Here is a 56,197-nt window from a genome sequence, read left to right as displayed (position 1 = left end):
GCCCAGGGCCGGCACACCGTCGAGGGCGGTCCCGGCCTTCACCAGCGCGGCCCCGCCGCCGGCGATCACACCGTCGCGGGCCGCCGCCCGGCCGGCGGACAGCGCGCGCTCCACCCGCTGCATCCGCGCCCGCCGCTCGGCCTCGGTATGGCCACCCACCCGAAGCAGACACACCCCGCCCGCCAACCGGGCGATCCGCACGCGCAGCCGGTCCCGGTCCCAGTCGGAGGTGGCCGCGGCGAGACGGGTCCGGATCTGCCGGATGCGCTGGTGCACCGCCGCCTCGCCACCCGCACCGCCGACGACGGTGGTGTCGTCGCGGGTGACGACGACGCGGCGGGCACTGCCGAGCACCTCGAGTCCGACCCGTCCCAGCCGCAGGCCTGCCTCCGGGGTGATCAGCTCGGCACCGGTGAGGGCCGCCACGTCGCGCAGGGTCTCGATGCGGGTGCCACCGAGCTCCGGTGACTTGACGGCGACACTGCGGAACGACTCCTCCACATTGTTCAACAGCAGGGTGGCCAGGGCGCCGTCGACGACGTCGTCAGCGATGACGAACAGCGGCCGTCCGCCCGCCACCACCCGCTCCAGCAGCGGCAGGAGCTCGGCGAGGGCGTCGATCCGCCCGTCGTGCAACAGGATGTACGGATGATCGAGGACAGCCACCATCCGCTGTGGATCCGTTGCCATGTACGGGCTCAGGTAGCCCGCCGGCAGTCGGAGTCCGTCGAGAAGATCCATCTCCGTGCCGGCCGCCTCGGACGCCTCGACCGTCACCACGCCGTCCGGGCCGGCCTTGTCCAGTGCGGCGGCCACCAGTTCCCCCAACTCCCGGTCCCGGGCGGCGTTGGTGGCGACCCCGGCGAGGTCGGCCACACCGGCGACGGGTCGGGCCCGGCCCCGCAAATGCGCGTCGACCGCGTCGACGGCCCTCCCGATGCCGTGCTTGAGCGCAACCGGAGAGGCTCCCGCAGCGATCGCCCGCAGTCCGTGCCGCGTCATCGCCTGGCAGAGCACGATCGCGGTGGTCGCGCCGTCACCGACGTGGCTCCTGGTGGTCTCACCGGCTTCCCGCGCCAGTCGCAGGCCCAGGTTTGCGTACGGATCGTCCAGACTCAGGCCCGCGGCGACAGTGTCGCCGTCGGCGGTGACGCTCGGAAGGCCACCACCGAGGCGGCGGCCCAGCACGACGGTCCGGCCGTGGGGACCGAGAGTCACCCGGACGGCGTCGGCCAGCGCGTCGACGCCTCGCTGCAGGCGCCGCCTGGCCGACTCGTCGAACAAGATCTCGGGCATGGACGCGTTCCTTCCGGTGGAACCGGGCAGCGGGAGCCGGCGCGCGGGCCGCCTCCGGCCCCCACGGCTGCTCAGGTGGGCAGTTGGGCCTTGAGGTACGCGGCCATCGACGTCAGCGAGGCCCGGGCCTCCGCGTCCTCGACGTCCTCGGCCACACCGGCGAACCGGTCGATCGCGGCCTCGCTCTGCTCGGCCAGCCGGTCGGCTGCCGTCAGGTTGGCCTGCATCCGGGCACGGTCGGCGAGCTTGACCGCGCCGGCGGCGTAGAAGCGGTTGACCAGCGCCTCGGCGTCGTCGAGCACCGGCTTGCGACCGCGCTCCATGATCAGCGCCGCCTGGAGCATGGCCCGCGCGTACCCGGTGTCGTATAGCTCACCGCCGTGCCCGCCGCCGCCGACCCCGGCGTACTGGCCGACGATCGAGCCGTTCTCGCGGTCGAAGTCCAGTGCCCGGGGGTGCTCGGCGAGGACGCCGCGGTCGTAGCCCTGGCGGACCAGCTCCCGCATGAACGCGAACATGTCGGTCTCGCCGTTGTCGGGGAACACTTCCGCATACCGCTCGCGCGGCTTGTCCACGGTCACGTTGCGGTAGTGGATGTGGTTCACCCGGTCTTTGGCACCGACGTAGCGCAGGAACTCGACGGCGTCGTGGCCGACCTCGGGCGTCACTCCCGCGTGCACGGTCAGGCCGTTGGACGGGCTGTCGTAGGTGTCGATGAGCCGCTTCCAGTCCGCGACGGACGCGAGCACCTGCGGGTTGCCGCGGCTGATCACCGCGGGCGGGTCGTTGGGGTGCACGGCCAGACGCACCCCGGCGGCCTCGGCCACGGGGATCACCCGGTCGAGGAAGTACTTGTAGTTATCCCAGATCTGCTCGTAGGTCAGCAGCGGCGTGCCGGGGCGCGGCGGCAGGTCCCTCACCGCGACCCCGTCGACCTCCCGGTGGTAGTCGAAGGCCGTGTAGCCGGCGCCCAGCCGATCCTCGTTGTCGATCAGCTCGTAGTAGCCCTCGGTGAGGCGGTGGACGTAGAAGTTGTATTCGACCACGCGGATGCCGGCCTGCCCGGCCGCGATCAACGACTGCTTGATGTACTCGATCTGCTGGTCCCGGCCGTCCTGACCACGCACGATGCTGTCCGTGATGTTGATCAGGTACGCAGTTATGTGCAGACCAGCCGCCTCCAACCGCTGCCGGTCGGCGATGAGGGTGGCCGCGGTCCAGGGCAGCGGCGGAGGGTTGGTGATCAGGGCACCGGTGACTCCGGCCTGCCGCCAGCGACGCACGGTGGCCTGGCTCGGATTGCGGGAGAACCACTGGCAGAGGCGCGGCGTGTTCGCGCTCTCCTTTACCTGCTCGGGCCACTTCAGATACGGGTAGGCCACGCCGCTCGGCCCGGTGGTGACCGTCTCGCCCCCGGCAGCGGCCGCGGCTGGCGCGCCGCTACCCGAGATGGTCAAACCGGCGGCCGAGACGGCCGCCAGTGATGCGCCTTGCTTGAGGACGTCCCGACGGGACTGCGCCATGATGCGTACCTCTCGATCGTCGATGCATGTCAGTGAGTGACCGCGTCATCGACACGGTCGCGGTCGGACCGGCCATGTCGGGTCCGACATCGGCTTCGTATTCACGAGTTGTCGACGGGACGGTGGCCAGCTACCACTTGCCGGGACACCGCCCGGACGCACATCGCATTCCGTGCCCACGGCTCCTTCCGACGAGATCGACGGGCAGAGTCGACCAGCGGGACTGTCGGTGGCTGCGACCGATCGAGTCTCGTAACAAGGCAGTAACGATGGACCTAGGTTCGTGTGGGCAGACGCTAGCCTCGACCGTCACCGGCTGTTAAGAACGAGTTACGGATGATGGCATTCACATCCTTGATTGCTCTTCACCGATGCCGGTCCCTGCCGCGACGTACGAGTCAACGGCGTGCCTGGCCTGCAAGGGGGTTCTAGGTGCTCAGGACGGATACCCGACTAGAGTGGTTCGTCTCCTTCCTGGGGGTGGTGGACACGGGAAGTTTCGTGGCCGCGGCGGAAGCGACACACCGTTCTCAGCCCCGAGTGAGCATGCATGTGGCCGCGCTCGAACGCGAGGTGGGACTACCCCTGTTCGACCGCCGGAAGCGGCCGGTCGCGTTGACCGAGGCCGGCGCCGTGCTCGCGGTGCACGCTCGGGCGGTGCTGCGCGAGCTGGTGGCGGCCGAGGCGGCGATGGCCCCATGGCGCGGCGGGGCACGGGGAGTCGTCACGCTCGGGTGCTACCCGAGCGCGAGCGCGGCCTTCATCCCGACGCTGCTACGCGACGTCTCCAGGACCATCCCGGACGTCAAGGTGGTGCTTGTCGAGCGCGCGACGCTGGATCTCGACCAGGCATTGACAACCGGGGAGGTGGACGTCTGCCTCCGCCCGATGTCACCTGCGCCAACCGCGCCCTCGGTCATCGGCCATCCACTGTGGGGGGAGCCGCTGGTGGTGCTGCACCCGATGGAGCATCCACTCTCCGAACTCCCGGAACCATTGACGGTCGCCGCCGTGGCGGCGTTCCCGCTGATCTCCATCGGACGCCTCGACGACGCGCAGTCGTCGGAGTTCGAGGTCTACCGGCTCTTCCGAGAGCACAACTTCGAGCTCGAACCCGTACAGGCGACCAACCAGCCGCAAACGCTCGTCGAGCTGATCCGTGCGGGGCTGGGCGTTGGCGTGACCAACTGGCTTGCCGTGCACATCGCCGACACCAATGGGGTGCGGGTACGCCGAATCGAGGGCAACTGTGGCCGCCGGGTAGCCGCATACCGCGACATGTCCCGGCCGATGAACCCGGCCGCCCGCAGCCTGCTCGAGCGCATCATTCAAGCACCCCGACCGCCCGGCACACGGCCACTCCCGGCTGCCACGGATATCTCGGACACGAGCAGCTGAGCGTCCAGCGGGTTACGGCGGATCGGGTCGTGAGGCGACGGACGAGCTTACGCGGGCCGGTCTGCCATCCGTCCGGGCCCTCGGCGCGGCGGCAGTCAACCGACAGCGAAGTGAGGTTCCCCCGGATTGTGGACACCGGGTTATGCCGCGACCTCGAAGAACGCTTCGGCCAGGGCGTAGTCGTACGACGAGCCGGCACGCCCATCGAGCGGCGGATGCCGTGCCGCTGGCAGGCGTCGGAGAAATCTGCCGCTGCCGTATTCTGCGCCCTGTCGGAGTGGAAAACGGCGGCTAGAACAACTGCTTACCTGGGCGCGGACACACGGCACGGTGCAGCGTGCCGCCATCGAGTGCACCAGCTCTAATGGCACCGCGTTGACCCGACACCTACACGACCACGGCATCAACGTCATCGAGGTCAACCAACCGACCGAGCCACGCGCCGCTAAAGCGGCAAGACGGACGCCATCGACGCCGAAGCCGCTCCCGCGCGGTCCTGGCCGGTCGCGCAACCACCACAGCAAAGACGACCAACGGTGCAGTTGAAGCACTGCGCCTGTTCAAACTCGCCAAAGACTCAGCGAACAAAGCCCGTACTCGGGCAATCAACCAACTCAAGGCGGCTCAACAATCAGCGCCTACGCACCCGCTGCGCCACCACCCGGAAGCCCGCGGACACCTCAACGCCCGGTAAGCCAGAGCCCTAATTCGGCGGGCATGAACCTCACTGAGGTCATCAGCGTCGAGGCGCCGATTGACGTACCTGTGGAGCTATTCGGATGGCACCGTCCGGGTGGCTTGGATGGCCCGGCGCAGCCGACCGTCGGCAGCCAACTCCCCGAACATGTAGATCTCCGTGGTGATGGTGCCACCCTTACGCAGCTCCGCGATGAGCCGGTACCGGGCGGCGACATGGTCGCCGTCCACCAGCGCCTGCTCCACCTCGACACGGAGACCAGCAGCCCGTTTGCGGGCCGGACGGATGTGATCCAGCAGCCGCTTCCGGTCCAGCAGCACGCCGTCGTTGACCAGCTCATAGTCCGGCGTGTGGTAGCGGTCAAGCACAGTCGCAGGATCCTCGTCGCCCAGCCCCGCTTCCTGCGGATAGTGGATTAGATAGCTGGTCAGATCGGTACGGGGCGTCATTTGATCTCCCTGAAACGACTTATCTTTGACAGGGTGTCCAGGATAATGTCGGGCGGTAGATTAGACAACATGTCAGAGATAACGCGTGGTCGGCGCCGGCGGCGGCGTTCGGACGCCGAGCGCAGCGCCGCCGCTGTACTCGACGCCGCCGTCCAGGTGCTCGGTCAGCATCCGGACGCGAAGGTGGAACAGGTCGCCGCCGCAGCTGGCGTCACCCGCCAAACGGTTTACGCCCACTATCCGTCCCGGCCGCTGCTGGTGGCCGCGGTCATCGACCAAATCACCGCCGAAGCCGTCGCCGCCCTCGACGCCGCCAACGTTGACAGCGGCACCGTCACCGAGGCGCTGCTGCGCTGGCTGGACGTCACCTGGCGGCTGTTCGACCGGTACCCGCTGCTCCTGCACCCGTCGGCGACCGCCGTTGACCAGGCGGACTCCGAACGTCAGCATGCCGCAGTCAACGGGCGCCTGGAGCGGCTGATCAGGCGCGGCCAGGCCACCGGCGAGTTCGACGGCACCCTCAGCCCGGCCTGGTTGTTCTCCGCGACCATCGCGCTCGGACATGCGGCCGGCAGCGAAGTCGCCGCCGGCCGCATGACCACCGCGCAGACCGCGGCAGCGCTACGCCACAGCATCCTGCGCCTCTACGGTGCCCGCGAGCCCTGATCAGCGACGGTCTCCTGCCGCTCCCGGGTCCACTCGATCTTCACCGGTGCACCCAGCCCGGGTCCGGGTTCGGGGATGCCGACGTCTTGGCCTCCGATGACGTTTGACAACAGCGCGACTCGCGGCATGAGGGTGGTTGCCGCGAGTCGCAAGCCCGAGCCGCTCGGGGATCCTCACGCACTCGACTGCGACGATCTGGAACGCCGGTGGTTACGTACCACCCACAGGACGCCTTGATGAACCAATACGCCGAGGCCGGTGTTGGACACAGCAAGCCCCGATGCGGTCAGCAGCGCTAGCTCGATATTCACCACGTCGCTCGCAACAAGCAAGATCGGCCACCCTGCAGCGGCGGCGATGAGAGACAACCGCCACCAGCGTCCGAGCACAAGGCCGAAGAGCATAAGCGTCGGGATCACGGCAGGCCCCTTCGATGCTCTTCCAGAATACGCGCATCGGCTGCTGGAGTAGACGAGAGCGGGTGCGATGCCCCGGTGACCCGCGACGTACGTCTACGCGAATCGCTCCAATTCGGTCGCGGCTAGTCGACGCACGCTCGGGTCGGTGTCGTCGACATATCGGCGGAGGATGCCTGGAGCGGCGTCGGGTGCGAGACGTCGTGCTACGACCGCGATCCGCTGACGGACGAGCGGGTCGGGGTCGTCCGCCAACTCGACCAGGAGTGGCGTCCAGTGCGATCGACTGGCGCCGGTGCTGGTGAGTCCGCTAATCGTGGCTGCTCGAACCGCGGCCTCGTCGTCTCGCGCCAGCATCGTCAGCTGCGGCGTCACGCGGGGATCGGAGTCGACGGCTTTCGGGAGTGCTTTGGCGGCCTGAGCTCGCAGGTACGGGTCTTCCTCGGCAGCCAGTGTCAGCAGGGGCATCTACCGCCGCCGATCCACCGATCGAGCCTAGGGCGTTGACCGCTTCTTCGCGGACGCGCCTGTCGTCGTTGAGAAGGCGCCGCAGAGTCGGGGTCGCTTCGTCGCTGCCGATCCTGCCAAGCGCGTACGTGGCCGTCGAGCGGACGCGGGCGCTCTGGTCGTCAGCGAGGGCGACAAGTGGCGCTACGGCATCCGCACGGCCGGCAGCGGCGCTGAGACTGCTCGCCGCTACCACTCGTACCTGCTCGTCCAGGTCACGCAAGGCCGTTACGAGCACGTCGAATGCCCGGTCGTTGGTGGCCGGATCAGGGATGGAACCGACCGCCATGGACCGGACTTTTGGATCCGAGTCGATCGATGTGGCGGCCAGCAGTTCAATATCCTGTGCTTCGGCCATAAACCCGAGGGCCCATAGCCCTACATGGCGAAGTTCGGGGGTGTCGCCCGTGATGCAGTCGAGCACGATGGGTCGGCTGGCTGCGCGATGAGCGTGCAGCAGTTCGACGATCTCAGCCTGTAGGCCGTCCTGGTCGTCACCAAGATCGTGCGCGGAGGCGCGCAACAGCGTCGGCAGTGCCGCCACGCCCTCAATACCGGCCAAGACACCAGCGATCAGGTCACGGCCGTAGAAGTTTCCCTCGTCAAGGAACCGGTCCAGTGCCTGGCGCAGCTGCGGCACGACGCTGATGTCGCCGGATGCCGCCAGGGCGGTGACGGTCGGGGCGATGTCGTCGTAGTCGTCCTCCAGGTCCACGGCGTGGCGGATCACTGCCTCTGACGCTGCCCGGCTGTCGATCATCCAGGCACCATGCCACACCCCAGTCTGGAACGAGCCCACGCGTCAGAAGAAGTCTGACGGTCTCTGCCGCTGCCTGGGCCGCGGCCCCCTCACCTCAGCCAGCGGAGGCCCCTGATGAACCGCACCGACCCTCTTGTCGAGCTGATCTCCGACCGGCTCGCCGGCGACCAGCCGCCAGCACAGATCGGCGTCCTCGATCCCTCGCCGGGTTCCGCAGCGTCGGCCGGAAACACACCCTGCCGGGCGGCCCAGAGCGTGTAGTCCAGCCAGGCCGGCTAGCACTGCCCCATCGGCCCCGTCCACGCACCTGCTCCCTGATCACAAGTCGACCGGGAGCACCGCGCGGTGGCTGTGGTGTCAGCCCTGGCGACAGTTCCAGGGGCCGGTGCCGGCGTACGTGATGCCCGGGTCTGTAGACATCGCAGAACGTGGCCCGGCCGTCGGCGGAGATCGACGCAGCGGCCCGCTTTTATCGACGAGACCGCGGGCCAGACGCAGTTTCCCGCGTTCGGTCAAGGGTGCATCAGCGTGGGGCACGAGGATCTCCCGGGGGTCGCGGAACCTTCGACAAGCTCCACCTCACCCGGAGGTCCTCACCCATTTCACGATCCAAGTGCTGTCACCAACGTCCATGGCCTTACGTGGTCCTCGAACGCGCTTCGCTCGGCGTCGGGCAGCAGCCCCGCGAGCTGGTCGCTCGCGGCGGTCACCACGCCTGGCAGGTGAACCGGTTCACGACCTCGCCTGCTCGGCGAAACCGGGGACGGCACCCTCGGCCATCTTGAGCCGGGTCCAGACGTTCATGTTGATGACGATCCCGATGATCTCGAGGATCTCCTCTTGCGAGAAGTGCTCGGCGAGCGCGTCGTGCCGGGTACCGAAGTTGTCGGCGACGGTCGCATCCGCGACGCGAGTGAGCGCCTCGGTGTAGGCGAGGGCGGCGCGGGCCGCGTCGTCGTGGAAGTCGGTCTCCCACCAGGCGGTCAGGGTGTCGATCACCGGTCGGGGGATGCCGGCGTCGCGAGCTGCCTCGTAGTGGAGGTTGAGGCAGTAGGTGCAGTTGTTGATCTGAGAAACCCGCAGGCGCAGGAGTTGGGCGAGCTGCCGGTCGATACGCAGGTGAGCCTTGTAGCCGAAGGTGTCGGCGCCATGGCGGGCGAGCTTGGTCAGGTCCTCGTTGGCTGAGCTGTCGGCCCGCCGGTTGGTGATGGTCACATCGCTCATCTCGTTACTCCTGTCGGCGTCGGTGATCTTGCAGCGAAAATACCTGACGCGAGGCGGGTGCTGCTGGCGCGCATACGAATCGGCGCGATGCGGAGGACATGCAGGGGTCGCTGGCAGTGACTGGGGCGTCGGCGGTGAATCGGCATGCGGTGATCTGCGAGGCCCGCCGCACCGAACCGGTGCGACGCACGGCTCCGATGGAGGCCGGGTTTACGCGCTCGGAAACGGGGAAGGGGCGGCCATGCGTACAGCTCTGATGAACAAGCTGGAGCAGGCCTCCGCGCTGGATCCCGTCGGGGACCGGCTACAGCCCAAGGTATGGGCAATACTGAGGCCGCAACGGGTCAAGGACGCCCTGCACGGCGTGTGGCTGGGTCATCCACTGCACCCGGCGCTGGTGCAGATCCCGATAGGCGCGTGGATCAGCAGCGCCGTACTCGACCTGCTGCCAGGGCGGCGGCGGATGCCCGGACAGGAGCAGGCCGCCACGACCCTGGTCGCGGTCGGCACCGCGAGCGCCCTGCCCGCCGCGCTGACCGGCCTCAACGACTGGTCCTGGCTCTGGCAGGAGGAACGGCGAGTCGGCCTGGTGCACGCCGCCGCCAACGCCATGGCGACCGCCCTCTACGCGGGCTCGCTCGCCGCACGGCTACGCGGGCAACACCAACTCGGCCGTACGCTCGGCCTGTTCGGCCTCGCCGCGGTGAGCGCCGGCGGCTACCTCGGCGCCCACCTCGTCTACAAACAGACCGCCCAGGTCAACCAGGGCGCCCCGGACATGCACCGGGTCGAGTACGGGTGGCGCCGGGTAGCCGAGGTCGACTCCCTGCCCGAATCCCAACTGCTGACCCGGCAGGTCGACGACGTGCCGGTGGTGGTGTACCGCGACGGCACCGACATCACCGTCATGCTGGACCGCTGCGCACACCAGAGCGGGCCGCTCGGGCAGGGCACGATGATCCAGGTCGACGGGCAGGCCTGCGTCGTCTGCCCCTGGCACGGCAGCACCTTCCAGTTGAAGGACGGCCAGGTCGTACACGGCCCCGCCAGCACCGACCAGCAGGTGCTGCCCGTACGGGTCGTCGACGGCGTCCTGGAGGCCAGACTTCCGTAAGCCCTTCCCAACCTGATTTTGCAGGTCAGGCTGGTAGGTGGGGGCTGCAGACCATGCCACCAGCCTGCGCCTGAACCGGCGGCGCGCGGACGATGCCAGTCAACCCCGGCGCGGCTGGTCGTCCGCGCCTGTCGACGGCAGCATGCGCTGCTCCTGGATCTCGATCTCCTGCCGCCAGCGATGTGCACCGGGATTCCATGCCTCGTCGATCGGTCCCATAATCTGCGCACCGACCCCGCTGCGCCGAACGCGCCGTGCCAGCCAAGCGAATCCTGTCAGCAGCACGCCAAGCCCGCCGACGACGATCGACAATCCCCATAGCGCGGCCATGACCAGCAGCCTATCCGAGGGCCAGTGCCCTGATGCGAAGTCACAATGTGCGCAGGGCGAGCAGGCGCAATAGCGGCGTGATGGCCAACTCCCGCGCGTCGCGCGCAGACACCTTGTCGCCTTCCAGCGAGGTGGAAAAGGCTCCCTGATTTGGAATCGCGGGCGCACAGAGTGCTTCAGTCGGCGGATCTGGGTATCCGGCTCCCGCTCGTGGCCGCGGAGGCGGCACTGCGCCACCAGCATCCCGCCTGGGACTCGGCATGAAGGTCGTGGTGGCGCCGGAATGCGAGGGCGCCACAACGGAGCACTCAGAACCTCGCCCAAAGCTCTTTGAGGTACGCGAGTAGCTTGCGGAATGGTCCCGACGAGACGACCTCGAGCGCCTCGGCTATCGATCGGGCTCGTTCTGCCTCGCCGGCGGGTGGTGGAGAGAACAATCGCCTGAATCGGCAGGCCGCCGTGCGGGCGTCAATGGTGGCACGGGTCGTTGATATCCAGGCCGCTCAGGTAACGGTCGTACGGCGCGGACGGCTTTGGCGTGTCGACGAGCCCGCATAGTGTGTCCAGCCATGCGTCGAGGTCCACTGCCGAGGTAGTGAGTGATCCGTCGGAGGCGAGAGTGACCAGGTTCCGCCCGGACACCATCGTCATCCGCACTTCGTTGCTCCGCCGCAGCGTCCAACTTCCGGCGGGCTCGGCGGTGCCCGTGTCCCAGAATCGGAGCATGACCTCCGGCCCCGTCAGGACTGGTTGCATGAGCAGGCGGCCGTCCTGGCTGAAGGTCGCGCGGTCGCCGGCCGTCCCCGCCAACCCGGTGGACAGGTCGCCGCTCTCGACGTCGACGATGAACAGCCGGCCGTCGCCGTCGAGCAGGGCGACCTTGTCGCCTCGCGCGCTGACCGTGAGGTCCACGTCGAAGGTGGCCTCCGACGAGAACGGGACAGTCTGAATCTCTTCCAGCTCGCCGTCGGTCCACCGCCAGACCGTGATGGCAGTGGTGAGGTCCATGAGCGCGAGGGTGCTGCCGTCGTCGCTGGCCGCCACGGCGTGGAACGCGCGGTCGTCCGCGCCGATCGTCCGCATCGCCCAGGTGCGCGTATCGAAGAGCAGTGGGCCGTCCCGCCCGAGCACGACGATGTGCACGCCGTCGGCCATGAAGTGGATGCCGTCGTCGGCGCTCAGCGACACGTCGTAGCCGAAGAAGGTCTGGTCTCTCCCAACCTGCTCGCCGGTGCGGAGATCCCAGAGCGTAAGTCGTGCGGTGTAGCTCGCCTCTCCCTCGTCGAGGAACACCGCCCGGGTTCCGTCTTGGGTGCTCGCGATCGCGTCGTCGATCGGATCGAACTCGATGGGGAGAGTACCCAGGCGTCGGATGCCGGCATCCTCGTCTGCTGCTGTCCACACCTCGGTGGTCGAGCCGACCCTACGCAGGGCGAGCCGCCCGTCGGGCGTGAGTTCGCCCGCCTTCGGCACCATGGCCGGCACGGCGCGGCCGACATGCGATTCACCGGCATCGAAGAGGGTCACCGCACCGTCGACCGTTCCGACAGCGACCCACCGACCGTCGCCGGAAGCGGCGACACTGGTGGCGGGCCAGGCAAACGAGCCGAGGGTCGCCTGGGACCGGAGGGCCGGATCGTAGATTTCGACCGCTCCGCCGCGAGCACCCACCACCTGTGCGGGGTTGTCGGCGGGCAGTGTCGCCAGCAGTCCGCCGTCGCGGTCGGTTCCCTGCCGCCGTCCCGCGATCAGGTCCCACAGTTCCGTCCTGCCATTGGAGTCCGTGCTGATCAACGCCCGGCCGTCGGGGAAGAGTGCGGAGAGTCTCTCCTCGGCCTTGATCTGATGTGGCTCGCCGACGACGGTCCACGCTCGGCTGCTGGGTGAAAAACGACGGAGCCGACCCGGTTCCCAGGCGAGCAGGCGGTCCCGGTCGTCGAATGCCAACTGCTCGGCACGGCTCGCGCTCTGAACCAGAATCGCACCGGTCCACGCATCCCAGATGGCGAGCTGGCGATCCTCGGTGCCAGAGGTGTGGTAGGTGGTTGCCAGCCATCGTCCGCTCGGTGAGAACGCAGTCGCCCACAGCCCGTCAGCGGCGTTGGACAGCTCCGTGGGATCGCCGGCCTGCAGCGTCCGCAGACGCGTCGCCTGCCGTACGTCCCAGACCTCGATCTGATTGGGCCAAACCTCGAGCGCCAGGAGCTGGGCGTCTGCGCTGAATTCGAGCCACCCCCCACCCATCGGTACGGAGCCAGTGTCCAGCCTGCGCTCGACGCCCGTGCGGATGTCGTAGAGGTGGACCACCCGGTCGGATTCGTAGTGCGAGTAGTAGGCCATGGTCGAACCGTCGCGGCTGAGAGCCACCTCCGTGGAAGGCCCGCCTGCGGATCCCCGATATCCCGCCACGGCGTTGGCGCCGCCGCGCAAGTGGCGTACGACGTGCTGGTTTGCCTCCACCGCCGAGGCGACGGCCCGCACGGATTCGCTCGTCGGGTGGGCGGCCTGGGAGTACAGCGCGAGTTGGGCGGCGACACGCGAGTCCTGGTCGGACAGTTGCAGTGACTGTGCCGCCATCGCCTGGGAGGCGGAGGTGTGCGCCCGGTCCAGGGCCTCGTTTCGCTGCTGCACGGCGACGATGGACACGCCCATGACTGCGGCAAGGAGGAACACGAGCACGGTGAAGGCGAAACGACGCACCCAGGTGAAGTTGCGGTGCTGACGGATGTCCTCGCTGTCGATCTCGTCCTTGGTACGTCCATGCAGAGGCGCGGCGAGAGTGGCGACGGCGTCCCGGAACTCACTCTGCCGCAGCGAGTATTTTTTACCGATCCGTACCTCGGCGAGGTCTACCCAGAGCGGCACATTCGGGAACTTCCCGCGCAGCGTCTCCGGGAGCGCGTTCGTACGCGACCAGTCGAAGTCGTTGGCGTTCGGGTCCCAAACGAGTGTTCCAGCGCTGACCGCGATGAGCAGACGTTCCATGGGCCGGTTGGCGACCCAGAAGTCGATCTCCTTACCGACCCACGGCGACGCCGCCGCCTCCGGGGAGGCGAGGTAGATGAGGTACTCGCTCTCCTGTAGCTCGGCCAGGATGGATGACCACAGGTCGTGGTTGGCCGACAGGCTGGTGGTGTCCCGGAAGACGCGGATCGCCGAGCGTCGAGCCCACGGTCGCGCGAGATTTCTCAGCCCGTGTTCGAGGGCCTTGGCGAGCTGCTTGTCGCGCTGATGGCTGTACGAGATGAAGGCGTCGCGCTTGATGAGCCGACCTCCCTGTCAACGTCCTGAAGGGTTGGGACGGATCGGATTTCCCGTGAACCGTGAACCCGACGGGCGGTCAGCCGACGTTGCGCTGCGACGGCAGATGTCCCTGGTCCGTCGACGCCGTGTCGCGGCCGGCCAGCTGCCCGTGCAGCAATGCATCGACCGTCTCGTCGCTCATGCCGGCGAGTTTCCCGAGGCCTAACACGTACGAGCCCAACCGCATCTGCATGGCGGAGAGCTCGGCGCGGCATTCGGCGTTGCCTGGCCACTCCTGCTCGGGTCTGCCGGGCGACTCCTGCTCCCAGAGGTGTAGCTCCGGATGCCAGCGCGAGAGGAACGGGGCGAGTTCGTTGTTCATCATCGCGAGCGCTAGGTGCTCGACCGAAGGGGCGGCACCGACGTGCCGGCTCGGTTCCACCTCATCGAGGATCTGCCGCGTGAACAGCACCAGCGCGTGCAACGACGACAGGGCCTCCCGAAGCCGCCCGGTGCCCGGCGCCAGAGGGCGGATCGCCACCCGGCTCGTCATCTCCTTGAACAGCCGCCAGGCGACCTGTTGCGTGTCGCGGGTGAGCACGAAGTTCAGCTCACTCAGCTGAGGCACGGTCACCTTCACGTCCGTCAGACGGATCCCACCTGCGCTGTACGCGTGCACCACCACAGCGGTCACAGCACCCGCGGTCGCTCCGGCGAGGATGAACAGGTTCTGCCCGTCGAGCAGGCTCGCGTAGTAGATCGCCACGCCGACCGCCGCACCGACAATGAGGCCCACCAGGATCTTGAGCCACCACCATCGGCGCATGCCGCCCCACCCACTCCCTGTGACATGGACAGATCTGGCATCGGTCGCCAGGGTTGCCATCCAATCACGACAAGGCATGTCCCGGGGTACACCAGTTCGTGAGTGTCCGGGAACTCGGCAGGGCACAGTCCCCACAGAGCGATGAAGCACGGCATGTAGTGGACCGGTATGAGGTGAACTCCTGGCAGATCGCCGATCGTCTCGGCCAGTCGCACACCAGGAGCGCGTTGTGTCGTAGTGGCCTGGGTGTGCCTGCTCGTCATGCCCGACCCTCCGACCGGCGTGGCGTCGACCTGCACGGTTGATCCGTCGTTCTCGCTGACCGACGCCCAGTGGGCGATCATCGAGCCGCCGCTACCCACGCTGGCCAACATGGATGCCATTCCCGACCGTCACCGGTAGCGTTCGCCTCTACCGGTGACGCCCGGAGGTTCTGTTCCTATCGGATACAGCCTTACCTGGAGATGGCGGATGGCGGCTCAGCCCTGGGCCTTCGGCCCGGTGGGAGACCTCGCGTGGCAACACTTCCCAGAGGCCCGGGAGCAGATCGCGGACCTGGTCTGCACCGAGCTGCAAGGCGCGATCAACGCCGACCGGATGCCGCAGCCGGTGGACCAGTTCGAATACGCGCTGCACGCCGTCGGCCCGCTGATCCGAGACCTCGGCCTGGTCGAGCTCGATCCTGACCTGGTCCGGCGCTTCTGCCTGTTCTGTCGTGACCTCCTGGGCTACACCGGGCCGGACGAGTACGAGGTGTCCCACGTGCTCGGCATGTACGTGCTCGACGGGTTGGACGGCCCACCCGTCGTCCGGGTCATCCGGCAAGCCGACCCGCAGCTGATCGAGCTGGTACGAGCCCGCTTCCCCAGGATGTGGGCGGAGGAGTGAGCCCCCGACAAGCGAGGTCAGCCGACGCCTCGACCCGCGCGGTGTGTCGGCTCCGGCTAACTTGATCTTCAATTGTTGACATCCTCTGGGGACCTTCAGGGGCGGGTTGGAGGCTTAAGGTCCGTCCCGGAACAAAGGCGAACGGTCATGACCTGGCAGGTGACCACGCGTTTCAGCTTCGCGCGGGTGTCTCCCGTTTGCGCCACGGCGCCAAGAGAGCCAAACGGTCGAAGCACCCCTCCGCGGCGAGGAGCACTGCACCGCCGGACAGGAATCTCCGGCGGCGCAGTGATCGGTGCGCGGTGTGCCCCCGGAGTTCACCTCCGTCGCCGATATCCTCTCGGCCCTGACCGTGGATCGCGCCCGCACATGAGCAACCGCGCCCGGACCGCCGCACGATGCAACCCGGGGCGAGGCCACCTCGCTCTTCCCGCCGGCTCAGGCCCACAGCGGCCGCTCATGGCAGGACGAACGAGAAGCCCCTGCAGGTTCAGCGATTCAACGGAACGCCGACCTTGGCGCAGCGAGCGATCTCCCCACGGCTGATGCCCAGCCCCGTGGGCGACGAATCGTGCGCGGCGAGAAGGTACGGAGTCGTGAGAGACGACCGGAACTTGGGCCGGCCAAGTGCTTTCGGGATGGGGCGGGACGACCAGTTCCCCGCACGAGTCCCACTCCAGGCTGCCCCAGCCGCGCTGGGCGAGCAGCGGGTCCAGAACGGCGCGGACGGCCAGGGCGAACGACCTGCCCGAGCAGCCCGCCAACAGGATCGGATCCAGGCACCGGACCGGGACGCCACCGCGAACGGTGATCTTGCTGGCGCGGTCGCGGGAAACACCGGCGACCAGGAGCCCGATGTCGAGGAGTTTACGTCTGGCATTAACGCGGAACTTGCCGTCGCCGCTGCTGGCGAGGCCGGAAAGGCAGCCGGCGCAGCGGACATCGAGCAGAGTAAGACCCGGGCGCCGAAGGGTCCAGGACAGAACGATATGAGGACGCGTAGACATGATCCCTCTGAAGACCTGACGAAAGGCATGGAAAAGGAGCCGACGGCAACGTCGGCGACCGATGCACGGCGAAGGTGTCAGGTCTAAAGAGCAGGCGGCGTCACGCGGGGTGAGGTCCTCTCCTGAGTAGTTCGGAGAAACAGATCAAGTTCCAAGGTAGGGCGGGCCGCTCCGTCGGAGCCATCCATTTTCCGGCCCGGTATCTACCTCAACAGCCCATGCCCACCTGCGGGCTCCCCGATCGAACGGGGACCGGGAAGCACCGCACGATGGCTGCCGTCAGCCCTGGCGACGGTTCCATGGACCGGTGACGGCGTACGTGATGCCCGGGTTGTAGACGTTGAAAAACATGGTCCGGCCGTCGGCGGAGAATGTCGCGCCGGCCAGCTCGCCGTACGCCGGGTCCTCGGCCGTGCCGACGTTGACCCGGTTACGGGCGAAGACGAACACCTCGCCGTCGGCGGTCGTACCGAGGATGTGTTGGTCCCCGACTCCGTCCTCGCACATCATCAGGCCCCCGTACGGGGACATGCAGATGTTGTCCGGGGCGTCGAACTCGGGGTTCTCCGGTGCCGGGGTGGGGCGGGTGAAGATGGTTTCCAGGCGCAACGTGTTGGCTCGGGGGTCGTAGCGCCAGACCTGGCCGTCGTGGTCGCGGACCGAACCCAGCTCACGCCGGGCGAACGACGAGACGAAGTAGGCGCAGCCGTCCTTCTCGCCCCACCAGGCGCCCTCGATCTTGTACCCGCCGGTGATCGGCTTGCGGTAGTCCTGAGCCCGGACCGACTCCGTGGTCGCCAGCGGATCCGGCACGTCAAGCCACTCGATCCCGGAAAAGGACGTGCCCGCCTCGGTCACCACGGACAGGTCCGGCAGGTCCGGAACGTGCAGAGCCTGCAGCACCCCGCCCGCCCGCAGGCTCCCGTGACCGCGCAACGGCCGGTTGGGCAGGAAGCGGTAGAAGCTGCCCAGCGGCGCCACGAACGCGTCCTCGGTCTCGTAGACGATGCCGGTGCGCGGGTCGACCGCGACCGCCTCATGCTGGAACCGGCCCATCGCGGTCAGCGGTGTCGGATCGGTGTTGCGCGCATCGTCGTACGGGTCGACCTCGAAGATGAACCCGTGGTCCTTTGTGTATCCGTTCTTCCCCGCCTTGTCTTCGGTCTCCTCACAGGTCAGCCAGGTGCGCCACGGGGTTGGGCCGCCGGAACAGTTGATGGCCGTGCCACCCAGGCTGACATGCTCGGAGGCGGCGCGTCCTGATGCTTTGACGATGATGGTGCTGGTCCCTCCCCCGCCGGCCGGGTCGTACGTGCGTTCCGGCGGAGCCACGACCCGGATCGTCGCGGTCGGGGAGCACTCATGGTTGCGGACCAGACGGGTGCCGCGCGCCTTGTCGGCGAAGGCGCCCATACCGTCGAACCGGCTCGGCACGATGCCGCCGTCCGGGCGGACGGTGCCTTCGCGGGACAGCACCGTGTAGCGGAAGCCCACCGGCAGGTCGAGCATGCCGGCCGGGTCAGGCACGAGCGGACCGTACCCGACATCCGGACCGGACACCCCCAGCGCGGGTGCCGCGGTGAACAGGGCGTCGACCGAACCGGCCACGGCCACGGCGAGACCGGCTCCGGCTGAGCGGGACAGGAACTGGCGGCGAGACAAGGACACGGATGAACCTCCTAGACGTCGCGGCCCGCTACGACCCGGCCGACATCGACGCAAGCTGATCGATCCACTACGTCACATCCCGCCTCCCCCGTCAAGGTATCGACCGGTTTTGATCACCACGTCGATGGCGGTGCACTCACGGAGTCAGTCGCGGTACTGATCGGGTACCGGTAGCTCGAACCGACGGCACAGCGCCAGGACATCAGCGCGGTCATCCGCATCACCCGGGTAGGCGTCACGGAACTTGACCGCCCACGCGGCGGCGACGCAGTCCACGACCCGGTCTGCGATCGTGCCGCGGCCGGTCAGGGAACCGGCCGGATAAGCATGACCGGCTTCCGGCGGCCCGAGCACGCCGTTGCCGTCCGCGTCGAACACGATCACGTGCAGATCGACGACCGCTCCTGCCCGATGGCGCATCAGGAAGTTCCACGCCGTGGCGCCGTCCTCCCCAACCACGACGAACCCGTGACCCGACAGCGCCTCGACGAACGCGCCGAGATGACGGGCCTCGACCGCGACGTCGAGATCCCCGTGCTCTCGGGTCTGTCCGCCCAGCAGCGCGTCAACACCCCAACCCCCGTCGATCCACAGCCGCGCCCCCGCGCGCTCCGCCAGGCGCAGCACGCAGAGCACGTCATCCAGCGTGGTACACGCGCCGGGCGGGGTACTGGTAGGCACCGAGGAAGTATGCCGATCCGACGCCCGCCGGCTCGATCGGGTTTTGGTGACACCGTGTAGCGCGTTGTCTGCAGCACCTGAGCGCAGCGCCCAGCGGATGCTTCCCGATGTTGAGGGTGGCCAGGCCCGCATGGATGATCAAAGAGTGGATCAGCCTGCCGGGACTCCGAAGACGGACGCACTCGAAGATGCCCTCAAGGCGTTCCTTGATCCGGACACGGCCGGCCGGGGGTCGATTGGCTGGATCTTCGGGGATTCGAGTGAGGCGCCGGCGGGGATCGGTACCGTCGCCATGCTGATCGCGTCGCCGGCAACACCGCACGCACACAGATCGGTCCTCATTCAGTCGCTTGTCCACGCGGTCAGGACGGCGGAGGCTCACCCCGAACCTATCCACACGTATCTCGCGGCGCACCGCGGCTTCGTGTATCGACTGGTCGACCTTGTGGGCGTCATGATCTCCCCTCCTGATCAACGGCCTGCATCCAACCACGTGGCGCTGACAGCAGAGGAGCCGTCACAGAGCCCGCCGGTCATCCCGTCAGATCTTCTGTGACTGCTGTTCGGCGCGACTAGACGTCCCACCTCTCCGTAGGGCGCGGGTTGCCGCTACCGGCTGCCACACCCGATGGCAATCAGGCGCCCATCGCGCATCAGACGCGGACAAAACGTCCGCTGATCGGCAGTGCGGACGTTCACCGAAGGCGGCCCGGCAACGTGTGGGGGCGGCGGCAGGGCCGCGCTCGAATCGGAGCTGTCCAGCCCTGACCACGGTCTCAGTTGTCGTCCGCCGAGGTGAATGCTGCGGTGCACCACTCAGTCGGCAGCAGAACAGGTCGCCGCCGGGTCTCCCGCGGTCGCGGGGACTGTCGTAGTCGGTATCTAGGCTGACGCCGTGAGCATGAACGGCAACTGGCTGCGCGTTTCCCCGGACGAACTGGGACGCGCCAAGACCGACCTCGGCTGGGCCCACGAGATCGCCATGACGGCGCGCGACGACGAGTCCGAACGCTGGACCGCCACCGACAAGGCATGGAACGGTCTCGATTTCCTACTCGACCGCCTCGGCTTCGAGATTCCGCTGGTGCTGGGAGCAGAGAGCTTCGTGGAGCTGCCGGACGTCGACCCCGACAGCGACGAGATGTTCGACTTCCTGGAAAACCTCGAAGACGACTGGGGCTACGGGCCACCCTCCTACCTGACACCGGTCCAGGTAGCGGCCGCGGCGTCGCAACTGGCCACGCTCACCGAAGACGACCTCATCCGCGGCGTCGACCCGCAGGAGTTGAACCGGGCCGAGGTCTACCCCGGGACCTGGGAGAAACCGGGCGAGCTGGCTTGGGTAGCCCACTACCTGCCCGACGTCCGAAGCTTCTTCGCCGCAGCCGCCAAGGAGGGCGACGCAGTCATCTGCTGGCTCGACTGATCCGCACGGCTCAGCCACCGAAGCACTGCGGGAAAGGTGGGGGCGGCGTTCGCGGCTGCCCCCGGAGTACGCACTCATACCGCCGGTTCAGGAGCGCTACCTGCCCTAAAAAGTCAACCGCCGAGCGTGACGCCTTACTCACCGCGCACGGGAGGACAGCGGCATGACCGTGCGTTCGCCAGTGAAAGGATTGCGGTCATGGCAGCTGAAGCAACTCCGGGCCGTGAGGTTGTACTTGACACGGAGCGCCTGCTGCTCAGACCTTGGCGGGTAGCCGAGGCTGTCGTCCAGCGTGAGCTCTGGGCCGAACGTGATCCGCGAGTGCCGCCGCACCGCCGAATCGACGCGGATGGACACCCCACGCTCGAGGAGCTCGAGGATTCGATCCGCACCAACCAGCTGTGGTCGACCGGGTTGCTGGCGGTCGAGCGGAAGGCCGCTCACGACGTCATCGGCTACTGCGGGCTCGTCGACAGCGGGCGAGGATCGGACGGGGAACCGGAACTGGCGTTCGAGCTGCTACGCCGAGTCTGGCGCCAGGGCTACGCAACCGAGGCCGCGTTGGCGGTTCTGGACTGGGCGAGATCGTCCGGGTACGAACGTCTGTGGGCCACCGTCTGGGACTGGAACACCGCTTCTCGCCGTGTGTTGGCCAAGGTCGGGTTCACCGAGACCGAGAGGAAGGAAGTGGACCCGATCCACGGGACCACCCTGTTCACCACAAGACGGCTTTGACACACCCGATGCTTGACCTTGAGGGCGGCTCCGAGCACCGACGGCAGGCCTCAACAGTCCCCCGCCGAGTTCGTGCGGTGTCTGTCCGACAGGCCGGCGGCCTCCGTTGGCGGGATAATCGCCAGGAATGACCGCCCGCCTGGGCCTGCTCACGGTCGCGCTGAGCGGTTGGGCAGGGCGAGGTTGCGCGACTACTTCGCGAGGGTCCGGGTGCGCGTGCGCCCGTATTCGGCCAGGGCGTGGAACGCGGCCTTCGGCGTCCACGAGCCGTCCGGCAGTACCCGCACGATCCCGCGCGCGGCCAGGTCGTAGTCGTGCTCCGGGTCGCCGGTGGTCGGTAGGTGCCGGTTCGCGAACGTGTATACGAACGCCGCCTCCACCCCGCCGTTCTCGTAATCGTGCAGCAGGTCCACGAGGTAGCGGGCCTGGCCCTCCTCGTCACGCTCCAGCTGTGCGGTCAGCTTCGCGGCGCGGCCGCGCTCGTCGTAGGTCACCGGTTCAGCCGCGCCCGCGACGTCGGCCGCGCCGCGGAATGTGCAGCAACCGAACTCGGTCGCCGCGTACGGCTTGCCCTGTCCGACCGCGGCCGCCAGGGTTTGCGGGAACGCTGCGGCGTTGGTCGCGTCGCGGTAACCGGCATCGCTGGCGATGATGTCGAACAGCGCCCAGTCGACGTCCTCCAGCGGGATCGACGCGTAGCCGACGGGGCCGCCGAACCGCTTCCGCACCGCGGGCACCACCTCGGCGAGGAAGTCGCGTACCGCCGCGCGGGCGGCCGGGACAGCCTCCCGCATCCGCATCGGATCGGTGAACAGCGCCATGCGCTCTGCCAGGTCACGGCCGGGCAGGAAGCCGTCGGTAAACATCGAGATCTCGGAGCCCGTGAGGTACACGACCGAGGCGCCGCGGCGCCGCAGCCGCTCGGCCCGCTCGGCGCCGTCGAGCACGAACCTCATGAGCCCGTCGCGGTCCAGGCCGTTGGTGAATGGGCAGTACCACACCTCGAGCCCAGCCTCTGCGCCGAATCGCGCGGCCAGTTCCAGCCGGTCCTGGACACCGCCGGTGATGCGCACCGCGTCGCAGTGCAGCTCGTCACGGATAACGCGCAGGTCGCGCCGTACGGTCTCGGGGTCGAACGGTTCGTGGGTGGTGGACCCGGCGCTGACGAAGCCGGTGTCGTAGTTCATGCCGAACACGCGCATAGATGCCCCTCGCCATTAAGGTACGTCACGTACCCTATAGGGTACGTCGAGTACCCTGCAAGACATGAGCACGAGGCGCCGGGGCGAGGAGCTGGAACGGGCGATCCTGCACGCGGCGGCGGAGGAACTACGCGAGTCCGGCTACGCGGGGTTGACCATGGACCGGGTCGCCGCCCGCGCCGGGACCAACAAGAACGCCATCTACCGCCGGTGGCCGCATCGGGCGGCGTTGGGCATCGCGGCGTACCGCCACCTGTCCGACGCCGTGATGCCGAACCCCGATACGGGCACCCTGCGCGGCGACGCCCTGGAAATGCTCCGGCGGGCGAACGAGACGTGGTCCTCGCCGCACGGAGCGGTCCTACGCGCCCTGCTGGCGGCTGCGGCGGATGACCCGGCGCTGCTCGCCCTCATGCGCGAACGGTCGGGCGCGGACACCATGGACCGCGCCTGGCTGACCATGCTCGAACGCGCCGTAGCACGCGGCGAGGCGCCGCCGGCGGCCGCCCATCCGCGCGTCGCGACAACGCCGATGATGCTGCTGCGAGCCGAGTACGCGATGCGCGGCATCCCCTCGGTCCCCGACGAGGTACTGATCGAAATCGTCGATGAGGTCTTGCTGCCACTCGTACGCGGCCGTGCCTGAACCCCACACACCGAACGTGACCGCGCGCCACTCGACGTTCACGCAAACATGTTCCGCGCAATCCGGCCCTTGCCTCCGCTCGCCAGAACCACGATCAACTGCCCTGACATCGGCAGAGCCAAATGCTCGCGCCGGCGAGGCTCGCCACCGGCAGCGACAGGTACACCGGCTGCCCACGGGCTCGGTGCGGCATGAGCGCGCGGGCGGTGTGCCGGTTCAGGAGATGGGCCGTCGTGCCATCTCCGCCGACGTACGCGGCACGTTGAAGGGTGAGAATCTCTCCTACGTCCACGGACCGTACGGACGAGATCGAGACGTCGACCATCGGGCGAGGGTAGGAGCCGACGATTGCGCCCACAAACTGGATTCGATGTTTTACTCGTCGGGCAGCGGCACCCACCGATCACCGAGGGCTGCGTTCAGCGCCAGCAGCAGAAAGCTCATCAGGATCGTCGCGAGGATGCCGAGACCGAGACCGAGGAGCCCGCGGCCGCGCCGCTCCCGATCGCCGGGTATGGCGGGCGGCGCCGGTGGACGCGACCATGGGCGTTCCCGGAACAACCAGAAAAGCATGCCGAGCCCGTACGGCGCGATGGAGACCAGCCAGAACCAGAACCATCGAGTGCCGAGGGCCGGGACCGGGCCGGCGACGACCACGCCGAGGAAGACGGCGGCGAGAACCAGGCCGATCGCGGTGACGGCGACCCCGGAGGCATCGACCACGCCAGCTCTGCGCTCCAGGTCGCCGGTCCGCAGGTCCTGCCCGATACCGACGGCACCGGGCCCCGAGTAGCGCGCCGGGTCGACGGCGCCGGTGGTGGTGACCTGGCCGAATCGGTCGGTGTCGGTCCAGTACACCCGACCATCGGGCGTCCGCCAGGCGAACAGTGGACCGAGCGTGTTGGATGTCTGTAGCTCGGAGGCATCGAACCACGGCGAAGGACCGCCGCTGTCGCCCCAGCTGCCGCCCCACTGATATGCCGTCACGTGGCCAGCGGCCACGTCCGCTCTCGCCCGCTCGTAGCTCTGCTTCCGGGGTGCCGCCCACCAGCTGAGGACTGCGGTAAGCAGCCACAACAGGACCAGGGCGAGCCGCAACACGCCCCACCACCGCCATGTCGGCCCGGCCGGCGCAACGGACACAGCATGCATCCCGCCCTGCATGACCACATGGTTCCAGCACTGTCCAGCCCCGACAGCCGATGGCAGCCACAACGCGCGGCCGCTTCCACCAGGACCTGCGCTAGGAGCAGTTCGGCGGCTCGGGATCAGGGATCGGGTGCAGCGGATGGGGCGTCGTGCGCGTGACAGTGACGAGACCCGCCCGACACCGAGGACCGACATGACCGTAGGGCACCGACCGGGAGCACCCGGTGCACCACCGCCGCTGGAGTTCACCGGCTTCTACGAAGCGCACTTCCACCGCCTGGCGGTGCAGCTCTACGCGTACCTGGGAGACCACGCCGAGGCGCAGGACCTCACCCAGGAGGCGTTCTGCCGGGTGCTGGAGCGGTGGGACCGCATCAGCACGTACGACGACCCGGCCGCCTGGGTACGGCGGGTCGCCTGGAACCTGGCCACCAGCCGGCTGCGCCGGGTGCGCACCGCCGTCAGGCACCTCGCCCGGCAGAGGGAGGAGCACGTGCCCGGCCCGGGACCCGAACGGGTGGCACTCACCGCCGCGTTGGCCGCCCTGCCCGCGAACCAGCGCCAGGCCGTCGTCCTGTACCACCTGGCCCAGCTCAGCGTCGCCGAGATCGCCGACCAGCTGGACGCGCCCGCGGGCACGGTCCGGTCCTGGCTCAGCCGCGGCCGAGCGGGGCTGGCCAGCCACCTCACCGATCAACAGGAGGTTCACCGTGCGTGAGACCGACCTGGACGACGTGTTCGCCGAGTTCGAGCGACGGACCGCGCCAACCTTCCGTCCGCCCGGCCTCGCGGCAGCGGGACGCCGGGTCCGGGACCGCCGGGTCCGCCGCCGTGGCCTGCTGGCCGGCGTGGTCGCTCTGTTGCTGGCCGGCCCCGGTGGCGCGTACGCGCTGGCCGGGCGGGGCGTTGACGGCAACCGGCCGACCCCGACACCGAGCCCCACCGCGTCGCCGCCCGACGATCGGCCCGTGAAGCGGACGGTGACTGTGCCCGGGGTCCGCGGCGAACTTCGCCAGCTCACGTTCGTCGATGCTCGGCACGGCTGGGCCTTCTTCGACACCTGCGATCCCGAAGACGTCGGGTCGACCGACTGCCGACGTGACCTCGCGCGCACGACCGACGGCGGTGTCACGTGGCGGCGGATGGTGCTTCCGGCGGTGGCGAACGAGCCGACGACGACGTTGGGAAGCCTGTTCCTGCTGCCCGTGGACGACCAGCAGCTCACCGTCGCCATCGGCGACCGGTACCTGGTCACCACGGACGGCGGCGCCTCCTTCACCGAACACCCGATCGACGCCCCGCCGCGGGTGACCCGACTGGCCGTCGCGACCCGCAGTGGCTACCTGTTGCGCTGCCCGGACGACGACCGATTGTCGTCGCACATCCCGTGCGCCCGTCAGCGGCTCGTCCGGGTCGACGGGGCGGCAGTCCCGGCGCAACCGCCCGTCGACCTGGTGGCGAACGCCGACAAGTCGCTCGTCGAGGGTGGCGACAACCGGCTGTGGGTGGCGGTCCGCAACGGCGACCGGATGACCGTCGCGGTCAGCGACGACGGTGCGGTCACCTGGCGGAAACTGCCGACGGTGGCGGGCGCCGCGGGCCTGCTGGTTTCCCCCGACGGCACCGATGTCTGGCTGGTCAGTATGAATCCGGTAAGTGGGACCAGCTCGGCGAGCCCGAGACGGGTGTGGGCGTTGAGGGACGACCGCTGGCAGGAGCAGCCCGGCCTGCCCGACGACACCTTCGCGGCCGTTGCCGCGAACGACGGGGTGCTCGCGGTGACCGCCGTCTACGGCGGCGGCGGTTACTGGGTCGGCGGGCGGTACGTCGACGAGCCTGCCCTTGGTGGGACGCAGCGAGACGGTGGTGAGGCCTTCATTGTGAAGGTGCTCTCGGACGACACGATCGTCTTGAGCTACCCGACGGGTATCTTCCTCGGCACCGGTTCCGGCGTCGACCGCTCCTGGACCAGGCTCTCCTGAGCCGCCCTTAACACGCGGCCGGTCCACCACATTCGGGGGTGGTGGACCGGCACGCGGTCGCCTGGGCTCAGGCGCGGCGGCGGACGAGCCGGCCGGACAGCACGAAGTTCTGTCGGGGATCGGTAAACCGTCGGGCCCGGTGCGGTGTCTTGCTATCCGACGGGGGCTGGGAGGGCAGATGCGAGACTCGCGTGGCACGGAGTTCGACGATTTCGTCCGTGCACGTTCGGTGTCCCTCCTGCGGGTTGCCTATCTGCTGACGGGTGATCAGCACGCAGCGGAAGACCTGCTTCAGGAGGTGTTGGAGCAGTTGTACGTGCGCTGGCGTCACGTGCAGACCACGCCGGAGGGCTACGCCCGGCGCGCGTTGGTGAACCGGGCCGCCAACCGGTGGCGCCGGCGCTCCCGGCGGCCTGAGCAGGCGCTGCGTGACGTGGACCGCGTTGAACAGGACCACGCCGATGACGTTGCGCTCCGCGAGGCGGTCATTGCGGCGCTGCTGACGCTGCCGCCTCGGCAGCGTGCCGCCGTCGTCCTTCGTTACCTGGAGGATCTGTCCGTCGCCGACGTCGCCACCGCGCTCGCGTGTTCGGAAGGTGCGGTCAAGAGCCAGGCATCGCGAGGGCTGGCTCGCCTGCGGGAGGCGTTCTCCGGATCCGATCTCGTCATGTCCTTCGCCAACACTCCCGGGAGTTCGCGATGACGATGCAAGACAATGACGTGCGCGCCATCCTGCGACGCGCGACGGATCATCTGGCCGGCCCTCCAGGTTTCCTCGACGAGGTGCGCCGAGGCGGGCGGCGCCGGGTCGTGCGCCGCCGGGCCGTCCTGGCCACCGCTGTCGCGGTTCTCGTGGTCGCGCCTGTGGTGGGTGCGCTCGAATTCTCGGGCGCCAGGGATCGGGGGGAGGTCGCCTCGCCGCTGCTCGCCCAACCGACGCATGGAGACCTGGCTGGCGACACGGGGTATCTGCGACAGGTAGTCGAGACCTGGCGGCGCCACCTCGAAGAGAACGCGCTGGACGAAGGCCTGCGCGGCGAACCGCACGTGGTCTGGGCGGGCAGGACACCGGTCGGGCCCGCCGCCTACGTTGCCCAAGGCACCGCCGCCGATCGCGTCGTGAGTGAGCCTCAGGGCGACCGCATGGTCGCGGTGGCAGCGTTCGTCGAGCCCACCGCCGACGGGCCACGTGTCATGACCGGGGAGACGGTTACCGACGCCGGCACGCACGGCAACTCGCAGGCAGCGCTGCTGGGACCCGAGCGGAACGTGCTGCTCGTGCTGGACGCAGGAGCGCCGGTGGAATTCTCACCGGAATTGCGGTACACGGCCGACGGCAGGATCGACCGCACATTCGAGCCGGTCGCGTTCCGGGACGGCGCCGCCGTACTCCAGGTGCCACCGCAGCGCACCAAGATCACGGTCGCGCTCGCCAGGACACCCGTCAGCATGGCGAACCAGGTCCACATCACCAACGCCACGGACATTCTGCAACCGAACGGCGGGGACCTGCCGCCGCAACCGATCCTCAGCCACACGCTGCCCGGTGCGGAGGCGGTGTGGGGCGACAAGGACGTCCCTGAGGTGCCAGCGCTCGACGCCTACTACGACGCGGGCGGCGTCCACACCCACGACGGGTCCCCGCTCCTGTACATCCGAGGTGCCACCCCGGACGGCCGACGCCTGCTGCTCCAGACCATTCAGTACGACGACGACCCGCCCCGTGTGATCGTGATGCTCGCCCGGGGCGACGCCCCCTTCACGGTCGCGGCCGGCGGGTTCGCGGACAGGAAAGCGCCGCTGCCGGTGCGGCTGCGGCTGCCGGACCAGCAGGGGGTCCTGGTCGCCGCCGAGGGCGCGGCGCTCGACTATCGAATCGGCGCCGGGAAATGGCACGACGCCGGGCGAGACGCCGCTCTGCTCCCGGCCAACGCCACCGAGGTCCGCGTCACTCCCGCCACCGGCAACGCCACGACCATAACCACCGCCCCCTAACTGTGCCGGGCTTCCAACATGCAGATCGCAGCGGTCCGCCGGGCTGCCGGCGCGCCGGCAGCCCGGCGAGTCGGGTTAGCCTGCCGTCATGGCTAGGCCGTGTTTGACGCCAGATTCCGTCCTGCGACGGCGAGCGCCAGGGAAGCAGTCGTAATCGGCAAGGCGGAGGCGCTCGCTGCGGCCGCTGTCCGGGGACTTGGTGCCGACTACTGCGACCTGAAGTCGGTGTCGACCGACGTCGACAACATCAAGATCCGCCGGCGGAACGCTGAACACTTGAAACAGATGAGCGCGGTTACCGACGTTTGATGGCCTCACACCGGCCCGTCTCCACTTCCGCAGTTCAGCACTGACGTCGGCACGAGCGAGCGCCGACGGGCGAGGCCGCCGTCGCACTCCGCGACCGCTGCGCCTTGGCCAGCGGGCGCTCTGCGGCATGAGCGCCCATGGGGAACCCGTACGCGTGCCGGGTAAGCGGTTACGGCGTTCGCGATTGCTCGACCGGGCGGCTGCTGGCGTTGTATGAGTTCTTGGCTGCGACCACGGCTGCCTGGATGTGCTCGGGGTCAACGCCGTGCACGTTGAGCGGCGGGTGCACACGCCGGACAAGTTCAGCCTCGATAGTCGCCGGCTCCGCGTCCTCTGCCCAGGTCAAGCGCAGGTGCGCGTACATCCACGCGGTCAGCCGCGCCTCATCCGCAGAGACCAGGACAACACGATCGGTCCAGGTTGTCCGGTAACCCTCGGAAACAAGGAGCCCGGCCAATGTACGGCGCAGAGTCGAGCTGCCCGAACGCCTCAGATGGTTACGCAGGATCCGGCCACGCAGGCTGGTCGCCCGTCCGAGATACAGCAGCCGTAGCGACGGGTCGCTTTCATTCGGCGGCCCGGGGAGGTCGGGAAAGATCGAAGGACCAGCCCACCAGGCGTAGACACCGCTGCCACGGCTGAGCCGCTTGACGGCGACCTCAAGTCCGAGAGGCACGCGGGAGAGCAGCCGAAGGGCGTCTTCGACCCGGGCTCGGTCGGTCGGGACGTCGTCGGGTTGCGTTTCGGGAATGGTCATCGAGGCCATCCTAGATCTCGGGCGGTTCATGGGCGGGGCTGCAAAGGGCGGATTCTCGATGCGGATTCGACAGCGACGCGATCGGGCGTGGTGATAGATGAGCCCGGCGGGAGCGTCAGGTGCTCGTCTTGTTCCGGCCGTCGACCTCGGGCCGGTCGCTCATGTGCGGGTCGAGCACAATGATTGCCATGGTGCGGGGGCATGGTCACTCGCGGTGGGTGGCGTCTGGACCGATCGTAGGGACGGCTTTGGGTGCCCTCGACTCGGTGGTGAACCATGTTCCGGTCTGGCTTGGCGAAGTCGGCACCGCGCGCGCCGATCGTGGCGGCTGGTCGCAGGCCGCGGAGTTCACCAGCCTGGTTCTCGACGCTGGATGGGCGTGGGCCGCGACGGCTGTGCTATTGGGCTGGCTGGTGAGCCGGCACCCACGCCCCGCTACGGGGTTGCTGCGCGGGGCGGCAGGCGGCGGCCTCACGTTGGTGTTCGCCACCACCGCCTACTACGGCATGGACGTGCTCTTCGACGGCGGCGCATGGTGGGGCATGGCGACGCGGTACTGGCTTCTCGGCAGCGTGTTGCTCGGCCCTGCCCTCGGGGTTGCCGGCGCGTTAATCCGGCGGCCCGGTCCGGCCGGGACACTGGCCGCCCTACTGGCGCCTGCCGGCGCCGCACTGCAGATGATGGTACTGCCTCCGCCGTCAGACAGCCTGATGGCTCAGCCGGTGCGGCTGACCGTGTGGATCTCGGCGGCAGCAGCCACTGTGCTGATCACCCGCGCGAAGGTCCGTCGCGGGTCCCTGACGCCATCGATCAGGCTGCGCTGAGGCGAGCTTGGCCGGTTCGTTGGGACTGCGCGATGACACGGCCAAGCCGGTCGATCCGCCCAGACATAGGCCATTCAGTGTCCTCTCGTCGGAAGAGTCGGGCGGCAGCGGCTGCCGGGCGTGCGGGCGGCGGTAGAAGAGCGCGACCAACATCGTTTGTGGGTGAGGCGTTCCTGTCGTCCGGCGCGCCGATGGGTCCACCGTCAGCGTCACCACCGACATCCGGCAGCGTTCGCAGCGCAACGCGTAGTGGGTGGTGGACTCTACCTGGCCGACAAGCGTGCGCGGACGCTCGAGGCAACCACGGTCGTCAGCGAGCTGGTTGAGGCGCGCCCATGGTCAGGCCTCTGCGGCCAGGGCATCGGCCGCCTCCTGGATGAGTGCCGCGCTGAGTGGAGGTGACGGATCAGGCCGGGAAGACCTCCACGTGGGTCAGCCGCGCGTCGCCGTGCCGCCAGTCGGCGACCGCGATCGCCACGTAGCGCCCGGAGGTCCGGACGGCGATGTCGGATTCCGGGCGCGGACGCGCGACGGAGGCGACCTCGACGTAGTCGAGGCCGTCGGCGGAGACCGCCACGGTGACCGGCCGGCGCCGACCGGGGGTCCAGGTCAGGTGGAGCGAGGCGAGATCCTGGCGCGTTCCGAGGTCGATCACCATCCGGCCGGTCGGACCGGGCTCCCAGGAGGTACCCGGGTCGCCGTCGACGGCCGCCGACGGGTCGGTCATGCCGGCCGGCAGCGGCGACGTCGGGTAGGTCGTCCGGGACCGGGCGAGGTCGCTGGTCGGCGTCACCGGCGCACCGGCGAACTCGACGTCGCGGCTACGACCAGCGGGTACGGTCACCCGACGGGTGGCACCGCTGGCGGCGCACTCCACCTGTACCGACACGATGTCGCCGGCGGGTGCGGTGATCGTGAGGTGGTGGGAGTCGGTGACGTCGAACCGGGTGCCGGCGGGGACCGCCCTCGCGGGCGCTACCGGGGTCGCGGTGAACCGGGGTGGCTCGACGCGTGCGGTGGCGGCGGCGAGGTTGACCTGGTAGTCGGTGGTGTCGGATCCGGTGACCTGGCTCCCGCGGTACAGGCGCGGCGTCGTGGGCTGCGGGAGCGTGACGGTGGCCGTCGTGATGTCCTCGTCGGACAGGTTGAACACGCTGAGGTATCCGTCCGCGTCGCTGACCCGCAACGCCTCCGGCCCGCCGCTCGGCAGTGCACGGGACGCCGTCGCGGCCAGGGCCGAGTGGTTCGCGTCCGCGTACCCCTCGACGATCAGCCGGGTGCTGCCGGCGGCCGGTCCGCTGGAGAGGGTGACGGTGGTGCCGGTCACAGTGATCGGGTTTTGGCCGTTGTGGACCACCAGGCCGGCACGCCCGTCGACGTCCAGCCAGGAGCCGGCGATGGTCGGGCGGTCCGGCACCACTGCCGCGTCGCTCCAGGTGACGCCGTCGAGCGAGGTCTGGATGACGTACCGGGTGCCGTAGGCGGCCTCCCAGTCCAGGCGTACGCCGCTGATGTCCGTCGGCGCGCCGAGGTCGACGGCGAGCCAACTGTCCGGGCGGGCGCGCTCCTCGCGAGCCACCGCCCAGCGGGTTCCGGTGTTGCCGTCGGTGGCGTTTCGTGCGGGGTAGGCCGGGTCGGCCGACGAGGCGGTGGTGGGTCGGCCGGTGGCGAGGTCTACGCCGCGGGCGTCGAGCACGGCGAGCGCGAACAGCGAGTAGCCGTACTGGGTGGCGGAGGCCTGGCCGAGCATCCGCACCCACCGGGCTGACCGGGGCGGGAGGCTGACCTGGTCGCTCCCGCCGTCGCCGAGGCCCGATTGTCCGGCCAGGGTGACGGACCCCTGCTCGCCGGTGAAGGTGCGGGTGCCGGTGAGCCCGGGTACGCCGGGCATGTCCAGGTTGAACAGCGTGAGGACGCCCTCGTCTTCCGCGATGCCGGTGGTGGCGTACACGACCGTGCCGGTGGGGAGCGTGGCGTATCCGGCGGTGCCGCCGGCGACCCGCAGGACGGTGGCGGTGGCGTCGACACCGTCGCGCGCCACGGTGTACGCGGCGGAGGTGCGGCCGAGGACGGGCGCGGACTGCCTCGGCAGCAGCGACGCGGCCCGCGTGTCGAACAGCCAGTTGTCGTGGGCGGGGGCCCACAGGAACGACACGAAGCCGGTCTTGCTGACCGCCGCGGCGAAGGCGGTCGCGGTCTGCTGGGCGGTCAGGCCGGCCTGCTCCCCAAAGTCCCTCGTGCCGGCGGCCGCGGTGAAGAACGTGGTGCTGTCGACCGGCTGGACGACACCGCCGTTGGCGGCCCGCCAGGCGTGGAAGAGATAACTGATCGCTACCTCGGCCCGCGCCTCCGGCTCGTACTTCGGTTCGCCGCTGAACTTGGTAAGTCGGTCCTCGGGCGGGTAGTTCAGGTAGGGCATGAGCCGGTCGGCCAGGTCCGCCTCGGCCCGGGCCGCGTGCCGGTCACCCTGGACCTGCGCGAGGAAGGCCAGCGGCAGGACGTCGCGGCCGTACAGGTGGTAGCGGTCCGCGACCATCGGCATGAACGGTTCGCCGGCGTCGCTGGCCATCAGTCGCATGGTCCGCCACAGCTCAGCGCCGTTGGGTTGCCGGGTGAGCGCCTCGGGGAGTGGTTGGCCGGCGGTCAGGAAGTGCGCTGCGGTGCGGCCCGCCGTACGCCAGAGCTCTTCCTGGTAGTGCGGCCCGAAGGAGCCGTGGTTCTCGACCAGGAAGGAGTCGTGGATGTTGTGGGCGGTGTTCCACTGCGCGACCGTCCGCCCGTCGACGACGGCGTGGCTGGCGCGGTCGGCGGGGGGAAGTCCGGTCGCGTTGATCGTCCACGTGAGGAACCGCTCGCGCCACCCGGCGGCGCGGTCGTCGTCCGCCGCCCAGGCCAGGCCGGGCGCGATCGCCTGGGCGTAGACGCCCATCTCTTCGAGCTTGGTGTCACCGATCCAGCCACCGGTCAGGCCGTTCGGCGTCCAGTCGCCACTGAGCGGGTCGTCACCCGTGCCCAGGTCGGAGGCGTACGCGGCCTGTCCGCGGGCGATGCGGTCGATGTTGGTGCGGGTCGCCTCGTCCAGGTCGGCCCAGAGCAGCCGGGCGGCCAGGATGAAGTAGAGCTCGAAGGTGCTGTCCCAGAAGAGTCGCTGGCCCCACTCGGTGCCGCCGGCGAGGCGGTTGGTGGCCGCGTACCGTCGGATGGTGGCGACGGTGCGGCTGTGCAGGGTGTCCCGGTCGACGCCAGCGGCTGCCGCGTCGTATCCGGGCGCGGTGAGCAGGACCGCGTTGCCGAGGACGACTGCGAAGCGGAAGTCCGCGAGACGGTAGGCGTTGAGCGCCGGATCCCACTGCTGCTCCGACCATCGCGTGTGGGCGAGCAGCAGTGCGTGGTAGGTGGCGGCGACCGGGTCGGTGGCCGCGACCGGCGACGTGGGCGCGAGCGGCGCGGCCTGGGCGCTGCCGGCGGGCGAGGCGATGGCGAGGCCGCTGCCGATGGCACCTGCAAGGATGAGGAGCCGCCTGCGGCTCAACGCGAAATCGGACATGGGATGGCCTCGCTCCCCCGTTGACAACGTTGTCTCAGTCCGCACAGGCTCCGATGATCTTCTCCGGATGTCAAGGGGCGCGAACCCGTTACCGCTGCTCGACGCCACGGACACCCGGGCTTGGCGCGCGACGGCCGCCGAACGTAACAGTGATGGTTGCTTTTGCCACACGGGTCGGCGAGACTGCCGGGGTTGGCGGCCAACAGCAGGGTGACGATCGCGGCTCATGCCCTGGCCTGGATGGAACTGGCCAGGCGGCGCGGTCGTGAGGTGCTCACCTCCGAGGAGGTGGCCGCCAGCGTCAACACGAACGCGGTCATCGTCCGACGCAGCCTCGGTGACCTGCAGCGGGCCGGCCTGGTGCGGGCACGCCGCGGCAACGGCGCCGGCTACTCCCTCGCGCGGTCGGCGACGGAGATCACGTTGCTGGACGTCTGGCTGGCCGTCTCACCGGAGCCGCTGCTGGCCCTGCACCACGGCGAACCGAACCCGGAGTGCCCGGTCGGACGCGGAATGCTGGATGCTGATGTGCCGTGTCAGCGGCACGGTGGCGGGCGGCATCATGCCCTGCACGGCGAAGCGCATCGGGCCCCCTTGTCAGTCCGCGCTGGATTGCCCGTACGGTGCGGCCCCACTGGCGAGCCGCTGCAGCTCGCCGATGTCGGCGCCTCACGGACTGCTGGGAAGGGGCGTCAGTCCATGCAGCGGACTCGAACCGCAACGTGCATCCACTGGGCGCCGCCAGTGTCCCAGTCGATGACGGTCAACTCGGCGCGGTGATGATCCATAGAAACTGGATCGTCGCCCTCCCGGGCTAGACAGGTCGGATAGGTGCCATCCGAGCGAAACGTCCCCGCGGCGTCCTGCCAATTGTCGGTAAGCACGGAGTAGATCGTGTCCCCCTCGTTGGGTTTGCGGACGGCGCCGTCCGTCTCGAACGCGATCAGTCGCGTCTCCTCGTTCGACCACGTGACAGTCCCCGTCAACACCACTGCGGTCGCCGAATGCCGCTCACGCGACAACCCGATCCGATAGCCACCGAGCCCGGCGATCACCGTGGCGACGACTGCGAGCGCTACCGACACCCGCGCGCGCCGAATCTTGGCTACGGCGGCAATGCGTTCTTCTCCCATGATCGACATCAAAGCAGGGTATGGCGATCCCGGCCGAACGGGTCGACGCGCTGGCCGCTGGGCTCGCCAGTGGCCTGCGATCAGTCCGGGGCTTACACGTGCACACGCCAAGTCGCCGCAGGCGTGAGGCAGTCCGAACCGAGCCGCCAACGGGCCGTCACGGCGCGAAGTGCCGAGCGCGGCAAACCACCGATACGGTTCACCACTCAGTCGGCAGCAGAACAAGCAGCCGGGTCTCACGAGGTGGGTTGAGGGCTCGAGAATCCCTCGGCCCCCATCCTGCGGTGATGGGCGACGGAAGAGGAGACGCAGGTGAGTGAGTCCTCAGCGGGACAGTGGGCATGGGCCGAGGACCCAGGCCGGGTCATGTGGTGTGTGACCTTCACCCAGGGCCTGACCCCAGAGGATGCGCTCGCGCGATACGGTGCCGACCCACGAGCGGCGCGCCTTCTCGACTACCACCATGCCAGCTCGATGTACGGCGAAAGCCCGCAAGAGGAAGCGGTGCTGCGCGTCGGCAGCTTGCGGAGTTGGTCGTTCTGTCTCGAGGAGGAGAGCGTCACGGGCGCCTTGCCGGCCACATGTTCCGCCCTGTCGGAGGGCACTGAGACCCTCAGCATCCTGCGTGGCGGGGACGGCATGAACATCTTCGCCCATTGGCGTGACAAGCAATGCGTCGAGCGGTTTGACCCCGGCATGCCCTACACGAAACCCCAGCCGCCTCGCCCTTGGTGGGACTTGCTGCACGACCGACTCGCCGCGTTCCCTCCGCAGCGCTCACGGCTGGCTCCGGCCCTGGAGATCGTCGCCGCGTATATCGGTGCCCCGCTCGACTCCGGCACCGTCGACGGGCCGTTACTCACCGCGCGCATTTCTGCCCAGCGAACCCACTCGCCGTCCCACCCCCACACCACGAACCTTCGTCCGCCAGGACGCCGGCTCCCCAGTCCCAAACCGAACCCATCTGCGCCTGTGAGGGAAGGGCGAGCGCTCAACAGTCCTTACGCCCCGCCACAGGGAGCAAACCTGGGTGCGTTGGTGCTACGCCCCGACCACGTCGGCAGGCTGGATGGCGACGAGCGCGCTGCGGGCACCGTTCCAACTCGCCTTCGTCGAGGCGGCACGATCTTGACATCCTCTCCGCCCTAAAGGACGGAAATTCCCTCCACGCTGCGCGTGGAACACGCGGCGTCCGGGTGGGTTACCGCTTCTCTGCGCGCTGCCGGCACGGATGCCGGTCTTACGTGCGCTCCACGGTCGTTTGAGTTGTCCGCCTGTCCGGCGGCCAACACGTTAATGGCGGCGTTGACGTCCCGGTCGTGGGCTGCTCCACAGGGACAGTCCCACGACCGGACGTTGAGCGTCATCTTCCCGCTGATGCGGCCGCATGCCGAGCACATCCGGGTGGACGGGAAGAACCGCTCGAGAGGTGGAATGCATACCTCAGCAACCCCTTTCGAGATCCTGGGTGTCTGTCTGAGCCTTGCGGCTTTCGACCGGGCGACCCAACCCCGCGGGACTGTCGAAGGCTGGGTTCCGGCGGCCCCATCGCGCTGGCGTGGGCGAAACCGCGCCGTATAGGGCATGGCCGGCGGCCGCACGGGTAGCCCGCTGGGCATGGAGGCTTCACTGGCGCATCTGCACGGCGGGCCGCTCGACGGTGTGCAGCGCGAGCTGCCCGACGGGCCCGGCGACCTCGTGGATTTCACCCACGAGACGCGCGACGGCACCTGGTACGTGCAGTACCGCAAGGATCGCCCGGCCGGCGACGGCTGGCACTACCAGGCCACCGGCGGGATGGAAAAACAGGACGAGGAGTGACATCGGCGGCGCGGGCCTGATCCGGGGTTTCCGTCCCCGGCACGAGGGAAGCCAGCCGCATGGCCGAAACCTTCGCGGATCAGGACCTCAAGACCCTGCGGTCGATTGCGCGCGCTGCGGGGATGCCGGACACGGACGGGATGCCGCACGACGAGCTGGTCGAGATGTTGCGGCGGGCCGGACTGGCCGAGCCGGACGGTGGGCCGGCCGACACCAACGTGGCCGAGCAGGGCGGTGCGTCGGGCAGGTACGGCGGCGAGGGCGTCGGACGCCGGGAGTCGGCCGGCGGGTCGGGCGCGCAGACGGCCGCCGCCGTCGACCAGCCGACGCAGGACCCGGCCCGGTTGTCCGGCCTGCCCCGCAGCAGTCTGGACCTGGGTGACGAGAGCACCGGCGGTCGGGCCGCCGAGGAGGCGATCGGTGCCCGGCGGGGCGAGTCGGTGATCGACGACCGCGCCCAGGATGCGCGGGGCGTGCAGGGTGAAGACCAGGACCCGGCCGGGCTGTCGGGCCTGCCGCACAGCAGTCTGGACCTGGGTGACGAGAGCACCGGCGGTCGGGCCGCCGAGGAGGCGATCGGCGCCCGGCCCGGCGAGTCCGACACCGAGATCGACGACCGCACGCAGCGCTGACACCGCCGGGGGTGGCGGGGCGTTGTATGACGCCGTCGCCCTGCGGGTGCCTGGACATCGATCGGTTGCGTACCTGCGTCGCGGCGGTGCCGTTGCCGCGCACGGCTGATGGACGTGGCCTTTTGGCCGCCGCGATCACCTGCTGGTTGCGGCCGTTCGCGAACACTTCGCCGCAGCAGATCCTGTGTCACACCTGCGGTCGCGGCAAGGATCAGACGATCATGATCTCGGGCTGGCGCCTGTTTGGTGGTCGTGGCCCTGGATTCGGGCCGAAGTTCATGGACCGTGCCGTTGAACGCGGTGCGGCTGGCGCCGGGTGACCACGCAGCCACGGTCACCTGGGCAGCTGCGAGACATCGTGGGACGGCTGATCAGGGCCGGGCAGTGGTGGGCCGGTGACTGGGGGTCCTGGTCGTGGCCGACGCCTGCTAGGACGCGCCCAGACTGGCGTGCCTCCTGCCTGGCCACCGCCTATCGCACGTAGATCGCACGCCGCTGGTGCGGATTCGATCTGGAGATGGTCCCCGGGCACGTACGGGCGCTAACGTGCCGCATGCCGGCATGGTTCCAGTCCCGCAGCCGACGCCAGCAGGTCATGCCTGAACCGAAGCCCACTCGTGTGGGCGTAGGCCGGGAACCGTGGCTCATCGCGTCGCGGCGAGCGGGCTCTCCGACTGCCGAACCGGGGGACGAAAGCCGGAGCTGGCCCGACCCACGGCCGACAGGGTCCGTGCCCCTCGGTGCCAACCCAGGTTCACAAAGACCACCGCTCGCCGCCTACCCGAACATGCACATAGTTCACTGGGTTAGCCGGAGGTTGAGTGGAGCTAGTGCCCGTGATCTCATCGGGGCGCCAACTCAGGAGTGACATGCCCCGACGAATGACCTACCGCCAAATCGCGGACGACATCGCCGCCCGCATCGCCACCGGCGAGTACCCACCCGCGTCCAAGATTCCTTCCTATAGCCAGTTGTCACAGCTCTACAGCGTCTCCATCGCAACCGTGCAGCGTGCGCTTCTGGTGCTGCACGCCAAAAGCGTCGTATATGGAGAGCCTGGTCGAGGCGTCTACGTCAAGGGGCATGACGACTCGTGAAGTTAGGCGAAACAGGAGGCGTGGACGTTACGCCGACTGCGTGGAGCTGAACCCGTCGGATCCTCGTGGGAGCGCACCAAGTCCAGTAGTACCAGCGTTCGACGATGAAGTCGTGCAGGTAGGGAGGTTATGCGAATCGCATTCATGTTGCGCCATTTGCACGAACGGGCACCCGGCTTGTCCGGGCGCTTAAGACGCCGCTAAGCCCGGCGTCATCGGGGCACGTTCCTCACCCGCGCGCTGAGAGCCCCTCTTCGGCCGCTGCCTTGCGAACTGGCGGGCCGCCAGGACTTCGCCCCCAGCGGCATCAGCCCAGGATCGACACTCGACGCGTCCGCGACTGAACCCTTTGCGGTCGCCGAGATGCACGCCGCCCCCTTCGAGGCGGTTAGCGCCGCCTTTCACCGGGTCGCGGACGAGATCTTCGCCGACCGCCTCGACCTGGTTCGCCTGCGTCAGTCCATCATCGACGGCAGCCGGAACTGCAGGAGCGCGCGCTGCGCGAGACGGGCTCGCTGGCGGCGGCGGTCGCCGCCGCCCTGCATGCCAAGGGCGCCGGCGAGACCACGCCACCCCGGCAGATGAACGTCTAGCTGATCTTGGCGGAGGACATCTCCCGATGATGCCTGCAGCTCGATCTCGATCCGCCGTGCAGGTGAACGCCTCAATGGGGGTGATCGCGAACTCGACGTTGAAGTCGTGGCTTGTTTAAGGGCCGAGCAGGTAGAAGGGCTTCGGTGCGGCGAGGCGTGGGACCGCCATGGACCCGGAAGGCGCATCACTCCCAGATCTGGTCTCGACTCTCTCGCGCTTCTTCGGCGTTCGTTGACAGCACCGCGCCGGGGTCGACAAGACGCAGGCCGACGCCGCGCACCGCCTGGATCCGCAGCGGGCAGTCCAATTCGTCGAGCTTGCGGCGGAGTCGCTTCACCACCGACCACACGTCGCCCCGGCCGCCGAGGTGGTCGTTGCCCCAGACCGCGCGGTGCAGCGACTCGAAGGTGCAGATGCGGCCGAGTTGGGCCAGCAGAAGGTACCGAAGCAGGTCGTGCTCGAGGGGCGACAGGGGTACGGTGCGCCCGGAACAGGTTGCCACCCGCCTGTCCGAGTCGACCTCCGGGACGACATCAGCCGTTCCCATGAGGGCGTGCGGGCGCGGCTCGACGACGCGTGGATGGACTGACGGGGCTTCGGCGGGCGGGGCGCTGTCGACAAGTAGCGACCGGAGCTCCTCCGGCGACGAGACCAGCAGCACCGGAGCATGGTCGGTCACCAGCGACGCCAGGCGTACTCTCTCCGCCGTCGAGGAGGCGATCGCGATGATCAAGGCTGCGCCGTCGGCTCGCGGTGGAGGTTCCATCCGGACATCGCCGATGGACTCTTCTCTCGGAGCGAGAGTCATCTTTCTCCTTACCTGCGGCCTCCTGCGTTCCGCCTGCGTCGCCGATCCGATATGGAACAGGAGCAGACGCTGGTAGGACCGGAACGACCCCCAAAGCCCTCTGGGCGCCGCGCGGACCACGTTGGTTACCCGAAAGGACACTATGAACTATGTGAACGGACTATCAAGTACAGCGCGTGGGCAAATTGTCACTAACAGTCGACAGGGTTGACAATTATCGTCAGGAACGTGGCGAAGTTAGGCAGAAATTTCCCGTCGGTTCCGGGTGAGGTGTAGGGGCTCATGATGCTGGTGTGGCGTCGACCAGCAGCGACACGGCAGCCCGCCGGAACAGTAACCTCGCCGATCTGATCAGGCGACTCGCCGACGAGGAACCCCTCCTGGCGCGACACCGTCGGGTTCTAAGAGGCCGATACCCGTGACCCAGCCGGATTCGGTGATGCCCATGGCGTGACAGAATCCATCCTGAGTCGGTCGGAAGCAGCGACGTGAAAGCCACGAGATGGTCGTCTGCCGTCGACAACACCGCCCGGCCGCCGGGGTCGAGAACACTCTCCTTGATCGGCGGTCAGCCGAGCGGCGAACCGTCAAAGGAGTAACTGAAGTCGTAGAGCTTCCTGCCGCCGCCGACTCGGCTGAGGGCGGCGGCGTGCCGGGCCTCCTGGTGGTCGGCGTACGACACGACCCGGCCGACCGCGGGTCGACCTTGTGCCCGGGGGCGGGCTCGGCGCGGCAAGGCCGGCAACTCCGCCCTCGTAGGCCACGACCGGGCCGAGTGCCATCTGCACCACCCAGGTCTCCGTCGACTGCAGGCCGGCACTCGCGGTGCTGGACCCCGGTACGATGGCGAGTCCCATGGGCACTACGCCCAGCGCACCGGCGCGGCTGTCCGCTGCTGCCAGGTACTAGCGGTTCGATCGTTCGGGCCACGTGGTCCTTCCCTGCCGGCGGTCCGCTTCCGAGCATCCAACGGCCGGAGCCGACACGTGCGGTGCGTGCAGCCTCATGACTTACTCATCGGTCGCCCCTGTCGGAGTCATGCGATGTCGGAGAACCCGCCATCTCGCGGGGTTGGGGCGAGGACCCGGAAACACCGCACGGTTATGACGCGCTGATCATCAGTTAGCCACGAGTTGACCGGAGCGCTCCCGAGTTGCCCATGCCGCCGGGTAGACCCACCTGCGCCGCATCATCCATGTTGGTCTATAGCCCACGACCGTGGGGATCGTGCGCGTCCTGTCTCTGCGGCGCGCTAGTACATGGAGGTTCCGTGCACACACGAACCAGGCATGCGAGACGCGCGTCAGCCGCAACAGCGGCTTTCGCGATTCTCGCGACGGTGATGGCGGGCGCAGGACACGCCGCGTTCGCAGCGCCAGCGACCACAGCACCGTCAGCCAACTCGGCCGACAAGCTCACCTCGGCCGTCGAGAAGACGCTGACCGCGCACGACTCCGCGGACTTCTGGGTAAAGCTGTCGGCGAAGGCCAACCTCGACGCGGCGCCGAACAACGCCGACTGGGGCAAGCGCGGCCAGTACGTCTACGACGCGCTCACCAGCACGGCCAAGACGTCGCAGGCCGACGTGATCCAGCAGCTCGAGGCGAACAACGCCGACTACGAGAGCTTCTGGATCAGCAACCGCATCCTCGTCGAGGACGGCACGCTGGAGCTCGCCAAGGAGCTCGCCGCGCAGCCCGAGGTCAGCCAGATCACCGAGATCACGAAGTTCGACCTCGTCGAACCGGTCAAGCGCGAGAAGGCGCCGGCAAACGCCCCGGCCACGGTCGAGTGGGGCCTCGACTTCATCAACGCCCCTGAGGTCTGGGCCCAGGGCTTCACGGGCGAGGGCATCGTCGTGTCGAGTGTCGACACCGGCGTCCAGTTCGACCACCCGGCACTCGCTGACGGTTACCGCGGTCGGCAGCCTGACGGGACAATCGTCAACGACTACAACGCCTTCGACTCCTCCGGGCGGTGCGGCTCCGGCAACCCGTGCGACGTGAACGGGCACGGCACGCACACCATGGGCACCATGATGGGCGACGACGGCCAGGGCAACCAGATCGGTGTCGCGCCCGACGCGCAGTGGATCGAGGCCAACGGCTGCGACACCTGCTCGGACGCCGACCTGCTCGAGTCCGGTCAGTGGATCACCGCGCCGACCCGCACGGACGGCACCGACCCCGACCCGGCGAAGCGGCCGCACGTCGTCAACAACTCGTGGGGCGCGGTCGCCGCCGGGGCCATCGACGACTGGTACCAGGACATCACCGACGCGTGGGCTGCCGCCGGCATCTTCAGCGCCTGGTCGGCGGGCAACAGCGGTCCCGGTTGCCAGACGACCTCCTCGCCGGGCGCGAACACTACGAACTACTCGACGGGCGCGGTCGACTCCTCGGGCCACATCGCGTCCTTCTCCTCGCGCGGTCCCGGTGAGGGCGGTGGGATCAAGCCGAACATCTCGGCCCCGGGCGTGGCCGTTCGCTCCTCGGTCCCCGGTGATGGGTACGCGGTCTACAACGGCACCTCGATGGCCGCCCCGCACCTCGCGGGCGCCGTCGCCGTACTGTGGAGCGCCGCACCGGCACTGATCGGCGACATTCCGGGCACCTGGGAACTGCTGAACCAGACCGCCCACAACGTCGACGACACCTCGTGCGGCGGCACCGCCGAAAACAACAACGTCTACGGCGAGGGCACGCTCGACCTGGCCGCGCTGATCGACGCCGCGCCGATCGGTGACATGGGCACCGTTGCCGGCACCGTCACCGAGACCGACGGCGACCCGATCAGCGGGGCGCGCGTGACGGTCGACGGCGAGCACGACCGTACCGTCACCACCGGCACGGACGGCACGTACTCCGCCCGCGTCGCCGTGGGCGACTACCAGGTCTCGGCCTCGGCGTTCGGCTACCTGCCGTCTGCCCCGACCGGCGCCACGGTCACCGTCGACGCGACCACCACGGTGGACATCGACCTCGAGGCCGCGCCAAGCCACACCGTGTCCGGCACCGTCACGGATGTCGCCACGGGCAACCCGTTCGTCGGCACCACGGTGAGCATCTCCGCACCGATCGACCCGGTCACCACCGACGCCAACGGCGCGTTCGCGTTCGCCGACGTGCCCGAGGGCACCTACACCGTCTCGATCGAGGGCGGCACCTGCACGAGCACGTTCTCGGAGGAGGTCGTCGTCGACGGTGACGAGACGGTCACCGCCGAGATCGCCCGTCGGTACGACGACTTCGGGTACTTCTGCACGGTCGGCAGCGACGGGGCCGCCACGGGTGACACCCGGGCGGACCTGACCGGTGACGACGCGGCGACCACGGTCCCGCTGCCGTTCTCGTTCCCGTACTACGAGGGCGACTACACGACGGCGTACGTGACCACCAACGGCCACGTGAACTTCGCCGGGCTCACGACCACATACAGCAACACTGTGATCCCGAACAGTGCCGCACCTAACGCCGCAATCTACCCGCTGTGGGACGACCTGTACTTCGACGACTCGTCGGGTCTCTACACCGCGACCACTCAGGTCGACGGCGTGGACGCGTTCGTCCTCGAGTTCCGGAACGTCACGTTCTACGCCAACCGTGCCGACCGGACGAACTTCTCCGTGACCCTCCTGGAGAACGGTGAGATCGAGCTCGGCTACGGGGCTAACTCGGGCGGAGCGGCGGCCGGCAGCTCGGCCACGGTGGGTATCGAGAACGAGAACGGCACCATCGCCCATCAGTTCTCCTACAACACCGCGACGATCAACGCCGGAATGTCGATCCACTACGACTCCGCGCCACGAGGCACGGTGGCCGGCACGGTGACCGACCGGAACACGGGTACGCCGATCTCCGGCGCGACCGTGGCGGTCTCCTCCGAGGCCCAGAGCAAGACCGTGACCACTGGAGCGGACGGCACGTACTCGACGTCGGTCCTCACCGGTGGCTACTCGGTCAAGATCACGGCGCCGAAGTATGAGGCTGCCACCGGCTCGGTCATGGTTACCGAGGACAGCACCGTGAGGTTCGACGCCGCGCTGGCCGCGGGCATGGTGACCATCGCCTCGGACGGCGACACGCACGCCGAGCTGCCGATGGGCGGTTCGCACACCGAGGAGCTCACGATCACCAACGAGGGCACCGCCCCGGCGTCGGTCGAGCTGGAAGCCCGCAGCGGCGAGTTCGCGCCACTCGCCACGGGTGCTCTCACGGCGGTGAAGGGTAAGGCGACCGTCCCGGCGTCGGTGGCCCCGAAGGGGAAGCTGTCGGCGGCCGGCTCGTCGATGTCACGTTCGAACGTCAAGGGCGAGACGGTGACGCCTCAGGCGGCGCCGATCCCGGCCGACGAGATCACCATCACGCACTCCGCGTCGCAGGCGATCATCACCGGCAACTCGGCGTCGTGCAACAACGGCCTCACCACCCGGAACAACTCGTACCTGCGGACATTCACGCTGGCCGACTTCGGGCTCAACGGCCTGGACGTGTCGAGCGTGTCGTTCGGGGTGGAGGTGAACCAGGGGAGCCAGCCGCTCACGGTCAACCTCTACGCGCTCGAGGGCGAGCTGCGGTACGCCAACATGACGCTCATCGGCTCGGCCGACGCCACGGTCCCGGCCGGTAACGGCACGCTAGTGACGGTCCCGGTCGAGGGCGCGGTTCCGTCCGGTGGCACTCTGGTGGTCGAGGTGGCCGTCCCTGCGGATGGCTACTTCTTCATCGGCTCGAACAACGCCGGCCAGACGGCTCCGTCGTACATCGCCTCGGTGGACTGCGGCATTTCCGAACCGGCCGAAACGTCGTCGATCGGCTTCCCGGACATGCACATCGTGATGAACGTGACGGGTAGCACCGGCGGCGCTCCGGCGGACTGGGTGTCCTTCGACAACCCGTCCGTCACGCTCGAGCCGGGCGAGTCGGTCACGGTGGAGGCAACCATGTCGGCCGACGTCGACCAGCCGGGCGCGTACTCCGCCGCAATCGGTGCCAGCACCAACACGCCGTACAACGTGGGTGAGGTGCCGGTGTCGATGAACGTCACCGCCCCGAAGTCGTGGGGCAAGATCACCGGCACCGTCACCGAGGCCGGCGGCCAGCCGCTCGGTGGGGTCATCGTCCAGGTGAACGGCGGCAAGGGGTACCGCACGACGCTGGTCACCGAGGAGGACGGCACGTACGAGTACTGGATCGACTCGAAGGTGAGCCCGCTCACGCTGATCGTCGCGGCCGAGGGCTACGTGCCTGAAACGGCGAAGGTCACGCTCAAGGCTGGGCAGACGGTCACGGCGGATTTCTCGCTCGACCCGCTCCAGTAGCGCGTACGCGGGGCGCGCCGTAGCACGCGTCCCTACGGCGGCGGCGGCCCGGTCACCATCCAGGTGGCCGGGTCGCCGTCGGGCGTCGAACGGACCTGAGCGGCCTGCTCCCCGGCATCAGGACCCCCGACTCGGTGGCCCCGGTCGACGTGACGATGACCGTGACGCCGCCCGGGCTTGCCTTCGTCGTCGAGGACGGTTGCCGAACAGCGGTTGGCATCGTCGACCTAGGTGTACGAGGCCATGACGTTGGTGACACGTTGGTTGAACGCGGCTGCAGGTGGCTGACCGCCAGCGGCGCTGTGGGGGCGGTGGTAGTTGTAGTGCACGTTCCACACGGCAGTCGCGTGCGCGCGCTTGGCCTCCGAGGCCCAGGTGCGGGCATAGAGGAACTCTTCAGCGAGGATCCGGTTGTGCCTCTCGACCTTCCCGTTGCGCTTGGGCGTGTACGGCTTGGTGCGCTTGTGCTTCGCGCCGAGCAGGGCTCGGGCGAAGGCGTCCGCGCGGTAGCAGCCACCGTTGTCAGTGACGATCTTCTCGATGTGCGTGATGTTGTGCGCGGCGAACCAGACCCCGGGATCGAATCCTCGCGGCGGCGCGGGTACATGACGATGGCACACCGGTGCAGTGGACGATCAGCATCGACTCGTCGATCGTGCGGGGCACATCAGCATGCCGCCGGCGCCCGCAAAAAGGGGGCTCCCCGACAAGTCCGGCGACGCCTGGTGCGCAAGATGGCGAGGCCATCGGCCGGTCCCGAGGGGAGCTGAGCACAAAGATCCACCTCGCCGTTGACGGACGCGGCCGGCCGCTGTCGATCCTGCTCACCCCCGGCCAGGCCGGCGACAATCCGCAACTCCTGGCGTTGCTGGACGCGATCCGGGTCAACCAGCCGGGACCAGGCCGGCCCCGCAAGCGTCCCGACGTGCTGATCGTCGACATGGGATACGCCCACGACTCCACCCGCCGAGCCCTGCGCCAACGCGCATCCCGCACGTCATCCCCGAACGGTCCGACCAAGTCGTCCGCCGGGCCGCCAAGGGCAGCCACGGCGGGCGACCACCAGCCTTCGACAAGGCGACCTACCGCAAGCGCAACGTCGTGCAACGGTGCTTCAACCGGCTCAAACACTGGTGCGACCTGGCCACCCGCTACGCCAAACGCGAATCCCTATACCGATCCAGCCCCGTCCTCATCGCGGCCCTCATCCGGCTTCCATGATCGGCAGGGCAGGCCCTAGCCGAGAACCGCTTTCTCAGACCGATCGGGCGGCGGGAACCAACCAGGCCACGTACGGCGACTGGCCCCTCTACTACTACGTCGGTGACCTCGGCCCTGGCGATGTCGACGGACAGGGCGTCGATGGCGTGTGGTTCGTCGTCGGCGCCGATGGGAAGATCATCAGAACGATGCCGTAGCTTGTGCGTCCTCGGGTTCGGCGCGGCGGGACCGGTTGTCGCTGTCCGTGGGCGACTGCTCCTTGGGTGGTTGGCGACGACGCGGCATGGTGATGCGTCGCGGACGCCCCGATCAGCGGGTCCTCGTGGGTCCCGGGGCTGTCCAGGGCAGCCTGTCGGCGGGCGCCCATTAAGGTCCACGGCAACCGGCCCCTGCACACCCGGAGTGCCGATGAGCCGCCACGCTCAATTTTCCGGGATGGTGTCGTATCGAGGCCCAGCCATTCGTGGAACCAGTGTGCGGCGGCCGGCTGGGCCGCCGGGCACGAGGAGTCCGGAAGGCCCTCGTCCGGGGACTGAGAGGAGACGACCATGACGGAGTACCTGATCGCCTTCAACGACGAGTGGGTGCCCGCCCACACGGCGGAGGAGCTACGCGAGAAGCGCAGGGCCAGCCGGGCCGTGATGGCGGAGATGCAGACCGAGGGCGTCCTGATCTTCAGCAACGGTGCGCTCGACCGGTCCACCGCGGTGTGCAGTGTCGAGGCGGTAGACGGCAAGCCCGTCTTCACCGACGGCCCGTACGTCGAGACCAAGGAGCACCTCGGCGGCTTCGCTGTCGTGGACGTGCCCGACGACGAGGCCGCGCGGTACTGGGCCGGTCGGCTCGCGACCGCGCTCGACTGGCCGCAGGAGGTGCACCGGTTCCGAGGCCCCGGAGAGGCCCGGCGTAACGGTCCTGGGGAGAGGTGAGCAGGTGCCCAGATACCTGCTGTCCGTCTACGGGCCGGCCGACCGCACCGAGGTCGACGCCTCCTCCTCGGAGGAGGCCACGCTGAGGTCGTTCACCGACACCCACGCCTTCACCGAGAGGCTCCAGAGGGACAGCCACTTCGTCTTCGCCGGCGGCTTGGAACCCCCGGCGACGGCCACCACCGCCGACGGGCAGGGCGAGAAGCCGGCCTTCACCGACGGGCCCTACCTGGAGACGAACGAGCACCTAGACAGCTTCTGGGTCATCGAGGCGGCCGATCTCGACGTGGCGATGGCGCTCGCCGCCGCGGGGTCGAAAGCGTGCCGCGGCACGGTCGAGGTGCGTCCCTTCCGATCCGGAGAACCCGTCCGGACGCCGCCGACGCCGTGACCGGTCCCAGCGTCGAGCAGGAGATCACCCGTGTCCACCACGAGGAGTGGGCACGGGTGGTCGCTAACCTCACGCGTCGTTTCGGCGACCTCGACGTCGCCGAGGAGGCGACGGCCGAAGCGTTCCTGGCGGCTGCGGAGCGGTGGCCGGCTGATGGCGTGCCGCCCAATCCCGGCGGTTGGCTCGCCACCACCGCGACCCGCAAGGCGATCGACCGGCTCCGTCGCGAGTCACAGCGCGACGCCAAACACCAGGAGGCCCGGCTCGTGTACGACGACAGCCCTCCTGAGCCGACCGGCCCGGTCGAGGACGACCGGCTCAGGCTGATCTTCACCTGCTGCCACCCGGCGCTCGCGGTGGAGGCACGGGTGGCGCTCACCCTCCGCCTGCTCGGCGGCCTCACCGTCACCGAGATCGCCCGCGCCTTTCTCGTGCAGGAGACCACTATGGCGCGGCGGATCACCCGCGCCAAGGCAAAGATCAAAGCGGCACACATTCCGTACCGGGTGCCGTCAGCTGACGACATCCGTGAGCGGCTCGCCGGCGTGCTCGCGGTCGTCTACCTCGTCTTCAACGAGGGCTATCTCGCCGGCGAGGGGGACGACCCGGTGCGCGTCGACCTCACCGACGAGGCGATCCGCCTCGGCCGTCTGCTCCGAACCCTCCTCCCGGGCCACGGCGAGGTAGTCGGCCTGCTTGCCCTGATGCTTCTCACCGACGCCCGGCGGCCGGCGCGGGTGTCCCGCACCGGGGAGCTGGTGACTCTCGACGAGCAGGATCGCGGCGCATGGGACCGCACCCTCATCGCCGAGGGCAAGGCCCTGGTCCGCGAGCGGATCGAGGCGGTAGCGGCCGGCGGTGACCCGCCCGGGCGCTATCAGCTGCAGGCCGCGATCAACCTGGTCCACACGGACGCCCCGTCCGCCCGGGACACCGACTGGTCCACCATCGCCGCTCTCTACGGACGCCTGGTGCTGCTCGATCCCTCGCCGATCGTGCGGCTCAACCGGGCGGTCGCGGTCGCCGAGGTCGACGGGCCCGGGGTCGGGCTCGCCGAGATCGACCGGCTGGCCGAGGTCCTTGACGGCTACCACGCGTTCCACGCCGCGCGCGCCGACCTGTTGCGGCGGCTCGGGCGCGGCGGCGAGTCGCGGGCGGCGTACGACCGGGCCATCGGCCTCGCCGGCAATCCCGCGGAGCGGGCCTACCTCACCCGCCGCCGCGACCAGCTCGCGGGCTGACCGGCACGCGCCGAGCTACACCGCGGCCAGGATTCGCGCCAGCTCTACCGGCCGCGTCACCATCGGCCAATGTCCGGAATCGATGTCGACCAGGTCGACGTGCTTGGCCCGGGCCAGCTCGGGCACGTCGCCCGCAGCGATCCACTCCCGTGCCTGGTCCGGAGTGAACTCGGGGCAGACGATCACGACAGGTATGTCGAACCGCCGCTCATCCGTCAGTCGTACGACGCCCCTGGCCACGCCGGCCGGGACCGGGATCGTGGCCGCCTCGAACGCCTGCCGCGCCTGCTCGTCCAGGTCGGCGGCGTCGGCGCCTTCGAACGGGTCCCAGCCCGGGAACGGCATGACGCCGTCGGTGATCTCGAAGAAGTCCGCGTACGGCTGCCCGTCGTTCGACGGGAACCCGCCGATCAGCACCACCTTCGCGATTCGGCCGGGCCGCGCGTCGGCTGCCATCCAGGCCAGGGTGCAGGCGGCGGAGTGTCCCACCACCACCGAACTGCCACGTCCCGCGTCCACGGCGGCGAGCACCGCCGTCATCTGGTCGGACAGCGTCGCCCACCGATTCCCGTCGCCCTGACCGGGCAGGGTCACCGGCACCGGGTGGCGGCCGCTGTTCTCCAGCTCCGACGCGACACCGGCCCACGCTGATCCGTCGAGCCACAGGCCGCCGAGCAGCACGATCTGTTCTGCGTTCATCGCACCAACCTAGAGGCGGTTCCGGACGATTTCCTTCCGGTACTCTCGCCGTCGTGCCAACCGGTCCGAGTCCCACCGCCCGAGCCTTGCACACGCTCGAGATCCTGCACGACCGTCCCGGCACGACTGCCGACCAACTCGCCTCGCTCCTGGGCGTGACGGAACGGGCCGCGCGGCGCTACGTCGGCATCCTTCGCGAGGCCGGCATCCCGGTCGAGTCGACCCGCGGGCCGTACGGGGGCTACCGGCTGGGCCGCGGCACCCGACTGCCGCCGGTCGTCTTCACTCAGGAACAGGCCCTCGGTCTGGTCATGGCCGTGCTCGACGGGCAGCCGAACGCCGTCGACGCCGAAGACCCGGTCGGCTCGGCGCTCAGCAGGGTCATCCGGGCACTGCCGGAAGGCATTGGACGGCAGGCGGCGGCGCTACGGGCGTACGCCGCGGCCACCCCCGACCGGCATTCGGCCCGCGCGGATCCCACCATCACAAGTGCCCTTGTCGCCGCCGTCGCCGACCGGCGACGCGTCGTGGTCGGCTACCGGGGCGGGAGCGGCGAGCAGCGGGACGCCGAGGTCGATCCGTGGGCCGTCGTGGTGCGGTACGGACGCTGGTACCTGCTGTGCCATTCGCGCCGCGCGGACGCGATCCGCACGTACCGGGTCGACCGGATCCGGGCCGTACGGCAAACCCCGCACGCCTTCACACCACCCGACGACCTGGATCCGGTGGCCGCGCTCGAGGAAAATCTGGGCGCGGGATGGACGTACCCCACCCGGGTGGTGTTCCACGCGCCGTGCGAGGAGGTGGCACCCTGGATCCGGCCGCCGATGGGCCGCCTCCAGCCGGACGGCGTGGAATGCGTACTGGTCGGCAGCACCGGAAACCCCGCGATGTACGCGCAGGAGTGGCTGGCCCCGGTCCCGTTCGACTTCTCCGTGGAGGAAGGTCCTGAACTACGTGCCGCCGTGGCGGCGGTCGCGGCCCGTTTCGGCGCGGCAGTCTCGCGTCCGGCCCGGGACGGCGGCGGGGAGGAACGGCTCATCGGGCACGGAGATTGACCGGAACCGGACTCGAGGTCTTCATCTTCCGTACTGCCGATCGGCTCTCGGCTCTCGGCCGTCCCCTGGCCGGCTCGCGGCGGCGCTCAAGCCTGGAACGAGCGGAACATCAGCGTGAGGTAGCGGTGGGAAGCAACAGCCGCGTTCGGGCCCGCCGCCGCGATGACACCGTGATGGGCGGCAATCAGCAGCCGGAAGTCGACGACGGTGAGGTCGGCGCGGATGGGGCCCGCCGGCTGCGCCCTCGCCAGCAGCACGCCGATGACGCGTTCGGCTTCCCGTCGCTCGTGGGTGAGGCCCCGGCGGGAGACCGTCGCGGCGACGTACGCCCTGGTGAAACCCCTGTCCCGCAGGTGGTATGAGCAGAGCGTGCGGGTCAGGATCCGCAGGGCCCGCGCCGGATCCGGGTCGTGCAGGGCCACTTCCTGCTCGGCCGCGCACTCGGCCCACTGGTCGGCGTACGCGGCGGCGATCAGCTGGTCTCGCGTGGGGAGGCGCCGGGCGGAGAGTGACGTCCGATCGCGAACTCCGCCGCTCTCCTCCGCCCGACGCGAGGCAACGCAACTAGCCGCGGCGGCGGCGAGCGGTCGGCCGACCGGGACTGACCGTGCGCGTGCCCCGGAGGTGATGGCAATGCGAGTTAAGCTCTTCGATTAAGCGTGTTGACGGATGGCGGCGGCGCCGGTTCGCGCGGCTTCCGGTTGTGCGGGAAGGGAGCGGACCTGGCAACGGAGGAGCGGTTCACGACGAGTACCGGCGGCGGCCGGTTGTCTGTCGAGATCACTGGCAAGCCCGACGGAGTTCCGATCTTCCTTCTGCACGGCACGCCAGGCAGCCGCAGCGGGCCGAAGCCCCGAAGCAGCGTCCTGTACCGGTACGGTGTCCGCCTCATCAGCTATGACCGGCCCGGGTACGGCGGGTCGACGCCTCACCCGGGTCGGACGGTGGCCGACGCCGCTCAGGACATCGCCGCGATCGCGCGGCATTTCGGCATCTCACGCTTCGCGGTGGTGGGTCGCTCCGGCGGCGGCCCGCACGCGTTGGCGTGCGCGGCGTTGCTCTCCGAGTCGGTCGCCCGCACGGCCGTGCTCGTGGGTTTCGCCAACCCCGAGGTGGCCGGTCCGGACTGGTTCACCGGCATGACTGAGAGCAACCGGCGTGACTTCACGGCCGCGTCGTTCGACCGGCTGCGGCTGGTGGAGCGGCTGCGACAGCAGGCGGAGCGGACACGGCGCGACCCGGAGAGCCTGCTGACCCAGCTGGAAGCCGACATGACCTGGCCGGACCGGCACGTGGTACAGGATCTGGCGATCCGGCGCCTGCTGGCCCAGGCCTACCGGGAGGCGCTGCGCGGTGGCCCGCAGGGGTGGATCGACGATGTGCTGGCGCTGCGGCGGGACTGGGGCTTCAGCCTCTCGGCGATCAGCGGGCCGGTGCGGCTGTGGCACGGCGAGCAGGACAACTTCGCGCCGGTCAGCCACACCATGTGGCTGGCCCGGCAGATCCGGACCGCGGAGGTCCACGTACAGCCTGGTGCCGCCCACTTCGGCGCAGTGAAGATCCTCCCCGAGATGTTGGAGTGGTTGTCCAACTGGTGAGGCGGTGGTACTTCGGGTCGACTCAGAACGGGTGCGGGTCGATGACCCGGCGCAGCAGCCGGCCCCGTTTCAGCTCCAGCACCGAGGGGTGGTTGGCGCCGATCCGGGCCGCCACGGCGCTGATCGCCTCCTCCGCCTGGCTCTGGTACTCGTTGCCGTGCGTCCGTCGCAGGATGAGGGCCCGGTTCGCCTCGCAGCGCAGGGTATGCGGATGGTCGCGGCCCAGCAGATCGTTGAGCAGATCCGCCGCGCCGGCCATCAACTCGAGCGCCTCGGTGTGCCGGTGCAGGTCGGCTTCGATGACGGCGACGTTGATCTGCGCGGCGACCGTGTAGGGATGCTGGGCGGTCAGCACGTCGAGCAGGCCGTCCAGGGACTGCCGGGCCAGCGTCCGAGCCTCGGCGAGGTCCCCGCTGGCGCGGATCGCGGCGGCGTGGTTGTTCAGGCAGACCAGGCCGTGCGGGTGCCGGGCACCGAGCTGCTGCTCGTACGCGTGCCGCACCGTGCTGGTCTCCGCCTCCGCCCGCTCCCAGTCCCCCAACTCCAGAAGGGTCACCGAACGGCTGAGCCGGCAGGTCAGGGTCTCCGGATGGTCCGGTCCGACGATCGCGACCAACTCCTGATAAGCCACTTCGAGGAGATCGCTGGCCTCCCGGATACGGCCGGCGCTGCGCAACGAGACGGCCAGGTTGGCGTCGGCCTCGTACACGAAGCGGCTGGTCTCCCCCATCACGGCCGCGTACACATCACGCACGTGGGTCAGCAGCTCGACGGACTTCTCGTAGTGTCCCGCGTCGCGAAGGTCGCGGCCCAGGGAGGTGGCTGATTGCAGGGTGGAGAGGTCCTGCTCGCCCAGCAGGCGCCGCCGCTCTTCGTAGACCTCCTGGTCCAGGCGCATCGCATCGGCCATCTTTCCCATGAGGCGGTAGGAGACGGCGAGGTTGCTCAGGGCGTTGAGGGTACGTTTGTTGTCCTCGCCGTACTCGGCGCGCCAGATCTCGTAGGTCTCGGTGTCCAGCGTCAGGGCCTCGGCGTAGCGGCCCAGGCCTCGAAGGTCGCCGCCGAGGCCGGCCGCAGTGATCAGCGTGTCGCCGTGGTCGCGTCCCAGGAGCGTGACCTGCTGCGCGTGGATCGCCTGGTTCAGGTCGTAGGACTGTTGGAACGCGCCCTTGTCTCGCAGCATGTTGGCCTTGTTGAACCGTAGGCGCAGGAGTTTCACGAGCAGGTCCTGCCGCTGCGCCTCGTCGTACTCCCCGAGCAGTCGGGTCCAGACGTCCTCGATCCGCCCGGCGACCTCCAGCCCACCGTCGGGGTTGCCGCGGAGGAAGAAGTAGCGGACCTGGTCGACGAGCAGGTCCCGGACGGACTCGTTGGGGCACATCGCCCCGCCGGAGATCTCGACGTGCGGCCAGAGCGTGCGGTACTTGCGCCACTCCTCCTGCAGATCCACCTCGCCGAGAGTGCGGGCCAGCGCGGCCAGCAGCAGGTGCACCTGGTGGCGGGTCTCGACGATCTCCTCGTCGGACATTCGGGACCTGACCACGGTGTGCAGCAGCCGGTGGATCACAATGCGCGCGGCGTCCCGGTCGGCGTTCTGGCCGTCGTACTCGCTGTGCTGGTCGAGGCGTAGCAGGGCGAGGCGTTTGATCTGCTCCACCAGCCTGTTGATCATCAGTCTGCTGGTGACGATCGGGTCGATCGCGCGCAGGTACTCGGCCATCGCGCTGCTGTAGATGATGTCGAGTGACACCTCCGGCGCCATCACCGAGCACAGTTGCAGCAGGCGGTACGCCGCCGGCCGGCGGGCTTTCAGCTGGTCGAGCGACAGCCGCCACGCCGCCTCGACCCGGCCGATGTCGCTTTCGGAACCCAGCGCGTCGAGGTTGCCCGCCTCGATCGCCTGCAGGTACTCCGACACCGGTGAGCGGGTCTCCACGAGCCACGCGGCGGCCGCCGCGACGGCGATGGGCAGGTCGCCCAGCACCTCGGCGATCCGGTTCGCGTCGCGCTCGTTGAGGGTGGGCAGCAGCCGGCTGAGGTGGTTGACGCTCTCCGTGCGGTCGAAGACGTCCACCGCGATCACCTGCGCCTGCTCGCCCCAGTTGGTGCCCTGGGAGGTGATGACGATGTGGCCCGGGCCGCTGGGCAGCAGCCGTTCGATGCGTGCCGCCTGCTCGGCGTTGTCGAAGACGAGCAGCCATCGCAGGCCGGCGTCGCCGCGCGACAGGGCGTGCTTCACCGCCTGCGCGCCCTCGGGGACGCTGCTGGACAGGCTGAGCCCCAGCCGCCGGCCGAGGTCGTAGAGGGCGCTGTCGACGTCCTCCGTGGAGTCCGCGTCGATCCACCACACGACGTCGTAGGCGCCACGGAACCGGTGCGCGTACTCGGTGACCAGTTGAGTCTTGCCGATGCCACCCATGCCTTGCAGGACCACCGGAACGGCGGCTTCGCTCTGTGCCCGTAGTTTGCCCCGCAGCAGGTCGAGCAGCGCCTGACGGCCGGTGAAGAGCAGGTTGCGCGGCGGGGTCTGGAATACGGTCTGTGGAGTTCCCGGGAACCGGGGAGCGCCGACGAGGAACTCGGCCTTCGGCGGCGGGAAGCCCACCAGGCGGAGGAGCTGTTCCGCGGCGGCGAGTTCCTCCAACCGGCTCAGCCGGGTGGAGTTGCCGCTGGTCGCCGGCGACGCGGCGGCTTGCGTCGCGCCGACGTACACCGTCAGCGGGCGACGGGTGTCCCGTGGTGACGCGCTGGGCCGGCCCACGTCGACGGTGTCGGCGGAGGTGTTGACGACCAGTGGACGAGCGACGACCGCCAGTCCCGTCGGTTTGCCGCCCGGGCCGGGATCGTGTACCTGGATGCCGGCCTCGCCCAGGATCCAGCAGATCCACTCGGCCCAGACAGTGCCGGCCACCTCGTACCTGAGCGTCACCTCCGTCTCGCGCACCGCTGCCATCCGCACGAACTGCGTCTTGAGGCGCATGCGGTCCGCCTCGTCCATGCTGGGCAGCCGGGTGACGCGGCCCTCGGTGATGACCTCGGTGAGTTTCTCGAAGGCGCCCAGCAGGTTGCCCGGAGCCCCTGAGCTGTCCTCGATGGTGGCCAGGGTCTCTTCGTACGCGTAGTAGGCCAGGTACGGCACCTGGACCTCGGCCCAGTACCGTTCCCGGGCCTCGTCGCTGAGGTGGGCTGGTAGCCCGTCGAACCGCTGGCGGGCCACCAGCCGGCCGGTGTCGGCCTTGAGTTTTTCCGCAGGGTCGATGCGCATGGCCACGGGGAGCACCCGGATGCGCCGCGGCAGGGTTTTGCGGCTGATCGATTGAGCGACCTCGGCGGCGCCGTCGATGCCCTGCTCGCTGAGGGTGAAGGAGGCGATGAGGGTGTCGGGCAGGTGGACGGTGCAGATGTCCGCGACGTCGCTGAGGCCGGTGCGGCTGTCGATGAGGGTGAAGTCGTAGGTGCGTTTCATATCGGCACGCAGCGCGTCGAAGAACGCACCGCCGGCCAGCACCTCGTAGAAGTGGTCCCAGTCGAGGCCGGAGATCGACCGGCTGTAGCTGTGGTTGTGCCGGCCCGTCCCGAGGAAGTCTAGTGTCCCGCCGGCGGGCCATCGCCAGTTGATGGAGAAGGCGTGGCGCCGCACGTTCGCGAAGGCGGCGTGCGGCAGTTCGCCCGGCGCGGCGGGGTCGCGGGTGGCCGCCTCCGTCGCCGCGCCTTCGTAGGCCACGAGCATGTCGATCACACCGCCGGCGCCGCGCAGCATGCCGTCGTGGATGAACGGGCGGTAGAAGCGGTGCAGGCCGGGCGATTCGAGGTCCCAGTCCACGACGAGGACGCGGTAGCCGTTCGCGGCGAGGATCCACGCGGTGTTCGCGAGCGCCATCGTCCGTCCGGTGCCACCCTTGAAGGAGTAGAAGGTAACGATCTGACCGTCCCGGACGTCCGTCATGTCTGCTACTCCTCCGGTTGGCTGTTCGAGCGCGGGCGCGGCGGATACCGCCGCTCCACCAGATGCTCTTCGTCGAAGTTCCGGGTGGCCCGGTCGATCGCGGCGGTGATGACCGCGGCCGGTGCGTCGAGCTCGGTCATGATGCGTGGTCGGGAAACCCACCGGGGGCCGGCTGTGGGTGCCCGCCGCCCGTCCCACAGGTCCGCCTCGGGTGGGCGCACGCCGTCGAGGCTGTCCGGCACGAGCAGCGGCTGCACCCAGGTGGGCAGGGTCCGGAGGAACTGCTGGAGCTTCGCCCGTCCGCTGTTCGTTTCCAGCGCCGCCGCGTCGATGAGCAGTACCGTCGGACGTTTTCCGAGACGGTCGTCGCCGGGGGTGACATCGAGCGTCTGGACGTCGAACCGGGCTCCGTTCACGTACTCGGCGACGCGTGCCACGGCCTGC

At 69.1% G+C, this 56,197-nt stretch carries 52 protein-coding genes and 5 pseudogenes (2 of these 57 only partly in view); 31 read left to right on the top strand and 26 right to left on the bottom strand.

Translation table 11 applies throughout. The features are described from left to right. Both ABZS42_RS04485 and ABZS42_RS04480 read right to left on the bottom strand, forming a co-directional pair. On the bottom strand, nt 1-1,296 hold the 5' portion of the coding sequence (locus ABZS42_RS04485; RefSeq protein WP_355142513.1) for a molecular chaperone GroEL. It extends 348 nt beyond the left edge of the window; only the first 1,296 of its 1,644 coding nucleotides appear in the window; its start codon is at nt 1,294-1,296; its stop codon lies beyond the left edge, outside the window. Nucleotides 1,297-1,367: 71 nt separating this feature from the next. Continuing rightward, complete coding sequence (locus tag ABZS42_RS04480) at nt 1,368-2,819, bottom strand: mannonate dehydratase (RefSeq protein ID WP_355142511.1); 1,452 nt, start codon at nt 2,817-2,819, stop codon at nt 1,368-1,370. 432 nt (nt 2,820-3,251) lie between these two features. Between ABZS42_RS04480 and ABZS42_RS04475 the strand changes: the two genes are divergently transcribed. Next, nucleotides 3,252-4,217: a LysR family transcriptional regulator gene (locus ABZS42_RS04475; protein ID WP_355142509.1), complete on the top strand. Its 966-nt coding sequence runs from the start codon at nt 3,252-3,254 to the stop codon at nt 4,215-4,217. 152 nt (nt 4,218-4,369) lie between these two features. Here ABZS42_RS04475 and ABZS42_RS04470 read toward each other — a convergent pair. Together ABZS42_RS04470 and ABZS42_RS04465 are read right to left on the bottom strand one after the other, a co-directional pair. After that, a pseudogene (locus ABZS42_RS04470) lies at nt 4,370-4,503 on the bottom strand (IS3 family transposase); the annotation flags it as partial. Between the two features lie 485 nt (nt 4,504-4,988). Then, nucleotides 4,989-5,363 carry a nuclear transport factor 2 family protein gene (locus ABZS42_RS04465; RefSeq protein WP_318399210.1) on the bottom strand — a complete coding sequence of 125 codons (375 nt, stop codon included), beginning with the start codon at nt 5,361-5,363 and terminating at the stop codon, nt 4,989-4,991. Nucleotides 5,364-5,432: 69 nt separating this feature from the next. On the opposite strand from ABZS42_RS04465, the gene ABZS42_RS04460 reads away from it, so the two are divergent. Further along, nucleotides 5,433-6,029 carry a TetR/AcrR family transcriptional regulator gene (locus tag ABZS42_RS04460; RefSeq protein ID WP_355142507.1) on the top strand — a complete coding sequence of 199 codons (597 nt, stop codon included), beginning with the start codon at nt 5,433-5,435 and terminating at the stop codon, nt 6,027-6,029. A 173-nt stretch (nt 6,030-6,202) separates the two neighbouring features. Here ABZS42_RS04460 and ABZS42_RS04455 read toward each other — a convergent pair whose 3' ends face one another. From ABZS42_RS04455 to ABZS42_RS04445, 3 genes are all read right to left on the bottom strand, one after another. Then, nucleotides 6,203-6,448: a hypothetical protein gene (locus ABZS42_RS04455; RefSeq protein ID WP_355142505.1), complete on the bottom strand. Its 246-nt coding sequence runs from the start codon at nt 6,446-6,448 to the stop codon at nt 6,203-6,205. Between the two features lie 93 nt (nt 6,449-6,541). Continuing rightward, nucleotides 6,542-6,874 (bottom strand): HEAT repeat domain-containing protein, encoded by a 333-nt coding sequence (locus tag ABZS42_RS04450; RefSeq protein WP_355142686.1) that lies wholly within the window; start codon nt 6,872-6,874, stop codon nt 6,542-6,544. Beyond that, nucleotides 6,756-7,712, bottom strand: coding sequence for a HEAT repeat domain-containing protein (locus tag ABZS42_RS04445; protein ID WP_355142503.1), 957 nt, complete (start codon nt 7,710-7,712; stop codon nt 6,756-6,758). The genes ABZS42_RS04450 and ABZS42_RS04445 overlap by 119 nt, the downstream gene beginning before the upstream one ends. A 114-nt stretch (nt 7,713-7,826) precedes the next feature. On the opposite strand from ABZS42_RS04445, the gene ABZS42_RS04440 reads away from it, so the two are divergent. Continuing rightward, a complete protein-coding gene (locus tag ABZS42_RS04440; RefSeq protein ID WP_355142501.1) occupies nt 7,827-7,973 on the top strand; it encodes a hypothetical protein in 147 nt (48 codons plus the stop codon). Between the two features lie 471 nt (nt 7,974-8,444). On the opposite strand, the gene ABZS42_RS04435 is transcribed toward ABZS42_RS04440, so the two are convergent. Beyond that, entirely contained in the window at nt 8,445-8,936 is a 492-nt protein-coding gene (locus tag ABZS42_RS04435; protein WP_355142499.1) for a carboxymuconolactone decarboxylase family protein, read from the bottom strand. 241 nt (nt 8,937-9,177) lie between these two features. On the opposite strand from ABZS42_RS04435, the gene ABZS42_RS04430 reads away from it, so the two are divergent. Next, nucleotides 9,178-10,050, top strand: coding sequence for a Rieske (2Fe-2S) protein (locus ABZS42_RS04430; protein WP_355142497.1), 873 nt, complete (start codon nt 9,178-9,180; stop codon nt 10,048-10,050). Nucleotides 10,051-10,149: 99 nt separating this feature from the next. Here ABZS42_RS04430 and ABZS42_RS04425 read toward each other — a convergent pair whose 3' ends face one another. The 3 genes from ABZS42_RS04425 to ABZS42_RS04415 form a co-directional block, all read right to left on the bottom strand. Beyond that, nucleotides 10,150-10,380 (bottom strand): hypothetical protein, encoded by a 231-nt coding sequence (locus ABZS42_RS04425; RefSeq protein WP_355142495.1) that lies wholly within the window; start codon nt 10,378-10,380, stop codon nt 10,150-10,152. 468 nt (nt 10,381-10,848) lie between these two features. Beyond that, nucleotides 10,849-13,626: a hypothetical protein gene (locus ABZS42_RS04420; protein ID WP_355142685.1), complete on the bottom strand. Its 2,778-nt coding sequence runs from the start codon at nt 13,624-13,626 to the stop codon at nt 10,849-10,851. A gap of 94 nt (nt 13,627-13,720) precedes the next feature. Next, nucleotides 13,721-14,449: a hypothetical protein gene (locus ABZS42_RS04415; protein WP_355142493.1), complete on the bottom strand. Its 729-nt coding sequence runs from the start codon at nt 14,447-14,449 to the stop codon at nt 13,721-13,723. 261 nt (nt 14,450-14,710) lie between these two features. On the opposite strand from ABZS42_RS04415, the gene ABZS42_RS04410 reads away from it, so the two are divergent. The 3 genes from ABZS42_RS04410 to ABZS42_RS04400 all read left to right on the top strand — a co-directional run bounded on the left by ABZS42_RS04410 (nt 14,711) and on the right by ABZS42_RS04400 (nt 16,431). Then, nucleotides 14,711-14,851, top strand: a complete 141-nt coding sequence (locus ABZS42_RS04410) for a hypothetical protein (RefSeq protein WP_355142491.1) — start codon at nt 14,711-14,713, stop codon at nt 14,849-14,851. 69 nt (nt 14,852-14,920) lie between these two features. Beyond that, on the top strand, nt 14,921-15,337 hold the full coding sequence (locus ABZS42_RS04405; RefSeq protein ID WP_355142489.1) for a hypothetical protein: 417 nt from the start codon (nt 14,921-14,923) through the stop codon (nt 15,335-15,337). 596 nt (nt 15,338-15,933) lie between these two features. Then, nucleotides 15,934-16,431, top strand: coding sequence for a hypothetical protein (locus ABZS42_RS04400; RefSeq protein WP_355142487.1), 498 nt, complete (start codon nt 15,934-15,936; stop codon nt 16,429-16,431). 192 nt (nt 16,432-16,623) lie between these two features. Here ABZS42_RS04400 and ABZS42_RS04395 read toward each other — a convergent pair whose 3' ends face one another. Next, on the bottom strand, nt 16,624-18,012 hold the full coding sequence (locus tag ABZS42_RS04395; RefSeq protein ID WP_355142485.1) for an alkaline phosphatase PhoX: 1,389 nt from the start codon (nt 18,010-18,012) through the stop codon (nt 16,624-16,626). Between the two features lie 144 nt (nt 18,013-18,156). Then, the gene (locus ABZS42_RS04390; protein ID WP_355142483.1) at nt 18,157-18,648 is read right to left on the bottom strand and encodes an aminoglycoside nucleotidyltransferase; all 492 of its coding nucleotides are present in this window, start codon (nt 18,646-18,648) and stop codon (nt 18,157-18,159) included. Between the two features lie 190 nt (nt 18,649-18,838). On the opposite strand from ABZS42_RS04390, the gene ABZS42_RS04385 reads away from it, so the two are divergent. The 3 genes from ABZS42_RS04385 (at nt 18,839) to ABZS42_RS04375 (ending at nt 20,854) form a co-directional block, all read left to right on the top strand. After that, the gene (locus tag ABZS42_RS04385) at nt 18,839-19,249 is read left to right on the top strand and encodes a hypothetical protein (RefSeq protein ID WP_355142481.1); all 411 of its coding nucleotides are present in this window, start codon (nt 18,839-18,841) and stop codon (nt 19,247-19,249) included. Between the two features lie 345 nt (nt 19,250-19,594). After that, on the top strand, nt 19,595-20,119 hold the full coding sequence (locus ABZS42_RS04380; RefSeq protein ID WP_355142684.1) for a YfbM family protein: 525 nt from the start codon (nt 19,595-19,597) through the stop codon (nt 20,117-20,119). A gap of 198 nt (nt 20,120-20,317) precedes the next feature. Beyond that, complete coding sequence (locus tag ABZS42_RS04375) at nt 20,318-20,854, top strand: GNAT family N-acetyltransferase (protein ID WP_355142479.1); 537 nt, start codon at nt 20,318-20,320, stop codon at nt 20,852-20,854. A 191-nt stretch (nt 20,855-21,045) separates the two neighbouring features. Here the strand turns inward: ABZS42_RS04375 and ABZS42_RS04370 are convergent, their stop codons facing one another. Next, on the bottom strand, nt 21,046-22,056 hold the full coding sequence (locus tag ABZS42_RS04370) for a hypothetical protein (protein WP_355142477.1): 1,011 nt from the start codon (nt 22,054-22,056) through the stop codon (nt 21,046-21,048). Nucleotides 22,057-22,120: 64 nt separating this feature from the next. Here ABZS42_RS04370 and ABZS42_RS04365 point away from each other — a divergent pair, with 64 nt between their 5' ends. Beyond that, nucleotides 22,121-22,702, top strand: coding sequence for a TetR/AcrR family transcriptional regulator (locus ABZS42_RS04365; protein ID WP_355142475.1), 582 nt, complete (start codon nt 22,121-22,123; stop codon nt 22,700-22,702). Nucleotides 22,703-22,796: 94 nt separating this feature from the next. Here the strand turns inward: ABZS42_RS04365 and ABZS42_RS04360 are convergent, their stop codons facing one another. After that, complete coding sequence (locus ABZS42_RS04360) at nt 22,797-23,027, bottom strand: hypothetical protein (RefSeq protein WP_355142473.1); 231 nt, start codon at nt 23,025-23,027, stop codon at nt 22,797-22,799. Nucleotides 23,028-23,077: 50 nt separating this feature from the next. Further along, nucleotides 23,078-23,803, bottom strand: coding sequence for a hypothetical protein (locus ABZS42_RS04355; protein WP_355142471.1), 726 nt, complete (start codon nt 23,801-23,803; stop codon nt 23,078-23,080). 241 nt (nt 23,804-24,044) lie between these two features. Between ABZS42_RS04355 and ABZS42_RS04350 the strand changes: the two genes are divergently transcribed. The 5 genes from ABZS42_RS04350 (at nt 24,045) to ABZS42_RS04330 (ending at nt 28,137) form a co-directional block, all read left to right on the top strand. Next, nucleotides 24,045-24,569: a SigE family RNA polymerase sigma factor gene (locus ABZS42_RS04350; RefSeq protein WP_355142469.1), complete on the top strand. Its 525-nt coding sequence runs from the start codon at nt 24,045-24,047 to the stop codon at nt 24,567-24,569. Continuing rightward, nucleotides 24,562-25,833 (top strand): sialidase family protein, encoded by a 1,272-nt coding sequence (locus ABZS42_RS04345; RefSeq protein WP_355142467.1) that lies wholly within the window; start codon nt 24,562-24,564, stop codon nt 25,831-25,833. The genes ABZS42_RS04350 and ABZS42_RS04345 overlap by 8 nt, the downstream gene beginning before the upstream one ends. A gap of 178 nt (nt 25,834-26,011) precedes the next feature. Then, nucleotides 26,012-26,536 (top strand): SigE family RNA polymerase sigma factor, encoded by a 525-nt coding sequence (locus tag ABZS42_RS04340; RefSeq protein ID WP_355142465.1) that lies wholly within the window; start codon nt 26,012-26,014, stop codon nt 26,534-26,536. Further along, nucleotides 26,533-27,828: a hypothetical protein gene (locus ABZS42_RS04335; RefSeq protein WP_355142463.1), complete on the top strand. Its 1,296-nt coding sequence runs from the start codon at nt 26,533-26,535 to the stop codon at nt 27,826-27,828. Before ABZS42_RS04340 ends, ABZS42_RS04335 begins: the two co-directional genes overlap by 4 nt. Nucleotides 27,829-27,927: 99 nt before the next feature. Further along, nucleotides 27,928-28,137, top strand: a complete 210-nt coding sequence (locus ABZS42_RS04330) for a hypothetical protein (protein ID WP_355142461.1) — start codon at nt 27,928-27,930, stop codon at nt 28,135-28,137. Between the two features lie 169 nt (nt 28,138-28,306). Here the strand turns inward: ABZS42_RS04330 and ABZS42_RS04325 are convergent, their stop codons facing one another. After that, nucleotides 28,307-28,894 carry a GIY-YIG nuclease family protein gene (locus ABZS42_RS04325; RefSeq protein WP_355142459.1) on the bottom strand — a complete coding sequence of 196 codons (588 nt, stop codon included), beginning with the start codon at nt 28,892-28,894 and terminating at the stop codon, nt 28,307-28,309. Between the two features lie 248 nt (nt 28,895-29,142). On the opposite strand from ABZS42_RS04325, the gene ABZS42_RS04320 reads away from it, so the two are divergent. Continuing rightward, a complete protein-coding gene (locus ABZS42_RS04320) occupies nt 29,143-29,718 on the top strand; it encodes a hypothetical protein (RefSeq protein WP_355142457.1) in 576 nt (191 codons plus the stop codon). A 406-nt stretch (nt 29,719-30,124) separates the two neighbouring features. Here ABZS42_RS04320 and ABZS42_RS04315 read toward each other — a convergent pair whose 3' ends face one another. After that, nucleotides 30,125-33,265 (bottom strand): discoidin domain-containing protein, encoded by a 3,141-nt coding sequence (locus ABZS42_RS04315; protein WP_355142455.1) that lies wholly within the window; start codon nt 33,263-33,265, stop codon nt 30,125-30,127. Between the two features lie 240 nt (nt 33,266-33,505). Between ABZS42_RS04315 and ABZS42_RS04310 the strand changes: the two genes are divergently transcribed. Further along, nucleotides 33,506-34,045 carry an Rrf2 family transcriptional regulator gene (locus tag ABZS42_RS04310; RefSeq protein ID WP_355142453.1) on the top strand — a complete coding sequence of 180 codons (540 nt, stop codon included), beginning with the start codon at nt 33,506-33,508 and terminating at the stop codon, nt 34,043-34,045. Here the strand turns inward: ABZS42_RS04310 and ABZS42_RS04305 are convergent. After that, on the bottom strand, nt 33,958-34,407 hold the full coding sequence (locus ABZS42_RS04305) for a hypothetical protein (protein WP_355142451.1): 450 nt from the start codon (nt 34,405-34,407) through the stop codon (nt 33,958-33,960). The two genes, ABZS42_RS04310 and ABZS42_RS04305, sit on opposite strands and share 88 nt — an antisense overlap. A gap of 357 nt (nt 34,408-34,764) precedes the next feature. Between ABZS42_RS04305 and ABZS42_RS04300 the strand changes: the two genes are divergently transcribed. After that, nucleotides 34,765-35,547 (top strand): DUF6461 domain-containing protein, encoded by a 783-nt coding sequence (locus tag ABZS42_RS04300; protein ID WP_355142683.1) that lies wholly within the window; start codon nt 34,765-34,767, stop codon nt 35,545-35,547. Here the strand turns inward: ABZS42_RS04300 and ABZS42_RS04295 are convergent. Further along, nucleotides 35,544-35,765 carry a zinc ribbon domain-containing protein gene (locus tag ABZS42_RS04295; protein WP_355142449.1) on the bottom strand — a complete coding sequence of 74 codons (222 nt, stop codon included), beginning with the start codon at nt 35,763-35,765 and terminating at the stop codon, nt 35,544-35,546. The two genes, ABZS42_RS04300 and ABZS42_RS04295, sit on opposite strands and share 4 nt — an antisense overlap. Before the next feature lie 250 nt (nt 35,766-36,015). Here ABZS42_RS04295 and ABZS42_RS04290 point away from each other — a divergent pair, with 250 nt between their 5' ends. The 4 genes and pseudogenes from ABZS42_RS04290 (at nt 36,016) to ABZS42_RS04275 (ending at nt 37,948) form a co-directional block, all read left to right on the top strand. Next, nucleotides 36,016-36,219, top strand: a complete 204-nt coding sequence (locus ABZS42_RS04290) for a hypothetical protein (protein ID WP_355142447.1) — start codon at nt 36,016-36,018, stop codon at nt 36,217-36,219. A 59-nt stretch (nt 36,220-36,278) separates the two neighbouring features. Beyond that, nucleotides 36,279-36,599, top strand: a pseudogene (locus tag ABZS42_RS04285) (hypothetical protein); the annotation flags it as partial. A gap of 262 nt (nt 36,600-36,861) precedes the next feature. After that, nucleotides 36,862-37,280 (top strand): annotated as a pseudogene (locus tag ABZS42_RS04280) (transposase); the annotation flags it as partial. 440 nt (nt 37,281-37,720) lie between these two features. Further along, a complete protein-coding gene (locus ABZS42_RS04275) occupies nt 37,721-37,948 on the top strand; it encodes a winged helix-turn-helix domain-containing protein (RefSeq protein WP_355142445.1) in 228 nt (75 codons plus the stop codon). A gap of 778 nt (nt 37,949-38,726) precedes the next feature. Here the strand turns inward: ABZS42_RS04275 and ABZS42_RS04270 are convergent. Beyond that, on the bottom strand, nt 38,727-39,350 hold the full coding sequence (locus ABZS42_RS04270) for a winged helix-turn-helix domain-containing protein (RefSeq protein WP_355142443.1): 624 nt from the start codon (nt 39,348-39,350) through the stop codon (nt 38,727-38,729). 1,342 nt (nt 39,351-40,692) lie between these two features. On the opposite strand from ABZS42_RS04270, the gene ABZS42_RS04265 reads away from it, so the two are divergent. Beyond that, a complete protein-coding gene (locus ABZS42_RS04265) occupies nt 40,693-44,670 on the top strand; it encodes a carboxypeptidase regulatory-like domain-containing protein (protein ID WP_355142441.1) in 3,978 nt (1,325 codons plus the stop codon). A 227-nt stretch (nt 44,671-44,897) separates the two neighbouring features. On the opposite strand, the pseudogene ABZS42_RS04260 reads toward ABZS42_RS04265, so the two are convergent. Beyond that, a pseudogene (locus ABZS42_RS04260) lies at nt 44,898-45,242 on the bottom strand (integrase core domain-containing protein); the annotation flags it as partial. Nucleotides 45,243-45,247: 5 nt separating this feature from the next. Between ABZS42_RS04260 and ABZS42_RS04255 the strand changes: the two are divergent. The 5 genes and pseudogenes from ABZS42_RS04255 to ABZS42_RS04235 form a co-directional block, all read left to right on the top strand. Continuing rightward, nucleotides 45,248-45,891: pseudogene (locus ABZS42_RS04255) on the top strand (IS5 family transposase); the annotation flags it as partial. Then, a complete protein-coding gene (locus ABZS42_RS04250; protein WP_355142439.1) occupies nt 45,888-46,088 on the top strand; it encodes a hypothetical protein in 201 nt (66 codons plus the stop codon). The pseudogene ABZS42_RS04255 and the gene ABZS42_RS04250, both read left to right, overlap by 4 nt. 351 nt (nt 46,089-46,439) lie before the next feature. Then, a complete protein-coding gene (locus tag ABZS42_RS04245; protein ID WP_355142437.1) occupies nt 46,440-46,820 on the top strand; it encodes a YciI family protein in 381 nt (126 codons plus the stop codon). A gap of 4 nt (nt 46,821-46,824) precedes the next feature. After that, the gene (locus ABZS42_RS04240; RefSeq protein WP_355142435.1) at nt 46,825-47,211 is read left to right on the top strand and encodes a YciI family protein; all 387 of its coding nucleotides are present in this window, start codon (nt 46,825-46,827) and stop codon (nt 47,209-47,211) included. Continuing rightward, the gene (locus ABZS42_RS04235; RefSeq protein WP_355142433.1) at nt 47,208-48,452 is read left to right on the top strand and encodes a sigma-70 family RNA polymerase sigma factor; all 1,245 of its coding nucleotides are present in this window, start codon (nt 47,208-47,210) and stop codon (nt 48,450-48,452) included. The genes ABZS42_RS04240 and ABZS42_RS04235 overlap by 4 nt, the downstream gene beginning before the upstream one ends. A 15-nt stretch (nt 48,453-48,467) precedes the next feature. Here ABZS42_RS04235 and ABZS42_RS04230 read toward each other — a convergent pair whose 3' ends face one another. Further along, entirely contained in the window at nt 48,468-49,151 is a 684-nt protein-coding gene (locus ABZS42_RS04230) for an alpha/beta hydrolase (protein WP_355142431.1), read from the bottom strand. Between the two features lie 53 nt (nt 49,152-49,204). On the opposite strand from ABZS42_RS04230, the gene ABZS42_RS04225 reads away from it, so the two are divergent. After that, a complete protein-coding gene (locus tag ABZS42_RS04225) occupies nt 49,205-50,209 on the top strand; it encodes a WYL domain-containing protein (RefSeq protein WP_355142429.1) in 1,005 nt (334 codons plus the stop codon). 86 nt (nt 50,210-50,295) lie between these two features. On the opposite strand, the gene ABZS42_RS04220 is transcribed toward ABZS42_RS04225, so the two are convergent. Continuing rightward, nucleotides 50,296-50,631, bottom strand: coding sequence for a hypothetical protein (locus ABZS42_RS04220; protein ID WP_355142427.1), 336 nt, complete (start codon nt 50,629-50,631; stop codon nt 50,296-50,298). Between the two features lie 237 nt (nt 50,632-50,868). Here ABZS42_RS04220 and ABZS42_RS04215 point away from each other — a divergent pair, with 237 nt between their 5' ends. Then, nucleotides 50,869-51,807, top strand: a complete 939-nt coding sequence (locus ABZS42_RS04215; RefSeq protein WP_355142425.1) for an alpha/beta hydrolase — start codon at nt 50,869-50,871, stop codon at nt 51,805-51,807. Between the two features lie 22 nt (nt 51,808-51,829). Here ABZS42_RS04215 and fxsT read toward each other — a convergent pair whose 3' ends face one another. Then, nucleotides 51,830-55,753, bottom strand: a complete 3,924-nt coding sequence (gene fxsT, locus ABZS42_RS04210) for an FxSxx-COOH system tetratricopeptide repeat protein (RefSeq protein ID WP_355142423.1) — start codon at nt 55,751-55,753, stop codon at nt 51,830-51,832. Nucleotides 55,754-55,758: 5 nt separating this feature from the next. Then, a protein-coding gene (locus tag ABZS42_RS04205; RefSeq protein ID WP_355142421.1) for a hypothetical protein crosses the window boundary here: on the bottom strand, nt 55,759-56,197 show its 3' end. It continues 725 nt past the right edge of the window; the window shows 439 of its 1,164 coding nt (coding positions 726-1,164); the start codon falls outside the window, past its right edge — the gene reads right to left on this strand; the stop codon is at nt 55,759-55,761.

This window comes from Micromonospora sp. NPDC005367 (assembly GCF_040606825.1).
Classification (GTDB): Bacteria; Actinomycetota; Actinomycetes; order Mycobacteriales; family Micromonosporaceae; genus Micromonospora.
The sequence above is the reverse complement of the archived record's forward strand: the minus strand, read 5'-3'. Positions and strand labels throughout refer to the sequence as shown.

Excerpts from the sequence above, each read along its gene's own strand:
- ABZS42_RS04295 (WP_355142449.1), bottom strand. The coding sequence starts at position 35,765 with ATGACGCTCAACGTCCGGTCGTGGGACTGTCCCTGTGGAGCAGCCCAC.
- ABZS42_RS04275 (WP_355142445.1), top strand. The coding sequence starts at position 37,721 with ATGCCCCGACGAATGACCTACCGCCAAATCGCGGACGACATCGCCGCC.
- ABZS42_RS04415 (WP_355142493.1), bottom strand. The coding sequence starts at position 14,449 with ATGCGCCGATGGTGGTGGCTCAAGATCCTGGTGGGCCTCATTGTCGGT.
- ABZS42_RS04440 (WP_355142501.1), top strand. The coding sequence starts at position 7,827 with ATGAACCGCACCGACCCTCTTGTCGAGCTGATCTCCGACCGGCTCGCC.
- ABZS42_RS04375 (WP_355142479.1), top strand. The coding sequence starts at position 20,318 with ATGGCAGCTGAAGCAACTCCGGGCCGTGAGGTTGTACTTGACACGGAG.
- ABZS42_RS04315 (WP_355142455.1), bottom strand. The coding sequence starts at position 33,265 with ATGTCCGATTTCGCGTTGAGCCGCAGGCGGCTCCTCATCCTTGCAGGT.
- ABZS42_RS04480 (WP_355142511.1), bottom strand. The coding sequence starts at position 2,819 with ATGGCGCAGTCCCGTCGGGACGTCCTCAAGCAAGGCGCATCACTGGCG.
- ABZS42_RS04360 (WP_355142473.1), bottom strand. The coding sequence starts at position 23,027 with ATGGTCGACGTCTCGATCTCGTCCGTACGGTCCGTGGACGTAGGAGAG.
- ABZS42_RS04460 (WP_355142507.1), top strand. The coding sequence starts at position 5,433 with ATGTCAGAGATAACGCGTGGTCGGCGCCGGCGGCGGCGTTCGGACGCC.
- ABZS42_RS04410 (WP_355142491.1), top strand. The coding sequence starts at position 14,711 with ATGCCCGACCCTCCGACCGGCGTGGCGTCGACCTGCACGGTTGATCCG.
- ABZS42_RS04340 (WP_355142465.1), top strand. The coding sequence starts at position 26,012 with ATGCGAGACTCGCGTGGCACGGAGTTCGACGATTTCGTCCGTGCACGT.
- ABZS42_RS04445 (WP_355142503.1), bottom strand. The coding sequence starts at position 7,712 with ATGATCGACAGCCGGGCAGCGTCAGAGGCAGTGATCCGCCACGCCGTG.
- ABZS42_RS04300 (WP_355142683.1), top strand. The coding sequence starts at position 34,765 with ATGTGGTGTGTGACCTTCACCCAGGGCCTGACCCCAGAGGATGCGCTC.
- ABZS42_RS04465 (WP_318399210.1), bottom strand. The coding sequence starts at position 5,363 with ATGACGCCCCGTACCGATCTGACCAGCTATCTAATCCACTATCCGCAG.
- ABZS42_RS04405 (WP_355142489.1), top strand. The coding sequence starts at position 14,921 with ATGGCGGCTCAGCCCTGGGCCTTCGGCCCGGTGGGAGACCTCGCGTGG.
- ABZS42_RS04270 (WP_355142443.1), bottom strand. The coding sequence starts at position 39,350 with ATGACTCTCGCTCCGAGAGAAGAGTCCATCGGCGATGTCCGGATGGAA.
- ABZS42_RS04290 (WP_355142447.1), top strand. The coding sequence starts at position 36,016 with ATGGAGGCTTCACTGGCGCATCTGCACGGCGGGCCGCTCGACGGTGTG.
- ABZS42_RS04325 (WP_355142459.1), bottom strand. The coding sequence starts at position 28,894 with ATGACCATTCCCGAAACGCAACCCGACGACGTCCCGACCGACCGAGCC.
- ABZS42_RS04310 (WP_355142453.1), top strand. The coding sequence starts at position 33,506 with ATGGAACTGGCCAGGCGGCGCGGTCGTGAGGTGCTCACCTCCGAGGAG.
- ABZS42_RS04380 (WP_355142684.1), top strand. The coding sequence starts at position 19,595 with ATGAACGGCAACTGGCTGCGCGTTTCCCCGGACGAACTGGGACGCGCC.
- ABZS42_RS04245 (WP_355142437.1), top strand. The coding sequence starts at position 46,440 with ATGACGGAGTACCTGATCGCCTTCAACGACGAGTGGGTGCCCGCCCAC.
- ABZS42_RS04425 (WP_355142495.1), bottom strand. The coding sequence starts at position 10,380 with ATGGCCGCGCTATGGGGATTGTCGATCGTCGTCGGCGGGCTTGGCGTG.
- ABZS42_RS04250 (WP_355142439.1), top strand. The coding sequence starts at position 45,888 with ATGATCGGCAGGGCAGGCCCTAGCCGAGAACCGCTTTCTCAGACCGAT.
- ABZS42_RS04350 (WP_355142469.1), top strand. The coding sequence starts at position 24,045 with ATGACCGTAGGGCACCGACCGGGAGCACCCGGTGCACCACCGCCGCTG.
- ABZS42_RS04370 (WP_355142477.1), bottom strand. The coding sequence starts at position 22,056 with ATGCGCGTGTTCGGCATGAACTACGACACCGGCTTCGTCAGCGCCGGG.
- ABZS42_RS04265 (WP_355142441.1), top strand. The coding sequence starts at position 40,693 with ATGGCGGGCGCAGGACACGCCGCGTTCGCAGCGCCAGCGACCACAGCA.
- ABZS42_RS04335 (WP_355142463.1), top strand. The coding sequence starts at position 26,533 with ATGACGATGCAAGACAATGACGTGCGCGCCATCCTGCGACGCGCGACG.
- fxsT (WP_355142423.1), bottom strand. The coding sequence starts at position 55,753 with ATGACGGACGTCCGGGACGGTCAGATCGTTACCTTCTACTCCTTCAAG.
- ABZS42_RS04305 (WP_355142451.1), bottom strand. The coding sequence starts at position 34,407 with ATGTCGATCATGGGAGAAGAACGCATTGCCGCCGTAGCCAAGATTCGG.
- ABZS42_RS04435 (WP_355142499.1), bottom strand. The coding sequence starts at position 8,936 with ATGAGCGATGTGACCATCACCAACCGGCGGGCCGACAGCTCAGCCAAC.
- ABZS42_RS04430 (WP_355142497.1), top strand. The coding sequence starts at position 9,178 with ATGCGTACAGCTCTGATGAACAAGCTGGAGCAGGCCTCCGCGCTGGAT.
- ABZS42_RS04365 (WP_355142475.1), top strand. The coding sequence starts at position 22,121 with ATGAGCACGAGGCGCCGGGGCGAGGAGCTGGAACGGGCGATCCTGCAC.
- ABZS42_RS04230 (WP_355142431.1), bottom strand. The coding sequence starts at position 49,151 with ATGAACGCAGAACAGATCGTGCTGCTCGGCGGCCTGTGGCTCGACGGA.